This window comes from Streptomyces sp. NPDC104226 (assembly GCF_055584085.1).
Genome location: NZ_JBVJMS010000017.1, coordinates 1 through 55,855, shown reverse-complemented (window position 1 = coordinate 55,855; position 55,855 = coordinate 1). Strand labels below are relative to the sequence as shown.

Here is a 55,855-nt window from a genome sequence, read left to right as displayed (position 1 = left end):
GGTGGGCCAGGTGGCCGGCAGCTCCGCCGGGACGACGAGGCCGAGAAGCAGCGCGGTGGGCACCGCGCCCATGGCGGCGATGTCCGCGAGGTTCTGCGCGGCGGCCTTGCGGCCGACGTCGTAGGCGGTGGACCAGTCGCGCCGGAAGTGCCTGCCCTCCAGCAGGATGTCCGTGCTCGCCACGACCCGCCGGTCGGGGGCCGACACCACCGCGGCGTCGTCGCCCGGGCCGACCCGGACCGCCGGGGTGGTGGTGAGCCGTGAGGTGAGCTCCCGAATGAGCCCGAACTCCCCCAGCTCGCCCACAGTGCCCTTCATCGCTGTGCCCCTTCTTGCCCAGTCCGCTTGCGGTCGCGAGCCGTCACAGCTCTGGGTACCGTCAACAGATACGTCAACTTCTGCTCTCCGTACGCCCCGCTCAGCGTGGAGCCGGACCCGCGGGTCTCCCCGCGGCACTCGGCAACGCGGTACCGTGGCGTCCCTTCTTCCCCGGGCCCACCCGTCATCCCCGGGCCCACCCGAAGGGTAGGGGAAATGATCCTCGTGGCCGCCCTGGAGGTTCCGTGGTACAGGCGTACATCCTCATCCAGACCGAGGTGGGCAAGGCGTCGTTCGTCGCCGAGTCCATCGCGCAGATCGCGGGGGTGATCCAGGCCGAGGACGTGACGGGCCCGTACGACGTGATCGTGCGCGCCCAGGCCGACACCGTGGACGAGCTCGGCCGCATGGTCGTGGCCAAGGTCCAGCAGGTGGAGGGGATCACCCGCACCCTGACCTGCCCGGTCGTCCATCTGTAGCCCCCGTCTACTCTTGGCCGGTGATGTCACGACACCGCCGGCCCTTCTCTCTGCTCGCCGCACTGACCGCGCTGGCCGCCTCGGCGGCCCTCGTGGGCTGTTCCCCGGGTGATTCCGAGGCACGGGTGAATCCGCCGTCCGCTCCGCCCGCGGATGTCGCGGGTCTCTGTGCGGCGCTGCACAAAGAGCTCCCGGGAACGGTGGCCTCGCTGGCCCGGACCCCGGCGCTGCCGGAGTCGGACCTGACCGCCGCGTGGGGTGGCTCGGCGATCGTACTGCGGTGCGGTATCCCCAGGCCCGCCAAGATGCTGGACGAAAAGGCGGAGGGCGTCGACGTGAACGGTGTCGGCTGGCTCCTGGAAAAGCTGGGCGACGGCGGCTTCCGCTTCACCACCGGGAGTCGGCTGGCGTACACGGAGGTCCGGGTCGACAAGGAGCATGCCACGGATGCGGGGATGCTGGTGGGCCTGTCCGCCGCGATCGCCAAGACCGTTCCCGTGGGCGTCTCCTCGTACTGACCCCCGGACCGACCCTCCCGCCGGTCTCCCCGGGCCCGCTCGCGCGGAAGAGGACCGCCCGCCGCCCTCCTCGTGCGAGGGGCGGCGGGCGGTCCTCTTCCGTGCGGGACGGACCCGCTACGGGGTCAGCGCAGTCCGGTGGAGCGGCGCAGGGCGGCCTGGATCAGGCGGTCCACCAGCTCCACGTACTCGATGCCCGACTCCTGCCACATGCGCGGGTACATGGAGATCGGGGTGAAGCCCGGCATCGTGTTGATCTCGTTGATGACGAACTCGCCGTCCTCGGTGAGGAAGAAGTCGGCGCGCACCAGGCCCTCGCAGGACGCGGCGTCGAAGGCCTCGATCGCGAGCTTCTGCACCTCGGCGGTCTGCTCCGCGGTGAGCGGGGCGGGCACGAGTCCTGAGGCGGAGTCGATGTACTTGGCCTCGAAGTCGTAGAAGTCGTGGCTGGAGACCGGCGGGATCTCGGCGGGCACGCTCGCGCGCGGGCCGTCCTCGAACTCCAGGACGCCGACCTCGATCTCGCGGCCGCGCAGCAGCGCCTCCACGATGATCTTCGGGTCGTGGCGGCGGGCCTCGCGGATCGCGGCGTCCAGCCCGGCGGGGCCGTCGACCTTGGTGATGCCGATCGAGGACCCGGCGCGGGCGGGCTTGATGAACAGCGGCCAGCCGTGCTCCCCGGCGAAGTCCGCGATGCGCGCGAGGGCGCCCTCGCGGTCGTTCTCCCACTCGCGGGGGCGGATGGTCACATACGGGCCGACGGCCAGCCCGAAGGACGTGAAGACCCGCTTCATGTAGTCCTTGTCCTGGCCGACGGCCGAGGCGAGGACGCCCGAGCCGACGTACGGGATGCCGGAGAGCTCCAGGAGGCCCTGGAGGGTGCCGTCCTCGCCGTACGGTCCGTGCAGGACGGGGAAGACCACGTCGACCTCGCCCAGCGCCTTGGGGACGGCGCCCGGCTCGGTGTAGACGACCTCGCGGCTGGCCGGGTCGACGGAGAGCACGACGGCGCCGTCCTCGGATTCGGCGAGCTGCCCCACGTTGGGGAGCTCGCCGCCGGAGATGGCCATCCGGGCGGGCTCGTCGGCGGTCAGCGCCCACCGGCCGTCCGTGGTGATGCCGATGGGCAGCACCTCGTACTTGGAGCGGTCGATGGACCGCAGGACGGCGCCCGCGGTGACGACCGAGATGGCGTGTTCCGAGCTGCGGCCGCCGAACACGACGGCCACACGGGGCTTGCGGCCCTGCTGCTCAGGGGTCTGGGGGAGGTTCTCGCTGCTCATATCGCCACGAGGGTACCCGCTCAAGCGTCCGGAAAGCAGTCAGCGCCGTTCCGGTTTGGCGCTGCGTCCCATGAGTTCCTTGAGCGCGACCAGGGTGGGCTTGCCGTGGTGGACGATGTCGACGACCGTGTCGGTGATCGGCATGTCCACTCCGTGGCGGCGGGCCAGATCGGCCACGGACTGGCAGGACTTGACGCCTTCGGCGGTCTGCTTGGTGACCGCGATGGTCTCCTCCAGGGTCATCCCGCGGCCCAGGTTGGTGCCGAAGGTGTGGTTCCTGGAGAGCGGCGAGGAGCAGGTGGCGACGAGGTCGCCGAGGCCCGCGAGGCCGGAGAAGGTGAGCGGGTCGGCGCCCATCGCCAGGCCCAGGCGGGTGGCTTCGGCGAGGCCGCGGGTGATGAGCGAGCCCTTGGTGTTGTCTCCGAGGCCCATGCCGTCGGCGATGCCGACGGCGAGGCCGATGACGTTCTTGACGGCGCCGCCGAGCTCGCAGCCGATGACGTCGGTGCTCGTGTACGGGCGGAAGTACGGGGTGTGGCAGGCGGCCTGGAGGCGCTGGGCGGCGGCCTCGTCCACGCAGGCGACCACGGAGGCGGCGGGCTGGCGGGCCGCGATCTCGGCGGCCAGGTTGGGGCCGGTGACGATCGCGATGCGCTCGGCGGGGACCTTGGCCACCTCCTCGATGACCTCGCTCATCCGCTTGGCGGTGCCGAGTTCGACGCCCTTCATGAGGGAGACGAGCACGGTCTCGGGGGCCAGCAGCGGGGCCCAGGCGGCGAGGTTGCCGCGCAGGGTCTGCGAGGGGACGGCGAGGACCGTGAAGTCGGCGCCGGCCGCGGCCTCGGCCGGGTCGGTGGTGGCGCGGACGGTCGCGGGGAGTTCGACGTCGGGGAAGTAGTCCGGGTTGGTCCGGCCGCTGTTGATGGCGTCGACGAGCTCGCGCCGGCGGCCCCAGAGGACCACCTCGCAGCCCGCGTCGGCGAGGACCATGGCGAAGGCCGTGCCCCAGGAGCCGGTTCCGAATACGGCTGCCTTCACGGGACGTGTCACTTGTTGCCCTCCCCTGCGGCCTTGCGCCGCTGCTGTGCCCTGGCTTTGCGGTGGTCGTACGGCTGCGCGGGCGCGCTCTCGCCCCGCAGTTCCTCCAGCAGCCCGGTGATGGCCTTCATGATGACCTCGGTGACCTCCCTGAGCACGTCCGGGGTGGGCTCCCGGTCGTAGTAGGCGGAGAGGTCCACGGGCGGTCCGGCGAGGACCTGGAGGGTTTTGCGCGGGAACAGGTTGACCTTGTTCTCCTTGGCGTAGGGCGGCATCGCGAGATTCGCGCCCCACTGGGCCACCGGAATGACCGGAGCCCTGGTGATCAGCGCCACGCGGGCGGCCCCGGTCTTGCCGGCCATCGGCCACACGTCGGGGTCCCGGGTGAGGGTGCCTTCCGGGTAAAAGGCCACGCATTCGCCGCGCTCGATCGCGTCCACGGCGGCCCGGAATGCGTCCAGGGCGTTGGTGGACTCCCGGTAGACGGGGATCTGGCCGGAGCCGCGCAGGATGGCTCCGACAATCGGCACCTCGAAGAGGGCCGCCTTGCCGAGCAATCGGGGCACCCGGCCGGTGTTGTACTGGAAGTGCGCGTAGGACAGCGGGTCCAGATACGAGTTGTGATTGACGGCGGTGATAAATCCACCCTCGGCCGGAATGTGTTCCATTCCCCGCCAGTCCCGCTTGAAGAGCACGACCAGCGGCGGTTTCGCGATGGCCGCGGCAAGGCGGTACCAGAAGCCGATTCTGCGGCGGGACACTCGGACACCTTCCTCTAGGACCGGTCCGCGGCTTGGCCACCTCGGGGCCGGACAAGTGTGGCCCCGGGTCCGGTCTCTGTCGAGAACACCGTACGCCCCGGACACCCCGACCAGACCCCGGGTGGCCCGGCATGAGGTGACAATGGGGCTCCGCATGACCTGGTCATGACCCGTACATGGTCCGAGCGGCGCGCGAGCGTGCCGGAGGGAAGGGATCCGTCACGAACGCCGTGTGGAGTCTGGTCGTCCCGCTGAAGCCGCTCGCGGTGGCCAAGAGCCGCCTCGCGCCGGCCGTCGGAGCCTCCCGGCCGGGGCTGGCCCTGGCGTTCGCCCTGGACACCGTCGCAGGGGCGCTGGCCTGCACGGCGGTCGCGGATGTGGTGGTCGTCACGGACGATCCGGCGGCCGGTGCGGAACTGGCGCGGCTGGGGGCCCGGATCGTGCCGGACTCCCCGGCGGCCGGGCTCAACGCCGCTCTGGCCCACGGGGCGCGGGAGATACGGGCGGGCAGGCCCGGGGCGGCGGTGGCCGCGATGAACGCGGATCTGCCGGCGCTGCGGCCACCCGAATTGCAACGCGTGCTCGAAACCGCTTCGGCATTTCCCCGGGCATTTCTGGCGGATGCGGCGGGAATCGGGACGACCCTCCTTTCCGCTGCTCCGGACGTGGAATTGGCGCCCTCGTTCGGCGGTCCCTCACGGGCCCGGCATTCGGCCTCGGGCGCGGTGGAAATGGCCCTCGCCGGCGTCGAGAGCATCCGCCGGGACGTGGACACGGGGGCGGATCTGCGCAGGGTCCTGGCCCTTGGCGTGGGGCGCCATACGGCCCGATACAGTGCCCGTATGCAGGCGACCGCGTACACGTACGACACCCAGACCCGCAGCGGCAGCGTGCTGCTGGACGACGGCACCCCGGTGCCCTTCGAGGCCCCGGCGTTCGACGCGGGCGGCCTGCGGCTGCTGCGTCCCGGGCAGCGGGTCCGGATCGAGACGGACGGCGAGGGCACGGGCCTGCGGATCACCCTGGTCACGCTGCAGACCTTCTGACCCCGGACCCCCCGCCATCAGGGGGCTTCCACGCACCGCGGGCCGGTTTCCCCACCGTGGGGAAACCGGCCCGGCGTGTGTGACTCGTTGCCCTACTTGGTCTTGCGGGCGGTGGTCTTCTTCGCGGTGGCCTTGCGCGTCGCCGTCTTCTTGGCGGGCGCCTTCGTCGCCGCGGTGGCCTTCTTGGCAGCCGGGGCGGTCTTCTTCGCGGCGGCGGTGGTCTTCTTGGCCGCGGGGGCGGCCTTCTTGACCGTGGCCTTCTTCGCCGCGGGGGCGGCCTTCTTCGCCACGGCGGTCTTGGCGACCGTCTTCTTGGCGGTGGCGGTGACCTTCTTGGCCGTGGCCTTCTTCGCGACCGTGGTCTTGGCGGCGGCAGCGGCCTTCTTGGCGGGTGCGGCCTTCTTCGCGGCGGCCTTCTTGACCGTCGCGGAAGCGCCACCGGTGAGGCTGCCCTTGGGCGCCTTCTTCACCGACACCTCGCCGCCCTTGGGGAGCTTCTTCGTGCCGCTGACCAGGTCCTTGAAGCCCTGACCCGCACGGAAGCGGGGAACCGAGGTCTTCTTGACCCGGACGCGCTCACCCGTCTGGGGGTTACGGGCGTAGCGGGCCGGGCGGTCGACCTTCTCGAACGAGCCGAAGCCCGTGACCGAGACCCGGTCGCCCCCGACGGTCGCGCGGACGATGGCGTCCAGGACCGCGTCGACGGCGTCCGCGGCCTGCTGGCGGCCGCCCAGCTTGTCGGCAATCGCTTCTACGAGCTGCGCCTTGTTCAACGTCTTCCCCTTCGGAGACTTCGCCAGAACGAATGTGTTCAAGCTTATTTCGCACGTTAGGCGGATATATACCGCAAATCAAACACGAAACGGGCTTATCACCCTAGTGCCGCAACGTTGTAGGCCGTTACGGAGTTCCTTCGCATCAGTCGCCTTCAGGGAATCGACCCTCGTCGAGGTCCTTCATCAACCTGTCCAGGCGCACTGCCGCATCGGCGAGATCGTGCTTCGCCACGGCCGTGACGACCAACAGCTTCCGGGTCAGCGCCATCCTTACGCCCTCCGGGACTTGCAGTGTGCGCACCCTTGTGTGTGCTTCTTTCAATCGGTCGGCGACAAGTCCGTAGAGCTCAAGTTGACTGTCGCGTTCCATGCACAGATTGTGCCATCTGGGGCGAGTTGTCGCCTCACGGGGCCTCAACACACGACTGTGCCCCCTGCCGGACGGCAGGGGGCACAGTGTTGCCTATGTGATCACCCTAAGGCGAATAAGCGCTGCTCAGGCCGGAATCACGCCTGAATCGTGCGCGGCTTGAAGGCCGGTCGGGCGCTTTCGTACGTGGCGATGTCCGCTTCGTTCTGAAGGGTGAGGGAGATGTCGTCCAGCCCCTCCAGCAGGCGCCAGCGGGCGTTGTCGTCGAGTTCGAACTCCGCGACGACGCCTTCGGCTCGGACCTGGCGGTCGACCAGGTCGACCGTGATCTCGGCGGTGGGGTCGGCCTCGGTCAGCTTCCAGAGCTGCTCGACGGTCTCCTGCGGCAGGACCACGGTCAGCAGACCGTTCTTCAGCGAGTTGCCGCGGAAGATGTCGGCGAAGCGGGAGGAGATGACCGTCTTGAAGCCGAAGTTCTGCAGGGCCCAGACGGCGTGCTCGCGCGAGGAACCGGTACCGAAGTCGGGACCGGCGACCAGGACGGTCGCACCGGCGCGCTCGGGGCGGTTGGTGACGAACTCCGGGTCCTTGCGCCAGGCCTCGAAGAGCCCGTCCTCGAAACCGTCGCGCGTGATCTTCTTCAGCCAGTGGGCCGGGATGATCTGGTCGGTGTCGACGTTGCTGCGGCGCAGCGGGACGGCCCGGCCGGTGTGGGTGGTGAAGGCTTCCATGGTTCTCAGACTCCGGCGGTCGCGTTGGCGTCGGACAGGTCGGCGGGCGAGGCCAGGTGGCCCAGCACCGCGGTGGCGGCGGCCACCTGCGGGGAGACCAGGTGGGTGCGTCCGCCCTTGCCCTGCCGGCCCTCGAAGTTGCGGTTGGAGGTGGACGCGGAGCGCTCACCGGGCGCCAGTTGGTCGGGGTTCATGCCCAGGCACATCGAGCAGCCCGCGTGCCGCCATTCGGCGCCGGCCTCCTTGAAGACCTTGTCCAGGCCCTCCTCCACGGCCTGGAGCGCGACGCGCACCGAGCCGGGGACGACCAGCATCCGTACGCCTTCGGCGACTTTGCGGCCCTCGACGATCCCGGCGACGGCGCGCAGGTCCTCGATGCGGCCGTTGGTGCAGGAACCTACGAAGACGGTGTCGACCTTGATGTCGCGCAGCGGCTGTCCGGCGGTCAACCCCATGTACTCCAGGGCCTTTTCGGCGGCCAGGCGCTCCGAAGCGTCCTCGTACGAAGCCGGGTCGGGGACGTTCGCCGACAGGGGCGAGCCCTGGCCCGGGTTGGTGCCCCAGGTGACGAAGGGGGACAGCGCGGCGCCGTCGATGACGACCTCGGCGTCGAAGACCGCGTCGTCGTCGGTGCGCAGGGTCTTCCAGTACGCGACCGCCGCGTCCCAGTCCTCGCCCGCGGGGGCGTGGTCGCGGCCCTGGAGGTAGTCGAAGGTGGTCTGGTCGGGGGCGATCATGCCCGCGCGGGCGCCTGCCTCGATCGACATGTTGCAGATGGTCATGCGGGCTTCCATCGAGAGCTTCTCGACGGCCTCGCCGCGGTACTCCAGGATGTAGCCCTGGCCGCCGCCGGTGCCGATCTTGGCGATGATCGCCAGGATCAGGTCCTTGGCGGTGACGCCCTCGGCCAGCGCTCCGGTGACGGTGATCGCCATCGTCTTGGGGCGGGCCAGCGGCAGCGTCTGGGTCGCCAGCACGTGCTCGACCTGGCTGGTGCCGATGCCGAACGCCAGCGCGCCGAAGGCGCCGTGCGTGGAGGTGTGCGAGTCGCCGCAGACCACGGTGGTGCCCGGCTGGGTCAGACCCAGCTGCGGTCCCACCACGTGGACGACACCCTGCTCGACGTCGCCCAGCGAGTGCAGGCGCACGCCGAACTCGGCGCAGTTCGCCCGCAGCGTCTCCAGCTGGGCCCGGGAGACCGGGTCCGCGATCGGCTTGTCGATGTCGATCGTGGGGGTGTTGTGGTCCTCGGTCGCGATGGTGAGGTCCAGACGACGGACCTTGCGGCCGGCCTGGCGCAGACCCTCGAAGGCCTGCGGGCTGGTCACCTCGTGCAGCAGGTGGAGATCAATGAAGAGGAGATCGGGCTCGCCCTCCGCGCGCCGGACGACATGGTCGTCCCAGACCTTCTCCGCGAGTGTCCTACCCATCGCTTTCCCTCCGGCCGGCCGGTTGTGCCGGCGCTTCATAGAGATCTTGTGCGCCTGATCGCCCGTACCCCACGTCCCGGACGACGGCTCGGACCCAGTGGTTCGTGGACCCGCACATACAGACTCGCTGGTTCTTGGAAAAATTGAACTTGCGTTTCACAGTGTGAGACGCGAATATCGTTTCATGGACAACTCTAGCGGCGTCGGCGTTCTCGACAAGGCAGCTCTGGTATTGAGCGCACTGGAGTCCGGTCCGGCCACCCTCGCCGGGCTGGTCGCGGCGACAGGGCTCGCACGACCCACGGCACATCGCCTTGCCGTGGCACTGGAACACCACCGGATGGTGGCGAGGGACATGCAGGGACGGTTCATCCTCGGACCGCGGCTGGCGGAGCTCGCCGCCGCGGCCGGCGAGGACCGCCTGCTGGCCACGGCCGGACCGGTGCTCACCCACCTCCGGGACGTGACGGGCGAGAGCGCGCAGCTCTACCGGCGTCAGGGCGACATGCGCATCTGCGTGGCAGCCGCCGAGCGGCTGTCGGGCCTGCGGGACACCGTCCCGGTGGGCTCCACGCTCCCGATGAAGGCCGGCTCGGCCGCGCAGATCCTGATGGCCTGGGAGGAGCCCGAGCGGCTCCACCGCGGCCTGCAGGGCGCGCGCTTCACGGCGACGGCGCTGTCGGGCGTACGGCGTCGCGGCTGGGCGCAGTCGATCGGCGAGCGGGAGCCCGGCGTGGCCTCCGTCTCGGCGCCGGTGCGCGGCCCCTCGAACCGCGTGGTGGCCTCCGTATCGGTCTCCGGGCCGATCGAGCGCCTGACCCGCCACCCGGGGCGCATGCACGCCCAGGCCGTCATCGACGCGGCCGCCCGGCTGACCGAGGCCCTGCGCCGCTCCAGCTGATCCCCTTACCCCCGTCCCTCCGGGCCCGGAGGCGCGTGAGACGCCGCACACGTCCGCACACGCGCCACCGGGCCCGTTTTCATGCGTGCGCCCAGTCCAGTCCAGCCCGACCCGGGTCCGGCCCACCGGTCCGGAAACAGCGAAGAGGCCCTCCGCGATGAACGCGGAGGGCCTCTTCTGTGCGTACCCCCGACCGGATTCGAACCGGCGCTACCGCCTTGAGAGGGCGGCGTGCTAGGCCGCTACACAACGGGGGCTAGCTGTTACTGCGGTACTGCGCTGGGCTACCAGGACTCGAACCTAGAATAAGGGAACCAGAAACCCTCGTGTTGCCAATTACACTATAGCCCACAGGTCTAGACCAGCTAGACTGTGTACCCCCGACCGGATTCGAACCGGCGCTACCGCCTTGAGAGGGCGGCGTGCTAGGCCGCTACACAACGGGGGCCCTAGCGATCCTGCATCAAAACATCCGGGTGCGACCCTGGAGATCTCGCGGGAAGGATCTGTACCCCCGACCGGATTCGAACCGGCGCTACCGCCTTGAGAGGGCGGCGTGCTAGGCCGCTACACAACGGGGGCAAGCACTGCGTTACTTCTGCACTGCGCTGGGCTACCAGGACTCGAACCTAGAATAAGGGAACCAGAAACCCTCGTGTTGCCAATTACACTATAGCCCACCAAAACTCAAGACCCTGAGGGACTTTCGTTCGGTTAGCGCCTCCGGCCCGGCCTTTCGGCCCGCTCGGGCGGCGCAGAAAGAACATTACCGGATGCCTGACCGTGCTCCAAAACGGGTATCCCCGGCCAGCACCTGCGGGAGGCGGTCGAGTCCGGTGATCCGGTGCACGCCCTCCGGTCCGGGGCCGCGCGATCCGTCGCGGTCGAGCCACACGGCCGTCAGACCGGCGTCACGGGCGCCGCGCGCGTCGATCTCGGGCTGGTCCCCTACGTAGACCACCTCCCCCGGCTCCAGGCCCATCTCGGCGCACGCGGCGAGGAAGGCGCCGGCCTCGGGCTTGCTGATGCCCAGCTCGGCGGCGCACACCAGGACCTCGAAGCGGTCGCGCAGGCCGAGCCGGCGCAGCTTGGGGTCCTGGGCGGCGAAGGAGGAGTTGGAGAGCACCCCGTGCCGGTAGGTGCCCGCCAGGGCGTCCAGTACGGGCACCACGTCGGGGAACAGCACCCAGGCGGCGGTGTAGTGCTCGAAGTACCGCTCGAACCAGTCGTCCGCCCCCGCGTCGCTCAGCAGGGGCTCCCCGACGAACTCGCGCACCCGGTCGCGGCGCTGCCCGCGGAAGGTGCCCTCCCCGGCGGCGAAGCGCGCCCAGTGCCGGTCGGTGATCCGCCGCCACAGCGCGAGGGCCTCGAGCGGAGCGCCGTACCGCTCCGCGATCCCCTCGGCGACCAGATGGGCCGCGAGTCCGGCGGCGTCGGCCCCGGTGTAGTCGAACAGGGTGTCGTCGATGTCCCAGAGCACGGCACGAATCGGCATGCTGCCGACCCTACGCCGAGGCCCCGTCGCCCGTGGGCACGACGAGGAAGTCCGTGAGGAAGCAGGTCACCTCGCCGGCCGCGTCCCGGCCGACCCAGGTCGGGTACGCCCCGTCGCCCCAGCCCGAGGTGAAGGCGGCGAGCGTGTGTCCGTCGAGCCCCGTCGCGAAGAACACTTCGGGCCCGTCCCCCACGGTCTCCATCGCCGCCCAGACCGGTCCTTCCTCGTCCTCCGTGCCGGGGAAGGCCCCGTCGGCGGAGGCGTCGTAGAAGCAGCCGGTACCCGCGTCCACTCCGTAGCCGAAGAACTCGTCGTCCCCGAGCTCGGCGGTGTCCTGACCCTCCTGGAGCGCGAGCTCCCAGGTCACGGCTGGCGCGTCCCGGATCACGAGGCGTGCGGCGACGACCCGCGTGTGGGGGCGGGACGCCGCCGGCTCGCCGGGCCGGGCGAGCGTGGCCACGGCGGCCTCCACCCGGTAACGGCCCGGGGGCACCTACGTGGTGAAGGCACCGACGTCGCCCGAGCCCAGGTACACGAACGGGTCGCAGGCGACCACCCGGCCCGTGGGCAGCGACAGCTCGCCCACCTCGGCCAGGGAAAGGGTCCCGGTCTGCCCGCTCTCGAAGGAGAAGGTGTTGCCGGGCGTGAAGTGCCAGGCGTAGTCGGGCGCGGTCATCGGCATGGTGAGGGCCTTCCCCGGAGTTCGTGATCAACTCCTCGCACCCTAGCCGCGGGCACCGACAACGCCTCAGGGGCGGCAGCCGGGTCGGCTGCCGCCCCTGAGGGGGGTGCGGGTCAGGCGGTGAGCTTCGCCAGGGTCGCGTCGATGCGGGACAGGGAGCGGTCCTTGCCCAGGATTTCGAGGGACTCGAAGAGGGGGAGGCCGATCGTGCGTCCGGTGACGGCGACGCGGACCGGGGCCTGGGCCTTGCCGAGCTTGAGGCCGTGGGCCTCGCCTGCGGTGAGGACGGCCTGCTTGAGGGACTCCGGGTCCGACCAGTCGGCGGCGGCCAGGTTCTCGCGGGCCGTGGTGAGCAGGGCCGCGGGCTCGCCCTTCATCGCCTTGTCCCACGAGGCCTGGTCCTCGACCGGCTCCTTCAGGAACAGGAAGTCGACGTTGGCCGTGATGTCCGAGAGGACCGTGAGGCGGGTCTGGGCGTACGGCGCGATGCGCTCCCAGGCGGCGGTGTCGAAGTCCTCGGGCGCCCAGTTGGCGTGCGGGGCCTGGAGCCACGGGGCGCAGCGGTCCGCGAAGACCTTCGGGTCGAGCAGCCGGATGTGGTCTGCGTTGATCGACTCGGCCTTCTTGAGGTCGAAGCGCGCCGGGTTGGCGTTGACGTCCGGGATGTCGAACTTCTCCACCATCTCCTCGATCGAGAAGATGTCCTGGTCCTTGGAGAAGGACCAGCCGAGGAGCGAGAGGTAGTTCAGCAGGCCCTCGGGGAGGAAGCCGCGCTCGCGGTACAGGTTGAGCGAGGCCTCGGGGTCGCGCTTGGAGAGCTTCTTGTTGCCCTCGCCCATCACGTACGGCAGGTGGCCGAAGGCGGGGACCGCCTTGGCGATGCCGAGCTCGATCAGGGCCCCGTAGAGCGCGATCTGGCGCGGGGTGGAGGACAGCAGGTCCTCGCCGCGCAGGACGTGGGTGATCTCCATCAGCGCGTCGTCGACCGGGTTGACGAGCGTGTACAGCGGGGCGCCGTTGGCGCGGACGATGCCGAAGTCCGGCACGTTGTCCGGGGTGAAGGTCAGCTCGCCGCGGACCAGGTCCGTGAAGGTGATCGGCGCGTCGGGCATCCGGAAGCGGACGATCGAGGTGCGGCCCTCGGCCTCGTACGCGGCCTTCTGCTCGTCCGAGAGCTCGCGGCAGGTGCCGTCGTAGCCGGAGGGCTTGCCTGCGGCGCGGGCCGCGTCGCGGCGGGCGTCCAGCTCCTCGGTGGTGCAGTAGCAGTGGTAGGCGTAGCCGCCGTCCTGGAGCTTCTGCGCGACGTCCTTGTAGATGTCCATGCGCTCGGACTGGCGGTACGGGGCGTGCGGACCGCCGACCTCGGGACCCTCGTCCCAGGTGAAGCCGAGCCAGCGCAGCGAGTCGAGCAGCTGGCCGTAGGACTCCTCGGAGTCGCGGGCCGCGTCGGTGTCCTCGATGCGGAAGACGAACGTACCGCCGTGGTGGCGGGCGAACGCCCAGTTGAAGAGGGCCGTGCGGACCAGACCCACGTGGGGGTTGCCGGTCGGGGACGGACAGAAACGTACGCGGGGGGTCGCGTTAGCCACGCTTGATCACCTTGTTGGTGAGAGTGCCGATGCCTTCGATGGTGACGGCGACCTCGTCGCCGACGTTCAGGGGGCCGACTCCGGCCGGGGTCCCCGTGAGGATGACGTCGCCCGGGAGCAGCGTCATGGCCTCGGTGATGTGCACGATGAGGTCCTCGATGGAGCGGACCATCTCGCTGGTGCGGCCGAGCTGGCGCTGTTCGCCGTTGACGGTGCACTGGATGGTCAGGTCGCTCGGGTCCAGATCGGTCTCGATCCACGGGCCGAGGGGGCAGGAGCTGTCGAAGCCCTTGGCGCGGGCCCACTGCTTCTCGCGCTGCTGGACGTCGCGCGCGGTGACGTCGTTGGCGCAGGTGTAGCCGAGGATGACGTCCTTGACGCGCTCGCGCGGGACCTCGCGGCACATGCGGCCGATGACCACGGCGAGCTCCGCCTCGTGGTGGAGGTCCTGGGAGAAGGAGGGGTACGCGATCGGGTCGCCCGGGCCGACCACCGAGGTGGAGGGCTTGAAGAAGGTGATCGGCGCGTCCGGGACCTCATTGCCCAGCTCCGCCGCGTGCTCCGCGTAGTTGCGGCCGATGGCCACGACCTTGTTCGGGAGCACGGGCGGCAGCAGCCGGACCTTGTTCAGCGGGACCTTCGTGCCCGAGAGCTCGAAGTCCGCGAACGGGATGCCCTTGATGATGTCGAGGACGAGCTCACCTTCGGACGCGTCGGGGGCAGTGCTGCCCTCGACCGCGCCGAACGCGACATTGCCGTCGATGGAGAACCTGGCGATGCGCACGTGTTGCGTCTGCCCCTCTGTATTTCCGCTGGCTGGAGTCTGCGGACTCCAGGCTAACGCGGTGGGGGCCGACGGCTCGCGCGGCTTTCGCCGGACACTCCCGTTGCCGGGCCCCTCTTACTGGGCCGCGGCGACCGGCGCGTCCATGAGGACGGTGCGGCGCGGGTTCGCGGTCTGGCCCGGCAGGTCGACGGTGTGCTCCTGGACCGGCACGCCCTGCAGCTCCTCGGCGTCCTTGAGGTGCGCGAGGGTGGTGCGGCGCGGGTTGGCTATGTTGCGGAACATCATCGTCGTCTTCATCGGAGTGCGAAGCCCTCGGCTCACTAGGTCGGATGGGGGCGGCGGGTGCCGCGGGGATGCGTTCGGAGTGCCACTTGTCGCTCGCGGCAAGCCTGTAAAGCTCAAGGCTAAACATCTGAATCCCCCGCCGAACCGGGAAGTAATGGCCACGGCTATGTGAGTTTGCTCACCAGCGACCAGGCATTACCGGCATAACGGGCAGTCAATGACGGTCCACAAAGCGGACATTGCGCCACTGAATGCGTTATTCCGCTCCCGATCATCGCGACTGGGACAGCTTGCCAGACGCGGGGTTTGGACGGCGTAAGTCCGATTCCTCATGAATTGGCCCGCACGTCGGGTAGTGCCTGCGTCACCAGACGTGACCGACTGGCCGGGCGGGGACTCGCACCTTGTTGGAGATCCGCCTCTGTGCTGGAATTCGCGGGACCGCCGCGGGAATCAGCCGGCGCGCAGGTGGCGCGACACAGCGCCGAGCGCGGCGGCAACGGAGAGGGAGACGCGCCGGTCACCGACGACCACCATGGGGCGCATTGCCCCACGACTCGACACCGTCCCACCGGTCGCCCGGCGGGACGCCTGGTCCAGAGGTTGCGACGCTAGTGCAGGGACGATTCAAGAGGGATGACAAGGGGTCTCCCCAGGCCCGTCAGGGCCGTGGGGACGCCGCGCCGGAGCAGGACCCGCGCGGCGGGACCGACCGTGGCTCCTCGCCCCAGCACGCCCAGAACCGCGGGCCGGCTGTCGAGGGCGCAGGCCCCGACGGCTCCGCCGCGGTGAAGCCGAAGGGCCGCGCCAAGCCCAAGGCCGGCTCCAAGGCCGACCGGGCCGACAAGGGCGACAAGGCCTACGACGAGTCCGGCAGCCCCGACGTCGCGATACCCCAGACCCCCCGTGGGTCCGGTTCCCGTCTGGCCATGCAGAACTGGCGCATCAGCACGCGACTGGTGTCGCTGCTGACCCTGCCGGTCGTCGCCGCCACCACCCTCGGTGGCTTCCGCATCAACGACTCGCTCAACGACATCGCGCAGCTGGAGCACATGCAGCTGCTGACGACGATGACGCGTCAGGCCACCAACCTGGCCGCCATGCTCCAGGCCGAGCGCGACAACTCCGCCGGTCCGCTGTCCGTCGACAAGTCGGGCAAGCCCAGCACCCTGGTTCAGGGCGTCCGCGACTCGACCGACTCCGCCGTCCGCGCCTTCGCCGCCGCGACCGACAAGGTCGACGTCGCGGAGGGCGACGACGAGACGCTCCGGTCGATCCGCAACAACATCCTGCAGATCGCACACGGGCTCAACAACCTCGAAGAGATCCGCAAGAACGCGTACCAGAACGGCGCCCAGCAGACCGTCACCGAGTACAACGCGCTGGTCGTCTCGCTGCTCTCGCTCTCGCAGGACATGGCCCAGGCCACCTCGAACCCCGAGATGATCAAGCGCACCCGTGCGCTGGCCGCGTTCTCCTCCGCCAAGGAGTACGCCTCGATCCAGCGCGCGATCATCGCGGCCGCGCTCCCCGCGGACCCGGCGCTCGCCGGCAACCTCACCGAGAACGACCGCCTGTACGCCCGCTCCGCCCAGAGCAGCGAGGAGCAGGCGCGCAAGACCTTCGAGCTCGTCTACCAGGGCAAGCCCGAGGAGCTCCTCGCGGCGCTCGGCGACGGCAACCAGGAAATCGCCACGGCCGACCACTACGCCCGCCGCGTCCTGGGCAACAAGGACCAGTTCGCCAAGGAGAAGAACCGGTCCTGGATGGACTGGTACGACGCGGACGACACCAAGCTCCAGGCCATGAAGGTCATCGAGCTCACCCTGCTCGAGGACATGGAGCAGAAGGCCCGCGAGCTCAAGAACGAGTCGCAGCGCGACGCCCTCATCAACGGTGCGCTGATCCTCCTCGTCCTGGGTGTCTCCCTCGTCGGCGCCTTCGTCATGGCCCGCTCGATGATCCGCTCCCTGCGCCGCCTCCAGGACACCGCGACCCGCGTCGCCCAGGACCGGCTGCCCGAGCTCGTCAAGCAGCTGTCGGAGTCCGACCCGCAGGACGTGGACACGACGGTGGAGTCCGTCGGTCTGCACACCCGCGACGAGATCGGCCAGGTGGCCGCGGCCTTCGACGACGTGCACCGCGAGGCCGTCCGCCTCGCCGCCGAGCAGGCCCTCCTGCGAGGCAACGTCAACGCGATGTTCACCAACCTCTCGCGCCGTTCGCAGGGCCTCATCCAGCGTCAGCTCTCGCTCATCTCCGAGCTGGAGTCGCGCGAGGCCGACCCGGACCAGCTGTCCTCGCTCTTCAAGCTCGACCACCTCGCGACCCGCATGCGCCGTAACGGCGAAAACCTCCTCGTCCTCGCGGGCGAGGAGCCGGGCCGCCGGTGGACCCGTCCCGTCCCGCTCGTCGACGTGCTCCGCGCCGCCGCGTCCGAGGTGGAGCAGTACGAGCGCATCGAACTCTCGTCGGTGCCCGGCACCGACGTGGCCGGCCGCGTCGTCAACGACCTCGTGCACCTGCTCGCCGAGCTGCTGGAGAACGCCACCTCGTTCTCCTCCCCGCAGACCAAGGTCAAGGTCACCGGTCACGCGCTGCCCGACGGCCGCGTGCTCGTCGAGATCCACGACACCGGCATCGGCCTCTCCCCCGAGGACCTCGCCGCGATCAACGAGCGGCTCGCATCGCCGCCCACCGTGGACGTCTCCGTCTCCCGCCGCATGGGTCTGTTCGTGGTCGGCCGCCTGTCCCTGCGACACGGCATCCGCATCCAGCTCCGCCCCTCCGACTCGGGCGGTACGACGGCCCTCGTCATGCTCCCGGTGGACGTCGCCCAGGGCGGCAAGAAGCCGGGTCCGATGCCCGGCCAGGGCGGTCCGGGCGGCCAGGGTGCCCCCGGCGCCCCCGGTCAGGGCGGTCCCGGCGCGCAGGCGCAGGGCTCGATCCCCGCTCCCGGCGCGCGTCCCCCCGTGGGCGCCGCCCCGCAGCGCGGCCAGGTTTCCGCCGGCAACCAGCGCGCGGCCCTGCCGGGCCGCGACGGCGGCCCCGGCGGCCAGACGCAGAGCGCCTTCGGTTCCGGTGCTCCGCTGCCGGGCCGCGGCCCGGCAGCGGGTCCCGGCGGCCAGGGCGGCTTCGGCGGCCCGGGCGGCTTCGGTGGTCCGCAGGCCCGTCCGGTCGGCGCCCGCACCGCGTCCGGCCCCGGCGGCTTCCCGCAGGGCAACGGCTTCGAGCGCCCGCAGCAGCCCCAGCCGGCACAGCAGGCGCAGCAGGCGCAGCCCCAGCAGCCGGCCCCGCAGCAGCAGGGTCAGCCGCAGGCGGGCGGCCCGGCCGCGCGCGGCCCCCGGCCGCAGCTTCCGCCGCGCGGTGGCGCGCCCCGTCCGGAGCTCCCGGGCGCGGGCGGCGGACCCGCCGCGATACCCCAGACCACCACCTGGGGTGCGGACCAGCGCGGGCACGACGTACCCCGCGGCCACGACGAGCTGTCGGGCCCCGGTTCCACGTCCGAGTTCCCCCGTCCCGACTTCAACGCCCCGGCCCCGCAGGCCGGCGGCCGCGACAACGGCACCACGGGCCAGTTCGCCCGCCCCGAGTTCGGCGACCCGGCCTCCACCGGCCAGTTCGCCCGTCAGGACTTCGGCGACCCGGCCTCCACGGGGCAGTTCGCCCGCCAGGACTTCCAGGCCCAGCGGCCCGGCGGCCCCGGTGTCGGCGGCTACGTCCAGCCCGGCCAGGCCCCGCAGCCCCAGGCTCCGCAGCCCCAGGGCGGCTACGCCCCCGTACCGACTCCGCGCGTCGAGGCTCCGCGGCTGCCGCAGGCGCCCCGTCCGGAGGCGCTGCCCCCGGCCGGTCCGGGCACCGGCGAGGCCCGCAGCCCGATCTTCGACACGCTGGAGTCGAACTGGTTCCGCCAGGAGGGCGGCCAGCCGCCGGCGCAGGCTCCGGCAGTGCCCCAGCAGGCACAGCAGTCCGCCCCGGTGGCTCCGGCTCCGGTCGCCCCTCAGCGCCCGCAGCAGCACCAGCTGCCGCAGCGCGGCCAGGAGCAGGCTCCGGCCGAGTCGGCGCAGACGGCCACCGGCGCCGTGCCGACCGTGAGCTGGCGCTCCTCGCCGAACGACGAGCTGATGCGGCAGGCCGAGCGCGTGCGCCAGCCCGCCGCCGGCGGCATCACGACGTCGGGGCTGCCCCGCCGGGTCCCGCGGGCGAACCTCGTGGCCGGCACCGCGCAGCAGCAGGCCGAAGCACAGGCCGGCCCCCAGGTCTCGCGGTCCCCGGACGATGTCCGAGGCCGTCTCACCAACCTCCGACGCGGTATCCAGCAGGGTCGGCAGGCCGGCACAACCGGTCCCGCCACCGGCAGTTACCACATCGACCCCACTTACCAGCAGGAGCGATAGTTGAGTTCGATGAGCCAGGCGGCACAGAACCTGAACTGGTTGATCACCAACTTCGTGGACAACACCCCTGGGGTGTCCCACACCGTGGTGGTCTCCGCCGACGGCCTCCTTCTGGCGATGTCCGAAGGTTTCCCCCGCGACCGGGCCGACCAGCTCGCCGCGGTGGCCTCCGGGCTGACCTCCCTCACCGCGGGCGCGTCCCGCATCTTCGAGGGCGGCGCCGTCAACCAGACGGTGGTGGAGATGGACCGCGGATTCCTCTTCCTGATGTCCGTCTCCGACGGATCCTCGCTGGCCGTACTGGCGCACCCCGAGTGCGACATCGGCCTGGTGGGTTACGAGATGGCCCTCCTCGTGGACCGCGCCGGCAGCGTCCTCACCCCGGACCTGCGCGCGGAACTGCAGGGAAGCCTGCTCATCTGACTGCCGCTCTCCCGGCCGGACGGTACTGCCGGCCGGGGGACCGGGGCCACCGCCCCGGAGCCAAGTACCACCGCCAGGCCGTCATACCGTCCCCCCACCGGCCGCCCCGTCAGACGGCACGCTGACCATTGCTGTCCAGCCCGGAGGATCAATGACCCCGCCCCCCGCCTATTCCGATCAGTACGGAGACTCGTACTCGGAAGGCGACCAGCCGCTGGTGCGTCCGTACGCGATGACCGGCGGCCGGACCCGACCGCGCTACCAGCTCGCCATCGAGGCCCTGGTCAGCACCACGGCCGATCCGATGCACCTGTCCGGGCTGCTCCCGGAGCACCAGCGCATCTGCACCCTCTGCCGTGAGGTCAAGTCGGTCGCGGAGGTCTCCGCGCTGCTGAACATGCCGCTCGGCGTCGCACGAATCCTCGTCGCCGACCTGGCGGAGGCCGGCATGGTGGCCATCCACCAGCCGGGCAATGGAGAGGCCGGCGGAACGCCGGATGTAACGCTGCTCGAGAGGGTTCTCAGTGGACTTCGCAAGCTCTAACGGCGGAGCGGCTCCTCGCTCCACCACCTCCGCGAAGATCGTGGTGGCGGGTGGCTTCGGCGTGGGCAAGACCACGTTCGTGGGCGCCGTCTCCGAGATCAACCCGCTGCGCACCGAGGCCGTCATGACGAGCGCCTCCGCCGGCATCGACGACCTGACCCACACCGGGGACAAGACGACCACCACGGTCGCCATGGACTTCGGCCGCATCACCCTGGACCAGGACCTGATCCTGTACCTCTTCGGTACCCCCGGTCAGGACCGCTTCTGGTTCATGTGGGACGACCTCGTGCGCGGTGCGATCGGGGCGATCGTGCTGGTCGACACGCGTCGCCTGGCCGACTGCTTCCCGGCCGTGGACTACTTCGAGAACAGCGGTCTGCCGTTCGTCGTGGCCCTCAACGGCTTCGAGGGGCACCAGCCGTACACCCCGGAGGAAGTCCGCGAGGCCCTGCAGATCGGCCCCGACGCCCCCATCATCACCACCGATGCCCGCCACCGCGCGGACGCCAAGAGCGCGCTCATCACGCTCGTCGAGCACGCCCTGATGGCGCGGCTCAAGTAGCGGCTCACGCAGGGGCGCCGTGCAACGGGGGCTTCACCGGCTGGTTTTGGGGGGCGGGCTGTGTCATGCGACACGGCCCGCCCCCTTCGTTCATAACGTTTCGACAGAGAATTGCCGGTCGTCGGCGACGCGGTGCGTTCGCCCGGTGCCACTGCGCTCACAAGTGGCCCCGCTTTTGCCGCAGGACGCTCTTTATGTCCGATTTATGTGGGGCATAAGGCTCTAGGAATGGCCGATTTCAACTGTTTGGAACACGGCCGTTAACCGTGCTGGAATTCAACGAACTAGCTAGTAGCACCGCCGAGAGGTTGTTGGTCGAGTGAGGCGAAGCAACTCGAGCCCCGCGGATGAACCCGCGCGCGGCAACTTCACCCCGCCGCCGCGCGCGGCCACGTCTTCCCTTGACGTACCCGTGGAACCATCCGTGAGCGGTGGCAGCACCAGCAGGTTCTCGCCCCGCAACTGGCGCGTGCCGACCCGTCTGAACGCCATCCTGCTCGTCCCGGTCCTCGTCGGACTGGTGATGGGCGGCTTCCAGGTGAAGGGCTCCATCGACACCTGGAACGAGGCCAAGGACGCCGAGAAGACCGCCCGCATCGTCCAGGCCGCCGCCGAGTACGGCCAGGCGCTGCTGAACGAGCGCGACCTCACGGCCGATGCCCTGCTCCGGGGCCAGCGCGAGTCCGAGCCCGTCCTGAAGGCCTACTCCGCCACCGACGCCGCCAAGGCGAAGTTCACCGAGGTCGCGAAGGACCTGCCCGAGGGCCAGGGCCTGGAACGCCGCCTGGAGCTCTTCCGCCAGGAGGAGCCGAAGCTGGAGCAGGTCCGCAAGACGGCCTACCTGCCGCAGCTGGAGACGCCGAAGAAGGCCCTCCCCAAGGCACTGGGCCCGATCCCGACCGAAGAGGGGTACGTGCTGGTCCAGCACTACCTCATGCAGTTCTCCAACGAGCTGGGCCTCGGCACCGGCAACGTGACCTCGTACGGCCGCATGGTCTACGCGCTCGAACTGTCCAAGGCCGCGAACTCGCTGCAGCGCTCGGTGGGCACGCACCTGCTGGTCCGGCCGAGCACCAACGAGGACATCCGCAAGGCCCAGCTCGTCGCCTTCTCCTCGTACGCGTACCTCGAAGAGATCGCCATCGGCGAGTACGTCGCCGCCGGCACCGACGAGGACGTCGCCCGCCTGCGCGAGATCATGGGCAAGAAGTCCGAGGAGGGCGCCCAGAAGCTCGCCGCCGCCAAGCAGGCGGCCGAGCAGGCCGGCACCGTCTTCCACGCCCCGCCCGTGGTCAACGACTCCGCGCTCACCGGTATGACCGAGGCGATAGCCAGCGGCGAGAAGCCCGCCAAGCTCGCCGTGGACGGCACCACCCCGCAGGCCTGGCAGGCCGCGGCCACCGCCAAGTTCGACGGCTACGCCGAGCTCGAGAAGGAACTGCTCGACAAGGCCCTCAAGGACTCCGGCGCCGTCTCCGACGAGGCCCGCAACGACGCCATCCTGACCGGCGCCATCGTGGTCGTGGCCCTGCTCGCCGCCTTCATCCTGGCCGGCATGATGGCCCGCCAGATGGGCAAGTCGATGCGCCGTCTGCGCGGCGCCGCCTTCGACATCGCCGAGCAGCGCCTGCCGATGCTCGTCGACCAGCTCTCGCGCACCGACCCGGGCAAGGTCGACACCCGCGTGGTGCCGATCCCGATCGACTCCCAGGACGAGATCGGCGAGGTCGCCCGCGCCTTCGACCAGGTCCACCGCGAGGCCGTCCGGCTCGCCGCCGAGCAGGCCCTCCTCCGGGGCAACGTCAACGCGATCTTCACGAACCTCTCCATGCGCAACCAGTCGCTGATCGAGGGCCAGCTGACCCTGATCACCGAGCTGGAGAACAACGAGGCGGACCCGGACCAGCTGGAGAACCTCTTCCGCCTGGACCACCTGGCCACCCGCATGCGCCGCAACGGCGAGAACCTCCTCATCCTCGCCGGCGAGGAGCCGGGCCGCCGCTGGGACCAGCCGGTCCCCCTCGTCGACGTCCTGCGCGCCGCCTCCTCCGAGGTGGAGCAGTACGAGCGCGTCGAGCTGTCGGGCGTCTCCGAGGCCGAGATCCACGGCCAGGCCGTGACCGACCTCGTGCACCTGCTGGCCGAGCTGCTGGAGAACGCCACCACCTTCTCCTCCCCCCAGACCAAGGTCCGGGTCAACGCGACGCGTCTGCCCGACGGCCGCGTGATGGTCGAGATCCACGACAAGGGAATCGGCCTGACCGCCGAGGACTTCGCGGACATCAACCACAAGCTGGCCAACCCGCCGACCGTGGACGCCGCGATCTCGCAGCGCATGGGTCTGTTCGTGGTCGGCCGGCTGGCCGACCGGCACGGCATCCGCGTCCAGCTGCGCCCCTCGGGCGAGGCGGCCGGCACCACCTCGCTGGTCATGCTCCCCGACGCCATCACCCACGGTGGCGGTGGCGAAGAGGTCCCCGCGGACGACTTCACGGTCTCCCAGATGATCCCGCGCCAGCACGCCCAGCAGCCTGCCGCGCTGCGCACGGCCGCCGAGCTCGGCTTCGACGACTCCCGCTACGAGGTCCACCGGGCCGACCAGCCGGGCTTCGACCAGCCCGCCGAGCCCGCCGCCGACCCGGTCGGCCGGTCCCTGGGCCGTGAGGAGCGCCGGGCCGCGCTGGAGGCCCAGGTCGGCTACCCGCAGGTGCAGGCGCAGTACGACGAGCCTGCGGCGGAGTATCCGGAACCGCAGCCGGAGCACGCGTACCAGCCGTACCAGGGCTACGAGCAGCAGCCCGCGCAGGGCTACGACGCCGGTTACGACTCCGCTCAGGCCGGGCAGGGATACGACGCGTACACCCAGCAGGATTACTCCTATCCGGAACCCGAGTACACGGATCAGCGACAGGAAGTCCCGGCCTACGACGGCGGGTACGATTCCCGTTCCACAGCTGCGGAGTGGCCCCAGCAGAACACCTACTCGGGCTCCTACCAGCAGGATTACGGGACCGAATCGGAATCACCGGCCGCTCCCGAACCGGCCCCGGAGCGCGTAGGCTTCGACCGTCCGGGCGCCACTGCGGACACCGGCCACCAGGTGACCGGGGCGGGTCTGCCGCGACGCGGCAGCCAGCCGCAGCAGCGGCCGGGTCAGCAGGAAACGGAGTCCTCCGGATCCCTCTTCGAGCAGCGGCCGCAGCGTCAGCAGCAGCCCGCGGCACCGGAGAAGGCCACCGGGGAATCGGACGGCTCTGCCGACTGGCGCTCGAACAACGACGAGCGCTGGCAGCAGGCCGCCAAGCTCCGCGAGCCGAAGGCCGGCGGGGTCACCCCCTCCGGTCTCCCCCGGCGGGTGCCCAAGGCCAACCTGGTCGAGGGTGCTGCGGAGACGACGCCGCAGGGAGGCCCCGAGGTCTCCCGGGCCCCGGAGGACATCCGTGGCAGGTTGAGCAACCTGCGACGCGGTGTCCAGCAGGGCCGCAACGCGGGATCCGAGCAGTCAAGTAACAGCTATGACCAGGAGCGTTAGTGTGAGCGCGATGAGCCAGGCGGCGCAGAACCTGAACTGGTTGATCACCAACTTCGTGGACAACACCCCAGGGGTGTCCCACACGGTTGTGGTCTCCGCCGACGGCCTCCTTCTGGCCATGTCCGAGGGCTTTCCCCGCGACCGGGCCGACCAGCTCGCCGCGGTGGCCTCCGGGCTGACCTCCCTCACCGCGGGCGCGTCCCGCATCTTCGAGGGCGGCGCCGTCAACCAGACGGTGGTGGAGATGGACCGCGGATTCCTCTTCCTGATGTCCGTCTCCGACGGATCCTCGCTCGCGGTGCTCGCGCACCCCGAGTGCGACATCGGCCTCGTGGGGTACGAGATGGCCCTCCTCGTGGACCGCGCCGGCAGCGTCCTCACCCCGGACCTGCGCGCGGAACTGCAGGGCGGACTTCTCAACTAGCAGACAGGCAGTGCGTTTCGCGTCACTGCACCATAGGGTGCGGTGGCGCGGTTCCACAGGGAGTACTGCGTACTTGGAGTCGGAGGAGGAGACGTGACAACACCCGGAGGACATCCCTATGGCGGCGCGCAGCAGCCGCAGGGTGGGCACGACCAGAACCGCTTCAACTTCCCTTCCGCTCCCAGCAACCGGCCCGCGCCGGAGCACGACCCCGCCTCCGGGCAGCCGTACCAGCGGCAGCCCTACCAGCAGCCGTACAGCCGGCCGCAGCAGCCCGGGCAGTCCTTCCGGCCCCCGCAGCAGCCTCCGCGCGGCGGGCGCCCGCAGGCTCCGCAGGCGCACAACCCGCTGGTGCGTCCGTACGCGATGACCGGCGGCCGGACCCGGCCGCGCTACCAGCTCGCCATCGAGGCCCTGGTCAGCACCACGGCCGATCCCGCGCGTCTGCAAGGGCAGTTGCCCGAGCACCAGCGCATCTGCCTCCTGTGCCAGGAGATCAAATCCGTCGCGGAGATCTCGGCACTTCTCTCCATTCCTCTTGGCGTGGCCCGGATCCTCGTCGCCGACCTGGCGGAGGCGGGCCTCGTAGCCATCCACCAGCCCGGCGGCGACGAGTCCGCCGGCGGCCAGCCAGATGTGACACTGCTCGAAAGGGTGCTCAGTGGACTTCGCAAGCTCTAACGGCGGAGCGGCTCCTCGCTCCACCACCTCCGCGAAGATCGTGGTGGCGGGTGGCTTCGGCGTGGGCAAGACCACGTTCGTGGGCGCCGTCTCCGAGATCAACCCCCTGCGCACCGAGGCCGTCATGACGAGCGCCTCCGCCGGCATCGACGACCTGACCCACACCGGGGACAAGACGACCACCACGGTCGCCATGGACTTCGGCCGCATCACCCTGGACCAGGACCTGATCCTGTACCTCTTCGGTACCCCCGGTCAGGACCGCTTCTGGTTCATGTGGGACGACCTCGTACGCGGCGCCATCGGCGCCGTCGTGCTGGTCGACACCCGCCGTCTGGCCGACTGCTTCCCCGCCGTCGACTACTTCGAGAACAGCGGTCTGCCGTTCGTCATCGCCCTCAACGGCTTCGACGGGCACCAGCCGTACACCCCGGAGGAAGTCCGCGAGGCCCTGCAGATCGGCCCCGACGCCCCCATCATCACCACCGACGCCCGCCACCGCGCGGACGCCAAGAGCGCGCTCATCACGCTCGTCGAGCACGCCCTCATGGCCCGCCTGCGCTAGCCGTCCGGTCGTACGCGAAAGCCCCCCGCGCTCCGAGGAGTGCGGGGGGCTTTTCACGTGGTGCGCGCGGGGCTCGGCGTACTAGCCCTGCCAGCTGCGCGGGCCGCGGAAGCCGGGGGTGCGCTCCAGGCGGCGCCAGCCGGCCTGGGAGCCGATGGTGGAGGCCGGGGTCTCCTCGGGGGTGGCGGCGGCGCGGGCGAGCAGGATCGCGGTGATCGCGGCCAGCTCCTCGGGCTCGGCGTTGCCCTTCTCGACCTTCAGCAGGGTTCCGGTTGCGTTGCTCATCGGTGGCGGTTCTCCTTCGTCTACTGGGGCGGGTTGCCGTGCTTGCGCGACGGCAGGTCCGCGTGCTTGTTGCGGAGCATCGCGAGGGCGGCGACGAGGACTTCGCGGGTTTCCGCGGGGTCGATCACGTCGTCCACGAGGCCTCGCTCGGCCGCGTAGTAAGGGTGCATCAGCTCGGCCTTGTACTCCTTGACCATGCGCGCACGCATTGCCTCGGGGTCTTCGGCGTCCGCGATCTGCTTGCGGAAGATGACGTTGGCGGCGCCCTCGGCGCCCATCACGGCGATCTCGTTGGTCGGCCAGGCGTAGGTGAGGTCGGCGCCGATGGACTGGGAGTCCATGACGATGTACGCACCGCCGTAGGCCTTGCGCAGGATCAGCGAGATCCGCGGCACGGTCGCGTTGCAGTACGCGTACAGCAGCTTCGCGCCGTGGCGGATGATGCCGCCGTGCTCCTGGTCGACGCCCGGCAGGAAGCCGGGGACGTCCAGGAGGGTGATGATCGGGATGTTGAAGGCGTCGCAGAGCTGGACGAACCGCGCCGCCTTCTCGGAGGCGTGGATGTCCAGGACACCGGCGAGGTGGCCGGGCTGGTTGGCGACGATGCCGACGACCTGGCCGTCCATCCGCGCCAGGGCGCAGATGATGTTGCGGGCCCAGCGCTCGTGGATCTCCAGGACGTCGCCCTCGTCGACGAGCTCCTCGATGACCTTGAGCATGTCGTACGGGCGGTTGCCGTCGGCGGGCACGAGGTCCAGCAGGACGTCGGACCGGCGGTCGGCCGGGTCGCTGGTCTCGTGGACCGGGGGGTTCTCGCGGTTGTTGGAGGGCAGCATCGTGATGAGGTAGCGGACCTCGGAGATGCAGGTCTCCTCGTCGTCGTACGCGAAGTGCGCCACGCCCGAGGTCTCGGCGTGCACGTCCGCGCCGCCGAGGCCGTTCTGGGTGATCTCCTCGCCGGTCACCGCGCGGACCACGTCCGGGCCGGTGATGAACATCTGCGAGGTCTCCCGGACCATGAACACGAAGTCCGTCAGGGCCGGGGAGTAGGCCGCGCCGCCGGCGCAGGGGCCGAGCATCACCGAGATCTGCGGGATGACGCCCGAGGCCTTGGTGTTGCGCTGGAAGATGCCGCCGTATCCGGCGAGGGCGGAGACGCCCTCCTGGATGCGGGCGCCGGCGCCGTCGTTGAGGGAGACCAGGGGGGCACCGGCCGCGATGGCCATGTCCATGATCTTGTGGATCTTCGTGGCGTGGGCCTCGCCCAGGGCGCCGCCGAAGATGCGGAAGTCGTGTGCGTAGACGAAGACCGTGCGGCCCTCGACCGTGCCCCAGCCGGTGATGACACCGTCGGTGTAGGGCTTCTTGGCCTCCAGGCCGAACCCCGTCGCGCGGTGGCGACGCAGCTGCTCGACCTCCTTGAAGGAACCCTCGTCGAGCAGCAACGCGATCCGCTCACGGGCGGTGAGCTTGCCCTTGGCATGCTGCGCTTCGGTCGCCCGGTCGCTCGGACCGCGCCGCGCCTGCTCGCGCAGGTCGTGCAGCTCGGCCACGCGCCCGCGGGCGTCCGTCGGCTCGCTCGGAATCTGGTCCACAACGGTCATGTAATGACCTTACGAAGCCGGACCGGAAAAACCCTCCGTCGAATCCACACAGTGTCGGGTGTCTTCCGCTGTCCGGGCCGGACAGAACCGTCGAGGGAGCAGCCCGTCCCACCAGGCAGGACGTTGGTCCTTTGTGGGGACCGCACAAAACATCCGGCCAAGTGGACGACAAGGTGCCGCCAAGGAGGCATCAAGACATCCAAGCCACGCACAAGAACCCGAGAGGTTGAAATTTGAACGGAATGGGTCTAGCGTCGTTGTTGTTGAAAGTTCAACGAGCGCCGCACCGAGCGGCACCCCCACTCAGGAGGATCAGCCATGGGTCTCTTCACCCGCCGCGCCCAGGACACCACCGCCGCCGTCGCCACCCTCGACGTGGACCCGGCCCTCGCCGCGCTCACCGGCGACTACGTCATCGACGCCTCCCACAGCAGCATCGGCTTCACCGTCCGCCACGCCATGGTCACCAACGTGCGCGGCACCTTCGCCGACCACGAGGGCTCCCTGCACCTGGACGGCACCGACCCGTCCCGCTCCACCGCCTCCATCGACGTGAAGATCGCCTCCGTCGACACCGGCATCGCCGACCGGGACGGACACCTGCGCTCCGGGGACTTCTTCGACGCCGAGACCTTCCCGCTGATGACCTTCCGCTCCACCGAGGCGCAGCAGCTCGGCGGCGACAAGTACCGCATCACCGGCGAGCTGACCATCAAGGACGTCACGCGCCCGCTCTCCATCGACCTGGAGTTCGGCGGCTCGGCCACCGACGTCTACGGCAACGAGCGCGTCGGGTTCGAGGGCTCGGCCGAGATCCTGCGCTCCGACTGGGGCCTGACCTGGAACGCGGCGCTGGAGACCGGCGGCGTGATGGTCAGCGACAAGGTGAAGCTGACCTTCGACATCTCGGCGATCAAGCAGGCCTGAGCCCGGCCCGGTTCCACCCCGCGGGGACGGGGGCGGCTAGAAGTCGCCCCCGCCGAACCCGCCGCCGTCGAAGCCGCCTCCGCCGCCGAAGTCCCCGCCGCCGAAGCCCCCGCCGCCGAAGTCGGACGGGTTGAAGTCGGCCCCGGAGACGTCGCCGCCGTCGAAGCCCCCGCCCCCTCCGTCGAATCCGTTGCCGCCGCCGAAGTCGGAGGCGTAGGCCGGACTGGACATCATCGAACCGAGCATCGTGCCCATGAGCAGGCCGGGCAGGATGCCGCCGCCGAAGTAGCCGCCGGCCCAGGGACCGTACGCCGGGCCGGCGTCGTAGTAGGGGCGCCGACCGTGCTCGGTGTCGACGGTGCGGACCGCCGGGTCCTGGCCGTCGCGCAGCCGTACGGCGTCCGCCGCACAGACCGGGACCGTACGGGCGGCCCCGCCCGCCGGGGCCCACGTGGCGTCCTCGGTGCTCGGCCCGTGGCGCGGGTCGAAGAAACAGGGTGCCCGGCGCTCGGGCAGCGGCCGGCCCTGCCGGCGCGCGTCGAGGCGGGCCAGCGCGTACCGGCCGTCTTCGAGAGCCTGCGTGACCCCCTTGACCTCCTCCGGGTGCTGCACGGAGGCCATGATCTGCTTGGCCTTCTCGTACGAGTCGAGGCCCTGCTCGTAGTCCGCGCGCATGGCGTCGTCGGCGCCGGGCTCACCGGGGTGGAAGTCGAGGCGCTCCAGCTCCTCGCCGAAGGCCGTGATGTCCTCGTCGACGACCACGCTCAGCCGGGCGATGGACTCGCGGCGAAGCTCTTCCTTCTTCTTGCGATTGCGCTTGACCAGCGCGTACGCCCCGCCACCGCCGACGGCTGCCACCACGCCGAGTCCGATCAGGGCGCCCACGGGCGCTCCGCCGTCGGAACCCGCGGCGGTGCCCCAGGAGGCCGGCGCCTTGCCCTTGGCCTGGGCGAGGGCCTGGTCCACGAAGGTGTTGAGCTCGGTGTTCGCGTCCGTCGGGCCGCCCGCCTTGACGGCGTCGACCAGGTTGCGGACCGCGTTGTTCGGCATCACGGCCCTGTCGGCGCCGGCGTTGAAGCCGTCCCCGAGCCGGATGGCGTACAGGCCGGTGATGCCGGTCTCGGTCCGGACCGTCTTCAGCACGCTGGCCGCGGGGAACTCGGCGGTGGCCGGCAGTACGGCCACGAACACCGGCTTCCCGGCGTCCTTGATCTTCTTCGCCAGCGCGTCGGCCTGCGCGGGCGACAGCTGGGCCTCGGCGCGGGGATCCACGTAGACCGGGCCCTTCTTGAGGGCCTCCGCCACGGCGGTGGTCCCGTCGGCGGCCGACGCCCCCGGGGCGACCAGCAGCGCGGTCGCGGACAGCGCCAGCAGCAGAGCGGCCAGCAGCGATCCCATACGTACGGATATAAGCCTGGTCCTCATAGTCACGACGCTACCGGAATGGGGGTAATCCTGTGTGAGCAGGACATAAGGGCCGTCGACTCCTGCCGTTCACCCGTCCGCCCTACACTCCCGGCCGGGGGTGGGGCCGATGCGGCGCGGACCGCTGGTGGGACTCGTACTACTGGGTGGCGCACTGCTGACGGGATGCATCTCGACCCCGCCCAGCTACGACCTGGTCGGGGTGTACGAGGACGACTCGGGCCGGCTCATGGTCGAAGCGGGGCGCTGCAGCAACAAGGGCAAGGTCTCTGCCGTCAGGCTGTGGGCCCACCGACCGGGTGAGTCCGGCTCGCTCTGGCCCACCGGTCACCCCGTGGAAGACAAGAGCCCGGGCCCGTTCCCCCTCTTTCCCCCGCCCGGGACCATGGACGAGGAGGGGGAGAAGGAGGTGCCCCAGTCGCTGGACCCGGCAGCCGACTACACCATCTTCTACACGGTGGTCGTGGAGGCCGCGGACGTCTACTTCTCCTCCAACGACTTCTCGCTCGGGGACATCGAGTCCCTGGAGCCGGGCCAGGTCTGGGCCAACGGCCGGGCCATGAGCCGCGATCGCTTCCGCAGGTACGTGCGCGACGTCTGCTGAGGCGGGAGCGATCGCGGCGCCGGTCCTACTCCGCCGGCTCCACGCCCGCGTGCAGGAGGCCGTAGGTGAAGGCGTCCTCCAGGGCCTGCCAGGAGGCGGCGATGACGTTCGGGGCGACGCCGACCGTGTTCCACTCGCGGGTGCCGTCCGTCGTGGTGACCAGGACCCGGGTCGTGGAGGACGTGCCGTGCGCACCCTCCAGGATGCGGACCTTGTAGTCGATCAGCTCGAACTTCGCCAGCTGGGGGTAGAAGCGCTCCAGGGCGACCCGCAGCGCGCGGTCCAGGGCGTTGACCGGGCCGTTGCCCTCCGCCGTCGCGACGATCCGCTCGCCCTTGGCCCACAGCTTCACCGTAGCCTCGTTGGCGTGCGTACCGTCGGGGCGGTCCTCGACGATGGCCCGCCAGGACTCGATGCGGAAGTACTTGCGCGCCCGGCCCTCCGCCTCGGCGCGCAGCAGCAGCTCGAAGGAGGCGTCGGCGGCCTCGTACGTGTAGCCCTGGAGCTCCCGCTCCTTGACCCGCTCCACCACCCGGGAGACGAGCGCGCGGTCCCCGCCGAGGTCGACGCCGAGCTCCTTGCCCTTGAGCTCGATGGAGGCCCGGCCGGCCATGTCGGAGACGAGCATCCGCATGGTGTTGCCGACCCGTGCGGGGTCGATGTGCTGGTACAGGTCCGGGTCGACCTTGATGGCCGAGGCGTGCAGGCCCGCCTTGTGCGCGAAGGCGGAGACGCCGACGTAGGGCTGGTGCGTGGAGGGGGTGAGGTTGACGACCTCGGCGATGGCGTGCGAGATCCGGGTCATCTCGGCCAGCGCGCCCGCGGGCAGGACCGTACGGCCGTACTTGATCTCCAGCGCGGCGACGACCGGGAAGAGGTTGGCGTTGCCGACCCGCTCGCCGTAGCCGTTCGCGGTGCACTGCACGTGGGTGGCGCCGGCGTCCACGGCGGCCAGCGTGTTGGCGACGGCGCAGCCGGTGTCGTCCTGGGCGTGGATGCCCAGGCGGGCGCCGGTGTCGGCGATCACGGTCGCGACGGTCGCGGCGATCTGCGCGGGCAGCATGCCGCCGTTGGTGTCGCAGAGGATCACCACGTCGGCGCCGGCCTCGTGGGCGGCGCGTACGACGGACTTCGCGTACTCGGCGTTGGCCCGGTAGCCGTCGAAGAAGTGCTCGCAGTCGACGAAGACCCGGCGGCCCTCGGAGACCAGGTGGGCGACGGTGTCGCGGACCATCTCCAGGTTCTCTTCGAGGGTGGTGCGCAGGGCGAGCTCGACGTGCCGGTCGTGGGACTTGGCGACCAGGGTGATCACCGGGGCGCCGGACTCCAGCAGGGCGCGGACCTGCGGGTCGGTGGCGGCCGACCCGCCTGCCCGGCGGGTCGCGCCGAAGGCGACGAGCTGGGCGTGCTTGAAGTCGATCTCGGCGCGGGCGCGGGCGAAGAACTCCGTGTCGCGCGGGTTGGCGCCGGGCCAGCCGCCCTCGATGAACCCCACCCCGAAGTCGTCCAGGTGCCGGGCGATCGTCAGCTTGTCCGCGACCGTGAGGTTGATGCCCTCGCGCTGGGCGCCGTCGCGCAGGGTCGTGTCGAAGACGTGGAAGCCGTCGTCGGGACCGCCGGGGCCCGAGGCCGGCGCGGTCGGCTCGCTCGCCTCTGTCGTCGTCATGCTGATCTGACTCCTGTCGGATGGGTGGTTCCGGATGCAAGCCCTCGGGCAGGCCGAACGCCACTGCCCCCATCATCGCGCGCTGCCCGATTCCGGCGTGTTGGGGCCGGAAAACGAAAAAACCTCTCGCGGGTGCGAGAGGTCTGCGCGCGGGTCTGGGGCACGGTGGCCGCCTCCGCGAAGTTCTTCCGCGGCTCAGCGGCCACTGGGGACCGGCGCGCTGCTGTCCATAATCATGAGCTGAGCAGGCACGTCGGCAGTCTGCCATACCGCATGCCGCGGATGGACGGGGATCTCAGCATGCGGGCACATCCGTCCGAGTGCCGGAGTCCGGGGCCGGGCGACCGGATCAGGCCGCCGGGGTCAGGGCCTCGCCGAGGAACTCGGCGACGTGGTCGAGGATGTCGCCCCGCCCTATCCCGGGCAGGCCGACGGCGACCTGGATGCTGAACCCGTCGAGCAGGGCCCGCAGCCGGGCCGCGAAGCGGTCCGGGTCGACCGGGCGGAACTCCCCGCGCGAGATGCCCTCGGCGAGCAGGGCCACCAGGTCCCGGTGCCAGGCGCCCTCGATGGCCCCCTGGCGGTCCCGCTCCCCCGGTCCCGCGTTCTGCGAGCGGTTCCAGACCTCCAGCCACAGCGTCCAGTGCGGATCCCGGGCGCCCTCGGGCACGTACAGGTCCACGTACGCCTGCAGGCGCTCGCGCGCCGGGCCGCGGCGGGAGAGCAGGGCGCGGCGGCGGGTGCCGAGCGCCGCCTCGCTCCACTCCAGGGTCTGCAGCAGGAGCTCGTCCTTGGTGCGGAAGTAGTAGAGGAGGTGGCCGCTGCTCATGCCGACCTGGCGGCCCAGGCCGGCCATGGTCAGACCGTCCAGGCCGCGTTCGGCGATGGTGGCCATGGCGGCGACCAGTACGTCCTCGCGCGGCGGCGCGTTCTTGCGCGCGGCACGTACCTCACCCGCCACCATGGCCCACTCCTCGTCCCGGCCGCCCTCTCGGGGTCAGACCTTCGGCTGCTGCTGGGTGATGCAGTGGATACCGCCACCCCCGGCGAAAATCGTACGTGCGTCGACGAGCGTCACGGTCCGCTCGGGGAAGAGACCCCGGAAGATCTCCGCCGCCTCCTCGTCGCGCGGGTCGTCGAAGGCGCACAGGACCACGCCGCCGTTGCACAGGTAGTGGTTGATGTAGGAGTAGTCGACCCATTCCCCGTCCTCTTCCAGCACGGTCGGCGCGGGGATCTCCACGACCTCCAGCTGCCGTCCCTGCGCGTCGGTGGCCGCGCGCAGGATCGCGGCGATGGTCTTGCCGCGCTCGTGGTCCGGGTGGGCCGGGTCGGGCTGGCTGTGGACCATGACCACGCCGGGGCGGGCGAAGGCGGCGACGATGTCCACGTGGCCCTGGGTGCCGTAGGTGCCGTAGTCGCCGGCCAGGCCGTACGGGAGCCAGATCGCCTTGGTGGTGCCGAGGTGGGCGTGGATCTCGGCCTCGACCTGCTCGCGGGTCCAGTCGGGGTTGCGGCCCTTGCCGAGCTGCACGGTGTCGGTGAGGAGCACCGTGCCCTCGCCGTCCACGTGGATGGCGCCGCCCTCGTTGACCAGCGCGGTGCTGTAGGTACGGGTCCCGACGAGGCCGGAGATCTCCCGGGCGATCTTCGAGTCGTGGTCCCAGCGGGCCCAGTCCTGGGCACCCCAGCCGTTGAAGGTCCAGTCGACGGCGGCCAGCTCGCCGGCGTCGTTGGTGACGAAGGTCGGGCCGATGTCGCGCATCCAGGCGTCGTCGAGCTCGCGCTCGACCAGCTCGACGTCGTCGCCGACGATCGCGCGGGCGCTCTCGGCGTCCCCCGGCGAGACCACCAGGGTCACCGGCTCGTACGAGCGCACCGCGCGGGCGACGGCGCCCCAGGCCTCGCGGGCCTCGGCGAGCTCCTGCTCGTTGGTGAAGGTGGGGTTGGGGCTGGGCCAGGCCATCCAGGTGCGCTCGTGGGGCGTCCACTCGGCGGGCATCCGGAATCCGGCGTTCACGGGGGTGGTGTCGGTCATGGCAGGAAGGTCCTTAGGGGCTGTGCTGGCTTACAGGAAGTACAGGCGGTTGAGGGAGACCGATGCGGCGGCTTCGGAGCGCAGCGGTTCTCCGTCGAGGGAGACGAGTCCGCTGCGCGCGTCCACATCGACCGCGCCCACCCGGGAGTTGAGGAGCAGGTCCCGCGGGCCGATGCCGCGGGTGCCGCGGACGGCGACCCGGCGTCTGCGGGTCGGCATCGCGTCGCTGCCGAGGGCTGCCGCGGCGGCCGAGACGAAGGCGACGGAGAGATCGGCGGCCGTGGCCCCGTACGAGCCGAACTGCGGTCCGAGGACCAGTGGTTCGCAGGTGTCGGTGGCGGCGTTGGGGTCACCGGTGACCCCGTAGGCCGGGAAGCCGGACTTGAGGACCAGCTGGGGCTTGGCGCCGAAGAACGGGGGGCGCCACAGCACGATGTCGGCGAGCTTGCCGACCTCGATGGAGCCGATCTCGTGGGCCAGGCCGTGGGCGACGGCCGGGTTGATGGTCAGCTTGGCGATGTAGCGCAGGACGCGGGCGTTGTCGTCGTCCTCGCCGTCGCCGTCGAGGGGGCCGAGCTCGCCCTTCATCTTGGCGGCCATGGTGAAGGTGCGGCGGATGGTCTCGCCGGCGCGGCCCATGCCCTGGGCGTCGGAGGAGGTGATGCCGATCGCGCCCAGGTCGTGCAGGACGTCCTCGGCCCCCATCGTGCCCGCGCGGATCCGGTCGCGGGCCATGGCGGCGTCGCCGGGGAGGTCCGGCTTGAGGTCGTGGACGGAGACGATCATGCCGTAGTGCTCGGCGACCGCGTCCCGGCCGAAGGGCAGGGTCGGGTTGGTGGAGGAGCCGATGACGTTCGGGACGCCCGCCATCTTCAGGACGTTGGGGACGTGGCCGCCGCCGCATCCCTCGATGTGGAAGGCGTGGATGGTCCGGCCGTCCAGGACGCGCAGGGTGTCCTCGACGGACAGGCACTCGTTGAGGCCGTCGCTGTGCAGGGCGACCTGGACGTCGTACTCCTCTGCCACGCGCAGGGCGGTGTCCAGGGCGCGGGTGTGCGCGCCCATGTCCTCGTGGACCTTGAAGCCGGAGGCTCCGCCCTCGGCGAGGGCCTCGGTCAGCGGGGCCGGGTCCGAGGAGGAGCCGCGGGCCAGGAAGCCGATGTTGACGGGCCAGGCGTCGAAGGCGTTGAAGGCGTGCTTCAGCGCCCACGGGGAGTTGACGCCGACGCCCCAGACCGGGCCGAACTCCTGGCCGATGACCGTGGTGACGCCCGCGGCGAGCGAGGCCTCCATGATGCGCGGGGAGAGCAGGTGCACGTGGGTGTCGACGGCGCCGGCGGTGGCGATCATGCCCTCGCCGGAGACGATGCTGGTCCCCGTGCCGACGACCACGTCCACCCCGTCGAGGGTGTCGGGGTTGCCGGCCCGGCCGATCGCGTGGATGCGGCCCTCGCGGATGCCGATGGAGACCTTGCGGATGCCGAGGACGGCGTCGATGACCAGCACGTTGCTGATCACCACGTCGCAGGTGTCGCGTACGGCGGCGGCCTTCAGGTGCAGCCCGTCGCGGGCCGTCTTGCCGAAACCGGCCAGGAACTCGTCCCCGGGCTTCTGGGAGTCGGACTCCACCCGGACGGTCAGGCCGGAGTCGCCGAGCCGGACCCGGTCGCCGGCGCGGGGGCCGAAGACGGAGGCGTACTCGTGCGGGTCGATGTGCCGGCTGCCGGGGGCGCAGTGCGCGCTGTGGTCCGTGTGGGGTGTCTGCCGGCTCATGCCGTCGTCCCTTCCGGGCGCTCGCCCGCGTCGGGAGCGGCGGCCGCGTCGGGGGCGGCGCCCGCGCCGAGGTAGCCGCAGGCCGCGGCGCGGGTCAGCGCCAGCTCCCTGGCTCCGGGAGCGTCCAGCGGGCCGTCCACCAGTCCGGCGAAGCCGACGGCGATGCGTGCGCCGCCGATCGGGACCAGGGCGACCTCGGCCTCGCCGCCGGGGTCGAAGCGGACCGAGGAGCCCGCGGGCACGCACAGGCGCATGCCGTACGCCGCCGCGCGGTCGAAGTCGAGGCGCGGGTTGGCCTCGAAGAAGTGGAAGTGGGAGGTGACGCTCACCGGCACCGGGGCGGTGTTGCGCACGCGCAGGTGGACCGCGGGCTCCGGCTGGGGGGCTCCGGGGCCGGGTACGACCGCGCCCGGGGCGTTCTCGCCCAAGCCGACGGCGCCGCGGATCGGGGACGAGACCACCGCGAGGCGGGATCCGTCGTCGAAGACGGCCTCCACGTGCACCTCGGTGACCACGTCGCTGACGCCGGGCAGGACGTCGTCCGGGCCCAGCACGGAGCGGGCCTCCTCGATGGCCTCCGCCAGCCGCTTGCCGTCGCGCGCGGCCTCGCAGACCGTGTCCGCGACGAGCGCGGTGGCCTCCGGGACGTTGAGCTTCAGGCCGCGGGCCCGTCGGGCCCTGGCCAGTTCCGCTGCACCGCGGAGCAGCAGCCGGTCGCGCTCCGTAGGGGTCAGCCGCACGCCGATCCACCACCCTTCGAGTCGATGGGTTAGAGCATCACTCTAACTCTTCATTTCCTTGCAATGAAGCATTGACCTGGGACCAGGCCTTGGGTCACATTGAGTGTCGCTCAAACAGTCATGCACGGCCTTGCCACCCCCCGCCCTGCCAAGGGAGTCCCCCACATGCCCATCGAACAGCGCGGAGTCGACACCATCCCGGAGGAGGAAAGGACGAGCGGTCCCCGCGACCTGATCTCGATCCTCCTCGGCTCCAATCTCTGCCTCGGTGTGATCGTCTTCGGCTGGCTGCCCCCGTCCTTCGGGCTGGGCCTGTGGCCGTCGGTCACCGCCATCGTGACCGGCACGCTCGTCGGCATCGCCTTCACCGCGCCGCTGGCGCTCGTATCCCTGCGCACGGGCACCAACCTCTCCACCTCCAGCGGCGCCCAGTTCGGCGTCCGCGGCCGGCTCGTCGGTTCCGTGGTCGGCCTGCTGCTCTCCCTCGGCTACACCGCGCTGACCCTGTGGATAGGCGGCGACGTGATGGTCGGCGCCCTGTCCCGGCTGACCGGGCTGCCGAACACCGGCGCCTCCCGGGCCGCGATGTACGGGGTGCTCGCCGCGTGCACCGTCGTCGGAGCCGTCTTCGGCTACCGGCTGCTGCTGCGCATGAGCAAGGTGCTCTCCATCGGCATGGTGGTGCTGCTGGCCGTCGGCGTGTTCGCCTACGCCCCCGACTTCACCGCCGCCGCCCCGCCGGACACCGCGTACCTGCTCGGCTCCTTCTGGCCGACCTGGCTGCTCGCCGCCGTCGCCGCCGGGCTCAGCGGGCCCGTCGCCTTCATCACCCTGCTCGGCGACTACACCCGCTACATCTCCCCGCGCCGGCACAGCCCCCGCAAGGTGCTCCGGTCCACCGGGCTCGGTCTGCTCGTCGGGCTGCTGATCCCGCAGCTCTTCGGCACCTACACCGCGCTCGCCGCCCGGGCCGGCGCCGAGTACGCCGGTCCGCTGGTCGACGCCGCGCCGTTCTGGTACCTGGTTCCGCTGCTGGTCGCCGCGGCCGCCGGCTCGGTGGGCAACGCCGGGCTGATGCTCTACTCCATGGGCCTCGACCTGGACGCCATCGTCCCCAAGGCCACCCGCACCACGTCCACCGTGATCGCCGCGGCCGTGGCCACCGCGTTCGTGTTCGTCGGCTCCTTCGAGTGGGACGTACAGGCCGCGATGACCTCGTTCGTGCTGGTGCTGACCGCGATCGGAACCCCGTGGGCCGTGATCACCCTCATCGGGTACGTCCGCTGCCGCGGCCGCTACGACGCCGACGCCCTGCAGGTGTTCAACCGCCGCTCCAGGGGCGGGGTCTACTGGTTCCGCGGCGGCTGGAACATCCCGGCCACCCTCTCCTGGGCCGTCGGCGCGGGCGTCGGACTGCTCGCCGTGACCACCCCGTTCTACGAGGGTCCGCTGCTGGCCCTGACCGGCGGAGTGGACTGCTCCTTCGTCCTCTCCGGCCTGACCGGCGGCCTGGTCTACACGGCCCTGACCGCCCGCACCGCCCAGGCGCCGGTCGAGCAGGCCGCCGAGGAGCCGGTGGCCGCCTGAGCCGCCCGTACTCCGGTCCGGATGCGCCGGTCAACCATCCGACCTGCGGCGGCGTCTATCCGTACAGCGGCGGCCGAACAGGAAAGGGCCGCCGGCAACGGCACGGGGAGGCGTCGTGGAAGAACTCGCATACGTGGCGGGAAAGATCGCCAAGGGAGTCGCGGGCCTGGCCTACGCCTTCGGTGACGCCCTGGTGGGCCTCGGCCCGGACGGGACGAACCAGGAGCGCGACAAGAAGCGCGAGGACGAGACGAAGCGCGAGGGCGAGGACGAGGTCGAGGGCGGGGCGGACGGGAAGCGCTGACCACGCCCCGCCCGTCCGCTCCCCTCACACACCGAAGGCCCCCCGCATCGCGCGGGGGGCCTTCGGGCCGTTCGGGACGGGGGGACTAGCCGAGCGGGTGCATCCAGCCGTGGTTGTCCGCGGCCTGGCCGGTCTGGAGGTCCAGGAGGGCCTTGCGGAGCCGCATGGTGACCTCGCCGGGCTCGCCGGTGCCCTGGGTCCAGTTCGCGCGCTCCGACTTGACGGAGCCGACCGGGGTGATCACGGCGGCGGTACCGCAGGCGAAGACCTCGGTCAGGGTGCCGTTCGCGTTGTCGCGCTCCCAGTCCTCGGTGGTGAGGCGGCCCTCCTCGGCGGTGTAGCCGAGGTCGCGGGCGATGGTGAGGAGGGAGTCGCGGGTGATGCCGGGGAGGAGCGAGCCGGTGAGCTCGGGGGTGACGATGCGGTCGCCGTACACGAAGTACAGGTTCATCCCGCCCATCTCCTCGATCCAGCGGTGCTCGACGGCGTCGAGCCAGACCACCTGGTCGCAGCCGTGCTCGGCGGCCTGGGCCTGCGCGACGAGCGAGGCGGCGTAGTTGCCGCCGGTCTTCGCGGCGCCGGTGCCGCCCTTGGCGGCGCGCACGTACTCCTCGGAGAGCCAGACGGAGACGGGCTTGACGCCACCGGGGAAGTAGGCGCCCGCCGGGGAGGCGATCACGATGAAGAGGAACTCGTTGGCCGGGCGGACGCCGAGGCCGACCTCGGAGGCGAACATGAAGGGGCGCAGGTAGAGCGAGGCCTCGCCGGAGTCCGGCACCCAGGCACGGTCCTGCTTGATCAGCGCGTCGCAGGCCTCGATGAACAGCTCGGTCGGCAGCTCCGGCATGGCCATGCGGCGGGCGGAGGCCTGGAAGCGCTCGGCGTTGGCCAGCGGACGGAAGGTGGCGACGGTGCCGTCGGGCTGCTTGTAGGCCTTGAGCCCCTCGAAGATCGTCTGCGCGTAGTGCAGGGTCATGTTCGCCGGGTCCATCGACAGCGGGGCGTACGGGACCAGCTCGGCGTCGTGCCAGCCGCGACCCTCGGTCCACTTGATCGTCACCATGTGATCGGTGAAGTGGCGGCCGAAGCCGGGGCTCGCCAGGATCGCCTCGCGCTCCGCGGCGGACAGGGGGGTCGAGGAGGGCTTCAGCTCGATCGTGGGCGTCGTCGTCATGAGTGCTTGTCCTTCACCGGTTGTGTATGGCGGACCGCGCTCACGGCGTACTAGGACGTCCGAGCTTCCCCGTAGTCCGCGGCCTCGCGTTCGATTATCGCGCGGGAGGAGGCTTCGGTGAAACGGGGTGATTGCGGCCCAGGAGAGATGGTGGCACCCGGGGCCGCACAGGAAAAGCCGCCGGGTGCGGTGGTCGCGTCCCGGCGGCTTCCTGGAGGTGGGGCTACCGGGTCAGCCGGCTACTCGCGCGGCGAGGGCGTCGCCGATGGCTTCGGTGGAGCGGAAGGTGCCGTCGCGCTCGGCCAGGTCGGCGGAGACCGCGTCCTCGATGCGGACGGCCTGGTCCTCGTAGCCGAGGTGGCGCAGCAGGAGGGCGACCGAGAGGATCGTCGCGGTCGGGTCGGCCTTGCCGGTGCCGGCGATGTCCGGGGCCGAGCCGTGGACGGGCTCGAACATGGACGGGAAGGCGCCGGTCGGGTTGATGTTGCCCGAGGCGGCCAGGCCGATTCCGCCGGTCACGGCGGCGGCGAGGTCGGTGAGGATGTCACCGAAGAGGTTGTCCGTGACGATGACGTCGAAGCGCTCGGGCTGGGTGACGAAGAAGATCGTCGCGGCGTCGACGTGCAGGTAGTCGGTGGTGACCTCGGGGTACTCCTGGCCGACCTTGTCGAAGATGTTCTTCCACATGTGGCCGGCGTAGACGAGGACGTTGTTCTTGTGGACCAGCGTCAGCTTCTTGCGCGGGCGGCCGTTGGCCCGCTCGTACGCGTCACGGACCACGCGCTCGACACCGTAGGCGGTGTTGATGCTGACCTCGGTGGCCACCTCGGCCGGGGTTCCGGTGCGCAGGCTGCCGCCGTTGCCGGTGTACGGGCCTTCGGTGCCCTCGCGGACCACGACGAAGTCGATCTCCGGACGGCCGGCGAGCGGGGTGGCCGTGTTGGGGAAGAGCTTCGACGGGCGCAGGTTGATGAAGTGGTCGAAGGCGAAGCGGAGCTTCAGCAGCAGACCGCGCTCCAGGACGCCCGACGGGACCGAGGGGTCGCCGATGGCGCCCAGCAGGATCGCGTCGTGGTGCTTGAGGGCTTCGAGCTCCGCGTCCGGGAGGGTTTCACCGGTGCGGTGCCAGCGCTGGGCGCCGAGGTCGTATTCCTTGGTCTCCAGCTTCACATCCTGGGGCAGGACCGCGGTAAGGACCTTGAGGCCCTGAGCCACGACTTCCTGGCCGATGCCATCACCGGGGATCACTGCGAGATTGATGCTGGTCGACATGGTGGAACCGTACTCCTTGTCCCATCCCTCAGACATATTGCGTCCACCATGTGGACGCAATATGTCTCGGGCCGGGGAATGCCCAACGGCAGGTCAGTGGCCGGTCAGCGGCCGGTCAGTGGCCGGTCGAGCCGCCGTTGTCGCGGCGGTCCAGCGCGCGCTGGAGGGCGGCGGCGGCGTTCTTGCGGTCCGCATCGGCGGAAGCGGAGCGGCGGACGCGGCGGGCGGTGGTGGAGGGGGTGTGCGTCATGGTGATCGACTCCTTGAGATCACGGCGCGGCGGGGCCGCGGATGAGGGGTTCCTTCAAGGCGCCGGAAGAGGCGGGGAGCGGTGCGCGGCAGGGGTTGCCTGCCATGGGGCGCGCGCTCTCGACCGCCATTCGCCGGATCGGCGAGACGTTCGGCTTCTACAACGTAGGCCAGCTCCCGCTGTATGTCTCCGCAATTACTCGGACTTCCTACTATCTGAGACGCCGAACCACCCGGAGGCCCCTCTCCGGAGCTCCGATTTCAGCCGCTCACAGCACGAAGTTCCCTGATCAGAGCCCGTACGGTGAGGGTCGCGGCAGATTCCGGTGTCGTGACGTATCCCACGCGCCTCACCGGCCCCTCCGGCCCCAGACCGGTGACGTCCACGGCTCCGGTCGCCTCCCGGAGGGACAGCTCTGGCATGATCGCCATGCCGAGCCCCCGCCCGACCATGGTCAGCACCATCGCGTCGTCCTCCGCCTTGACCGTCGCCCGCGGGATCCAGTCCTGCGCCAGCCACCAGGCGCGGGTGTGGGAGCCGCAGTTCTCGTCCCAGTCCATCAGCGGCAGCGCCTTCGGGTCGGGGTGCCCGGCCGGGTGCACCAGGGCGTACGCCTCCTCCACGAGCACCCCGCTCAGCAGACCGGGCGGCAGTCCCTGCGCCGCGCCCAGGGTCGCGATGCCGAGGTCCGCGCGGCCCGCGGCCACCTCCCCGGCCGCTCCGGCGCCGAGCTCGCGCACCACCCGGACCTCGGGGCGGATGCCGGGGTGGCGGGCGGTGAGCCGCTCCAGGGCCGGGGGCAGCAGGTGCAGGGCCGCGCTGCGGAAGGCGGCGATCCGCAGCACACCGGCCGGCTCCGCCGGACCGGCGGAGCCGCCCGCGCCGCGCACCTCCGCGCCCATGACCTCGTAGAGCCGCAGGATCCGGCGGGCGTGCCCGACGGCGCGCTCCCCCGCCGGGGTGGGCGAGGCACCGGTGCGGCCGCGCGCGAAGAGCACCGCGCCGAGCTTGGCCTCGCTGCCGCGCACCGAGTGGGAGACGGCCGACTGGGTGAGGCCGAGCGAGGCGGCGGCAGCGGAGAACCCGCCGTGCTCGGCGACGGCCACCAGCACGCGCAGTTCCTGCGGAAGGAGCTCGGCCACCTGGCCTCACCTCGTTCTATGAGCGTCGTTCATGGATGTGCGGCTTCCATGAACCGAACCCTCTGCCCGGCCCGGCGATTCCCTCCTAGCGTCGGCGCCATGACCACGAACACCGCATACGCCGTCCACCAGATCGCCCGCCCGGCCGGCTTCCCCGCCGCCTCCGACTTCGCCCGCGTCCGGACCCCCGTCCCCGAGCCGCGGCCCGGCACCGCCCTGGTGCAGAACCTGCTGCTCTCGGTGGATCCGTACCACCGCGGACTGATGGACGGCGGCGAGGGCGGCTTCGAGCTCGGCACCCCGCTGGAGGGCCGCTCGGTGGGCCGGGTCGTCGCCTCCCGCGACCCTGGCCTCGCGGAGGGCGACCTGGTCTTCCACCGCGAGGGCTGGCGCACCCACGCCCTCGTCACCCTGGGCACGGGCGGCACCCGCATCCTGCGCGGCCACGAGGGCGTCCCGCTGGAGGCGTACCTCTCCCTCCTCGGCGGCACCGGCCTGACCGCGTACGCCGCCCTGACCCGCACCGCGGGCCTGCGCGCGGGCGAGGACCTCTTCGTGTCGGCCGCGGCGGGCGGAGTCGGGACGGCCACCGGCCGCATCGCCCGGCTGCTCGGCGCCCGCCGGATCATCGGCAGCGCCGGTTCGGCGGCGAAGGTCCGCCACCTCACCGGGGCCCTCGGCTTCGACGCGGCCTTCGACTACCACGACGGGCCGGTCGGCGAGCAGCTCGCACGGGCCGCGGCCGCGACGGGGGCGGACGGCATCGACGTCTACGTGGACAACGTCGGCGGGGACCACCTGGAGGGGGCGATCGACGTGCTGCGCGAGTACGGCCGGATCGCCTGGGTCGGCGGGATCTCGATGTACAACGGCGACCGCTCCCCCGCGGCGCCCCGCAACCTCTTCGAGGTCGTACACAAGTCGCTTCGCCTGGAAGGGGTATTGGTTCGCAATCACACCAATCTGCAGGAAGAGTTGGAGGACTTCCTCGTCCCCCACCTGCGCAGTGGCCGGATCGGAACCGACACCACCGTTGTACAGGGGTTTGATCACACGGTGGACGCCTTCCTGGGCATGCTCCGAGGGGACAACCTGGGCAAGATGCTCGTACGGGTCGACGACTGAATCAGGCCACCCGGATGTTCACCGACTTCTTACCGCACGGATGTAGACCTTTGGCGCGGCTGCCGCCACTCTTGCCGTCAATGTGCCAGCGGGGCACTTGAGTTGGAGGCGAGCAGCCAGTGACACCTATCAGCCGCAGAGGATTCGTGGGAATCGGCGCCGGGCTGATGGCAGGGGCGGCCCTGCCCGCGATCGCACCGACCTCGGCGGCCGCGGCCGCCGCGTCCGGCACGATCACCGACGTGAAGCACGTGGTGATCCTGATGCAGGAGAACCGCAGCTTCGACCACTACTTCGGCAAGCTGAAGGGTGTCCGCGGTTTCGGCGACCGCGCCGCCGGAAACATCCCGGGCGGCTGGGGCATGTTCAACCAGCCCAACTGGGGCGGCCGCCAGTACCCGTGGAAGCTCAGCTCCACCCCGCCGGCGGGCGGCGTCGACGGCGAGACCCTCGCCCAGTGCAACGGCGACCTCCCGCACAGCTGGACCTCGCAGCACGCGGCCTGGAACAAGGGCCGCATGGACAACTTCGTCACCGGCGTCGGCAACACCCGCACCCTCGGGTACCTCGACCGCGGCGACATCCCGTTCCACTACGGCCTCGCCGACAACTACACGATCTGCGACGCCTACTTCTGCTCCACCCTGAGCGCGACGGGCCCCAACCGCACCTTCCTGTGGAGCGGCAAGGTCGACGCCTCCAGCAAGGACGGCGGCGACGAGTCCGGGCTGACCTGGGAGACGTACGCGGAGGCCCTCCAGCGCGCCGGGATGAGCTGGAAGGTCTACCAGAACGCCCAGGACAACTACGGGGACAACGGGCTGGCCTACTTCAAGAAGTTCACCGACGCCGCCCCCGGCAACCCGCTGTGGGACCGCGGCATGGGCTCCGTCCCCAAGGTCACCGGCTCCACCCCCGACGACATCGCCGCCGCCATCCGCGCGGACGTGGTCGCCGGCACCCTCCCGCAGGTCTCCTGGGTCGTGGCGAACGAGGCCTTCTCCGAGCACCCGTACGCCCCGCCCGGTGACGGCGCGCACTTCGTGGACCTGGTCTACCGCGCGCTCTCGGCGAACCCGGAGGTCTTCGACTCCACCGTCCTCTTCCTCAACTACGACGAGAACGACGGCTTCTTCGACCACGTCCCGCCGCCGGTCGCCCCGCCCGGCACCGCGGGCGAGTACATCGACGGCGTGCCGATCGGGCTCGGCTTCCGCGTCCCGATGATCGTGATGTCCCCGTGGACCCGCGGCGGCTGGGTGAGCTCCGAGGTCTTCGACCACACCTCCGTGCTCCGCTTCATGGAGAAGTGGACGGCGGCCCTCGGCACCCCGGCCACCTGTCCGAACATCAGCGCCTGGCGCCGCAAGGTCACCGGCGACCTGACGGGCGTCTTCGACTTCGCGCACCCGGTCTACGGGGTTCCCGCGGGCCTGCCCTCCACGGCCAAGGTCATCGGCCAGGCGACCTGCGGCCCGCTCCCCAACCCGGTGCCGCAGGACAACGCGCAGCCGGCCCAGGAGGCGGGGACACGGCCCGCGCGCGCCCTTCCGTACCAGGTCAACGGGAACCTGGACCGCTTCGAGTTCGGGTCGGGCGGCAAGATCCTGGCCTGGTTCTCGATGACGAACGCGGGCGCCGAGGCGAAGCAGGCGGCGCACTTCTCGATCCACCCGCACCAGTACCGGGACACGGCCGCCTGGCAGTACACGGTGGACGCCGGCGCCACGTCGACGGACTACTTCAACATCGGCACGGGCAGCGGCTCCGGCAAGTACGACATCTCGATGTACGGGCCGAACCGCTTCCTGCGGCGGTTCATCGGCGACGCGTCGAAGGCGGGGAAGTCGATCGAGGTCGCGACCCGCTTCGCGATCGAGCCGGGGACGGGCAAGACGGCCGTCTACTACAAGCTGACCAACTCCTCGTCCTCCCCGGTCACCTTCACGGTCCGCCCGAACGCCTACCGCACGGACGGACCGTGGACCTACACCGTCCCGGCGAACTCCTCCCGGGAGGACTTCCTCAACGCCGTCGCCTACAGCAACGGCTGGTACGACTTCACGGTCCTCGCCGACTCCGACGGCACCTGGTCGCGCCGCTACACGGGCCACATCGAGACGGGCGCGCCGAGCATCAGCGGCAGCTAGTGGCGTGACCGTGACCGGCTAGAGGACGTCGCCGTCCCGCCAGTCGAAGTCGAGCCGCCCGGCGGGGTCCAGCCGGACCCCGCCGGGCGGCTCCCACACGTACGTCGAACCCTCCTCCTCGGGCAGCCGCACCGGCCCGTCCGGCGAGAGCGCCCCGACCGCGCCGGGCCACACGGACCAGCCGCGGGCCCGGTAGAGCCCGGCCCCCGCCTCCGAGGCCGACAGCGCGCCCAGCACGCAGGCCCGCGCGACGACCTCCTCCAGCCGGGCCATGACCAGCCCGCCGAGCCCGCACCGGCGCCGGTCGGCCCGCACGGCCACGGCCTCGACGTACCCGGTGCGCAGCGCCCGCCCCCCGTGCACCACCCGCCGCTGCACGACGCTCCCGTGCGCGACGAGCTCGCCGCCCTCGTGCACGAGCGCGTGCATCCCGCCCAGCGCGTGCTCGAAGTCCTCTTCCCCGAACTCCCCCTCGAAGGCGGCGTCGAGCAGCTCCCGCACCTGACGCAGCTCCCCGGCGGCCAGCTGCGAGGTGTGCCGCAGCGAGACCGCGCGCCCGGCGCCCTTGTCCAGATCACCCATCCGGGGACCGTACCAAGCTGGCTCCCCCACCACCCGTATCCGCTATGCGGACATGAAATATCGCCCACCGGCCAGATTGGGCCGCCCTGACTCTGGCGGTCTGGACCATTGCCTCGGCAGACTCGCCCCATGTCTCCCGATACAGAAGCGTGGACCCCGATCCACGGCCGGCCGTACCGTCCCGCCCCCTACCGCCCCGAGCGGATGCCGAGCCGGGAATCCCTGGCGCGGGCCGCCGAGTTGCGGACGCGGATGGACGAGCGCAGGACCGTACGCCACTTCTCCCCCGACCCGGTGCCCGAGCAGGTGGTCCGGGACGCCATCGCGTGCGCCGCGACCGCACCCTCCGGGGCGCACCAGCAGCCGTGGACCTTCGTCCTGGTCAAGAACCCCGCCGTACGGGAGCAGATCCGCGCGGCCGCCGAGCAGGAGGAACAGCTCTCCTACGACGGCCGGCTCGGCGACGAGTGGCTCGCGGCCCTGCGCCCCATCGGCACGGACGCCGTGAAGACCCACCTCACCGACGCCCCGGCCCTGATCGTGGTCTTCCAGCAGCGCTACTGGCTCGGCGAGGACGGCACGAAGCACAAGCACTACTACGTGGACGAGTCGGTCGGCATCGCGGTCGGCATGCTCCTGTCGGCCCTCCACCTCTCCGGCCTGGCCGCCCTGATCCACACCCCGAGCCCGATGCGCTTCCTCGCCCACGTCCTGAACCGCCCCGAGAACGAGAAGGCCTTCGCCGTCATCCCGGTCGGCTACCCGTCGGACGACTGCGAGGTCCCGGACCTGGTCCGCAAGTCCCTGGACCAGGTCATCGTCGAGGTCTAGGCGGCTCGCCGGACATGAAACCGCCCCCGCTCCGGACTTGGGGGTACCGGAACGGGGGCGGGGTTCGGTGGGACCGGGACGGTCAGCCCATGTGGGGGTAGCCGTACTCGGTCGGGGCGACCAGGGTCTCCTTGATGGAGCGGGTCGAGGTCCAGCGCGTCAGGTTCGAGGCCGCGCCGGCCTTGTCGTTGGTGCCGGACGCGCGGCCGCCGCCGAAGGGCTGCTGGCCGACGACGGCGCCGGTCGACTTGTCGTTGATGTAGAAGTTGCCCGCCGCGAAGCGGAGCTTCTCCATCGCGTCGGCGGCCGCGTAGCGGTCGGCGGCGATGATCGAGCCGGTCAGGGCGTACGCCGAGACGGACTCCATCTGGGCCAGCATGGCGTCGAAGTCGGCGTCCTCGTAGACGTGGATCGCCAGGATCGGGCCGAAGTACTCGGTCGTGAAGACCTCGTTCTCCGGGTCCGTGCACGCGATGACCGTCGGGCGGACGAAGTAGCCCTCCGAGTCGTCGTACGTGCCGCCGGCGACGATCTCGCAGGTCGGGTCGGCGATGGCGCGGTCGATCGCGGCCTTGTTCTTCGCGAAGGAGCGCTCGTCGATGACGGCGCCGATGAAGTTGGTCAGGTCGCGGACGTCACCCATGGCGATGCCGTCGACCTCGGCCGCGAAGGCCTCCTTGAAGCCGTCGTTCCAGATCGAGGCCGGGACGTAGGCGCGCGAGGACGCCGAGCACTTCTGGCCCTGGTACTCGAAGGAGCCGCGGGTCAGGGCGGTCTTCAAGATCGCGCGGTCCGCGGACGGGTGCGCGACGACGAAGTCCTTGCCGCCGGTCTCGCCGACCAGGCGCGGGTAGGACTTGTACGTCTCGATGTTGGTGCCGACCGTCTTCCACAGGTACTGGAAGGTCTTGGTGGAACCGGTGAAGTGGATGCCGGCCAGCTCGGGGTGGGTCAGCGCCACGTCGGAGACGGCGATGCCGTCGCCCGTCACCAGGTTGATGACGCCCTTCGGCAGGCCGGCCTCCTCCAGCAGCTCCATGAGGAGGACCGCGGAGTGGGTCTGCGTCGGGGACGGCTTCCACACGACCACGTTGCCCATCAGGGCCGGGGCGGTCGGCAGGTTGCCCGCGATGGCCGTGAAGTTGAACGGGGTGATCGCGTAGACGAAGCCCTCGAGCGGGCGGTGGTCGCTGCGGTTCCACACGCCGGCGGAGTTCGCGACCGGCTGCTCGGCCAGGATCTGGCGGGCGAAGTAGACGTTGAAGCGCCAGAAGTCGACGAGCTCGCACGGGGTGTCGATCTCGGCCTGCTGCGCGGTCTTCGACTGGCCCAGCATGGTGGACGCGGCCAGCTTCTCGCGCCACGGGCCGGACAGCAGCTCGGCGGCGCGCAGGATGATCGCGGCGCGGTCGTCGAAGGACATCGCGCGCCAGGCCGGGGCGGCGGCCAGGGCGGCGTCGACGGCCTCCTGGGCGTCGGCCTGCGTGGCGTTCGCGTAGGTGCCGATGACCGACTTGTGGTCGTGCGGCTGCACGACGTCGAAGCGCTCGCCGCCGCCCATCCGCTTGACGCCGTTGATCGTCATCGGGAGGTCGATCGGGTTCTCGGACAGCTGCTTCAGCTGCGTTTCGAGGCGCGCACGCTCCGGGGTGCCGGGGGCGTACGAGTGGACCGGCTCGTTGACCGGCACGGGGACCCGGGTTACAGCGTCCATGATGCGGGGTGCTCCTTGAGCTAGTGGGAGGGCCTAGTTCTTGGTGATCATCGAGCGGAGGAAGAAGAGCAGGTTGGCCGGCTTCTCCGCGAGGCGCCGCATGAAGTAGCCGTACCAGTCGGTCCCGTACGCCGTGTAGACGCGCATGCGGTGGCCCTCGGCGGCGAGGCGCAGGTGCTCCTCGCTGCGGATGCCGTACAGCATCTGGAACTCGTACTCGTCCAGCTTGCGGCCCGCCTTGCGGGCGAGCTCCTGGCCGATGGCGATCAGGCGCGGGTCGTGGGACCCGATCATCGGGTAGCCCTCGCCGTCCATCAGGATCTTCAGGATGCGCACGTACGCCTTGTCGATCTCGGCCTTGTCCAGGTACGCGACCTCGGCGGGCTCCTTGTAGGCGCCCTTCACGATGCGCACGCGGCTGCCGGCCGCGGCCAGGCGGCGGGCGTCGGCCTCGGTGCGGAACAGGTACGCCTGGATCACGCAGCCGGTCTGCGGGAAGTCCCGGCGCAGCTCCTCGTGGATGGCGAACATCGAGTCGAGGGTGGTGTGGTCCTCGGCGTCCAGGGTCACGGTGGTGCCGATGGCGGCGGCGGCCTCGACGACCGGGCGGACGTTGGCGAGGGCCAGCTCGTGGCCGCCCTCCAGTGCCTGGCCGAACATGGACAGCTTCACGGACATCTCGACGGTCTCGCCGAGGCCCAGGTGGGCGAGCTGCTCGACGAGCTCCAGGTACGCGTCGCGCGCGGCGTGGGACTGCTCCACGGTGGTGATGTCCTCGCCGACGACGTCGAGGGTCACCTCCAGGCCCTTGCTCGTGAGGTCCTCGACGATCGGGATGACCTGGTCGACCGTCTCACCGGGGATGAACCGGTTCACCACGGGCTTGGTCACCGGGGCGGCAGAGACGATTCGGCGCATCTTGTCGCTGCGCGAGGCGGCGAGGATCGCGGGACCCAGCACGGGGTACCTCCAACGGGGGCGGGCAGAAGCAGACATTCAGCCCGCGCCGGGACGACGGAGGCCATAAGGAAAACGCAAGTAAAACCACCGTGAAACCTAGGGATCTCCCTGATCCTCTGCCATCGACAGCTGTCACGCATCCGTGGCCCGGATCTCATACATCTGTCTGAAGCGCCGGTCCGGGGGTGGGAGAATGTGCGGGTGAAGGGCGATTACCAGGACCTGGTGGACGAGATTTCGGCGCTGCTCGGCGCTCCGGCGACGCTGGAGAACCGGGACTTCCGCCTCATCGCCTTCGGCGCGCACGACAGCGACGACGATCTGGCCATGGACCCCGTGCGGACCCGCTCGATCCTGACCCGCCAGTCGACGGCGGCCGTCCGGGCCTGGTTCGAGGGCTTCGGCATCGCCCGCGCCACCGGACCGGTCAGGATCCCGGCCGCCCCCGACGCCGGTGTCTTCCGGGGCCGGATCTGCCTGCCGGTGCGCTACCGCGGGATCGTCCAGGGGTACGTGTGGCTCCTCGACCAGGAGCCCGGCCCCGACGCGGAGGCGCTGGACGCCGCCATGGAGGTGGCCCAGCGGATCGGGCTGCTGCTCGCGGAGGAGGCCCGGGCGGGGGCCGACCTGTCCCGGGAGTTCCTCGCGGTGCTCACCGCCGGGCGCGGCTGGCAGCAGGACATGGCGGTGGCCGCGCTACGGGTGGCACTCGGTCCGAGCGGCGAGGGACCGCACGCCGCGGTCTGCGTGAGCCCGTGGTCCGGCGAGGCCCCGGCTTCGGTCCCGGGAGCGGCGGCCGTGTGCGTGGTCCCCTCGCGCGGGGCCGGCGAGGAGGAACCCCGCACCGGTGGCGGCCGCCCGGCGGGGCAGTCCCTGGCGGTCCTGGTCCGGCTGCGCGGTGCGGACCCGCTGGCCCCGGCCCTGACGGCGCTCGCCCGCCTGATGCCCGGCGCCGCCGCCGGCCCGGGCGGGGCGGGCGGCGCCGGCAGTCCGGGCGCGGCCGGCGGTGCGGGCGGGACCGGGGCCGGTGCCGGGGTCACCCCCGGCACCGGTGTCAGGGTCGGTCCCGGCGCCGGCCCCGGCGGGAAGGCCGTCGCCGGCGGATCGGCCGCCGGAGTGACCGCCCGGGGGGCCGCCGGGGTGACCGCCGGGGTGTCCGACCCCGTGCGGGCGCTCACCGGACTGCCCGCCGCCTGGCAGCAGGCCACCGCCGCCGCCCGGGCCGCGGCCGCCGGGCCGCGGCTCGGCCCGGTCGCGCAGTGGTCGGCGATCGGGCCCTACCGGATGCTGGCCTCCGTAGCCGGGGAGGCCCTCGACGACCCGGTGACCCGCACCCTGCGCGGCCCGGCCAACCCCGAACTGGCCCGGACCGCCGAGGTGTTCCTCGACTGCGCGGGCCAGGCGGGCCGCGCGGCGGCGGCTCTCGGGATCCACCGCCAGACCCTGTACTACCGCCTGTCCAGGGTGGAGCAGCTGACCGGCCTCGACCTGGACGAGGGCGAGGACCGCCTCCTCCTGCACATGGCCCTCAAGGCGGCCCGGCTGCACGGCTGATCCGCCGAAACGCCGACCCGCCGCCGGGGCCGGGGCCAGGGGCCGGGGCCTCAGCCGCCCCCCGGCACCGCCAGCCGCAGCAGGCCCTCCGCGCCCTCGGCGAGCAGCGCCGCGGCCCGCTCCTCCCCCGCCAGGTGGTGCAGCAGCTGCTGCTGGAAGAGGCCGTCCAGCATGGCGTACGCCACGGGCGCCGAGGGGACGGCGTCCGAGCCGGACAGCTCCGCGTACCGGGTGACGACCCGCCAGATCATGTCCTGGAGCATCCCGTCGATCTCCAGGACGTCCGCGCGGAACGACTCCTCGAAGAGCGCCTGCGCGCGCAGGTCGTACCAGAGCCGGTGCATGGCGGTGTCCTGCGCCAGCGTCTCGGCGAGCAGCGCCGCGAACCCCGTGCGCAGCTCCCCGGCCGTGCCGCTGTCGGCGACGATCCGGTCGTAGCGGCCCACGCAGTCGGCCTTGTACTGCCGTACGCAGTAGGTGATCAGGTCGATCTTGTCGCGGAAGTAGTAGTGCAGCACGCCGTGCGAGAACGGCGAGTTCTGGGCGATCTCGCGCAGGCTGGTGCGCGCGTACCCCAGTTCGGAGAGCGTCTGCAGCGCGGCGGCCGCGAGTTCGCGGCGGCGCTCCTCGAACTTGTCGACCTGACGCCGCGCGATGCGCTCGCCCTGCCGCTCGGCCATGGCCATCGGCTGCCTCCCCCTGCGGAACCCGAGCACTCTGCGGTCGCAGCGTAGCCGACCCCCTGTTTCCTTGACGACCGTCCAAGAAAATCTTGACGACTGCCCAAGAATATCTTGACGACCGTCCAAGGCCGGTCCTACGTTGTGCCGCGCATCACTTCCGACGTGAAGGGACCGGCACCATGGGGCAGTTGGATCTGACGGGCAAGCGAGTGCTCGTCACCGGAGGAGCACGAGGACTGGGCGCCGGCATGGCGCGGACCATGGCGGAGGCGGGGGCGTCCGTGATGCTCGGCGACGTGCTCAAGGACGCCGCCGAGCAGACCGCCGCGGACATCGCCGCGGCCACCGGGGCGCGGGTGACCTCGACCGCGATGGACGTCACCAGCGACGACGACTGGGCGACGGCCGTCGCACACACCGTCTCCGAGTTCGGCGGCCTCGACGTGCTCGTCAACAACGCCGGCATCGAGGTGACCCAACTCCTCGTCGACACCGAGCCGGACGAGATCCGCCGGATGCTCGACGTGAACGTCCTCGGCACGATGCTCGGCGTCAAGCACGGCCTGCGCGCCATGCGCCGCGGCGGTCCGGCCGGCGGCGACGGCGGAGCGATCGTCAACGTGTCCTCCGTCGCCGCGACCATCGCCTTCCCCGGCATCGCCGGGTACTCCGCCACCAAGTCCGCCGTGGACCGGCTCACCCGCGTCGCGGCCGCCGAGTCCGGCCGCCTCGGCTGCGGCGTGCGCGTCAACTGCGTGTACCCGGGCCTGGTCGCCACCGAGATGGGCACCAAGCTCGCCGTCGAGACCTCCGGACTCGGCCTCTTCGACGGCCCCGGCGCCGCCGTCGAGGCCGTCGTGGCCCTCACCCCCTCGGGTCGCCTCGGGGAGGTGGCGGACATGGCCGACGCCGTGCTCTTCCTGGCCTCGGACGCCTCCCGGTTCGTGAACGGCGCCGGCCTGTCGGTCGACGGCGGCATGGGCATGTGACGGACGACGACCCGAACCCCCCTTCCGACCGGAGCACCCGCATGACCGTGAACACCGAAGTGGAGAAGAGCACCGACGTGACCGAGAACCAGCAGACCGCCCGCAAGAGGCCCGTCGTCGTCTATGGCGCCTCCGGCTACACCGGCCGCCTGATCTGCGAGTACCTGCGCGAGTACCGCGTCCCCTTCATAGCCGCCGGCCGCGACGCCAAGAAGGTCCAGGCCGTCGTCGACAGGATCCCCGGCATCGAGACGGCCGACTACGAGGTCGTCGAGGTCTCCCACGACGTCGACGCGCTCACCGAGCTGTTCAGCGGAGCGAAGGTCGTGTGCTCCACCGTCGGCCCGTTCATCAAGTACGGCCCCGACACCGCCCTGGCAGCGCTGCGCGCCGGCTGCCACTTCCTGGACACCACCGGCGAGCAGGACTGGACCCTGCTGGCGCAGCAGGAGTACGGCCGGCGCTTCGCCGAGGCCGGACTGCTGCTCTCGCCGGGCATCGCGCAGATGTACACCACCGGCGAGATCGCCGCGAACGTCGCCCTGGAGGCCGGCCCCGGCCTGGACACCCTGGACATGCTGGCGCTGTGGAAGGGCTTCCCGACCTACGCCTCCACGCAGACCATCTTCACGATCCTCAAGGCCGACTGGTACCACCTCGTCGACAACGAGTACGTCGCCTGGGACCACCAGGCGACCCGCGAGTGCGTGGTCCCCGGCCAGCACGGCACCGCCCTGACCGTGCCCTGGGGCGGCACCCTGCACCCCGTCTGGTTCAAGGACGACCCGCGCGTGGCGACCTGCACCGTCACCGGCGGGGTCCTGGACCGTGCGGTGATGGACGGAGTGGTCGCCACCACCGCGATGTTCGAGGAGCAGATCCGCCCCCTGGAACCGGCGGCCCAGGAGGCGGCCCTCTCCGAGATCGCGGCCGGGCTCCAGGCCGACATGCCGCCCCGCGAGAACCCCCGTACCAACACGTCCATCGACTCGGTGTACGCCTCCGGCCCGCTCGGCCGCGTCCACGTGGCGCTGCACGGCAACTCCAACTACAAGCAGACCGGCCTGCTCCAGGCGTACGCCGCGTACTCGCTGCTCCAGCAGCCGCCGCGGCGCGCCGGCTTCGCCTCGGCCTGCCAGGCCTTCGGACACCGCGAACTGCTCGGCGTACTGAAGAACTTCGGCCTGGTGATGGACCCGATCGTCACGGCGCACACGTGATGTCGCCCGCGGACCACCTCGACAAGGGCGCCTCCCTGGGCCCCGACGAGGTGTGTCTGAGCGGACCGGGCCGGACCATGACCTACGCCGAGGTCCAGGCCCACGCGCTCGCCGTCGCCGCGGCGCTGGCCCGCTCCGGCATCGAGCCCGGAGAATCGGTGGCGATCCTCTCCCACAACGACGTCACCGCCTTCGCGACGATGTTCGGCATCGCCCGGCGCGGCGCCGTCTGGTGTCCGGTGAACCCCCGCAACACGGCCGCCGAGACGCGGCAGTTGCTCGACCTCTTCGACTGCCGCTGCCTGGTCTTCCATCCCGCGTACGCCGCGCAGGTCGCCGAGATGGCTCCGCACCTGCCGGAGGTGACCACCTACGTGTGCCTGGACGACAGCGTCGAGGGGTACGTGTCGCTGGAGCGGTGGACGGCGGACGGGGCGGCGGGCGGGCCGGCGGCGGACGTCGTCCAGCCCCTCCCCGACGGCCTGGCCATGCTCGTCGGGACGGGCGGTACGACCGGAGTGCCCAAGGGGGTGATGCTCACCTCCGGGAACCTGGAGGCCATGACGGCGCTCACCCTGATGGGCTACCCCTTCGAGGGCCGCCCGACCTACCTCGCCCTCACGCCCCTCACCCACGCCGCCGGGGTGCTGTGCTTCCCGGTCCTCGCCCTCGGCGGGCGGATCGTGGTCATGGAAGCCCCCGACGTCGGGGAGTTCCTGCGGCTGATCGGGAGCGAGCGGGTCACGCACACCTTCCTGCCGCCCACCGTCATCTACGGACTGCTGGACCACGAGCGGGCCGCCACCACGGACTACTCCTCGCTCCAGTGCTTCTGGTACGGCGCGGCGCCCATGTCCCCGGCCCGGCTGAAGGAGGCCATCGAGCTGATGGGCCCCGTCATGGGGCAGCTCTTCGGGCAGACGGAGGCCCCGATGATGGTCGCCACGATGCACCCGCGCGACCACGTGGACACGGACGGCAAGGTCCTGACCCGCAGGCTCTCCGCGGCGGGCCGCCCCGGCCCGCTGGTCACCGTGGCCGTCATGGACGAGGAGGGCCGTACGGTGCCCGCCGGCGAGCGCGGCGAGATCGTGGTGCGCGGCTCGCTGGTGATGGCCGGGTACTACAAGGACCCGCGGGCCACCGCCGAGGCCTCCCGCTTCGGCTGGCACCACACCGGTGACATCGGCTTCCTGGACGAGGAAGGGTTCCTGCACGTCGTCGACCGCGCCAAGGACATGATCATCACCGGCGGGTTCAACGTGTACTCGGCCGAGGTGGAGCAGGCCCTGATGGAGCATCCCGCCGTCGCCGACTGCGCGGTGGTGGGGCTGCCCGACCCCAAGTGGGGCGAGCGGGTGACCGCGGTCCTCCAACTGCGCCCGGGCGCCCGCCTCGAAGCGGCCGAGGCGATCGGCTTCGCCAAGGAGCGCATCGGCTCGGTGAAGGCGCCCAAGCGGGTGGAGATCTGGCCGGACCTGCCGCGCTCGAAGGTCGGCAAGGTGCTCCGGAGCGAGGTCAGGCAGCGCCTCGCGTGAACGGCCGCGGTGGGGGGGGGGGGGGGAGGGGGCCCCCCCCCCCCGGTTCGCTCCCAGGACCAGAACAGCTTTCCGGGGTCTCGCCTCGTCACCTGCTC

At 71.1% G+C, this 55,855-nt stretch carries 50 protein-coding genes, 5 tRNA genes and 2 pseudogenes (1 of these 57 cut by a window edge); 23 read left to right on the top strand and 34 right to left on the bottom strand.

The window, feature by feature from the left end:
• Positions 1-318: the start of a thiamine-phosphate kinase gene (locus ACZ60J_RS37660; RefSeq protein ID WP_469688681.1), read on the bottom strand. The gene continues 666 nt to the left of window position 1, outside the view; 318 of the gene's 984 nt are visible here — the first part of the coding sequence; its start codon is at positions 316-318; the stop codon falls past the left edge of the window.
• A 245-nt stretch (positions 319-563) separates the two neighbouring features.
• On the opposite strand from ACZ60J_RS37660, the gene ACZ60J_RS37655 reads away from it, so the two are divergent.
• Entirely contained in the window at positions 564-797 is a 234-nt protein-coding gene (locus tag ACZ60J_RS37655) for an Lrp/AsnC ligand binding domain-containing protein (RefSeq protein WP_214947835.1), read from the top strand.
• A gap of 23 nt (positions 798-820) precedes the next feature.
• A complete protein-coding gene (locus ACZ60J_RS37650) occupies positions 821-1,315 on the top strand; it encodes a DUF3515 domain-containing protein (protein ID WP_469688752.1) in 495 nt (164 codons plus the stop codon).
• 125 nt (positions 1,316-1,440) lie between these two features.
• Here the strand turns inward: ACZ60J_RS37650 and ACZ60J_RS37645 are convergent, their stop codons facing one another.
• Genes ACZ60J_RS37645 through ACZ60J_RS37635 form a run of 3 tightly spaced genes read right to left on the bottom strand, consistent with a single transcriptional unit; the run spans position 1,441 to position 4,397 of the window.
• The gene (locus tag ACZ60J_RS37645) at positions 1,441-2,598 is read right to left on the bottom strand and encodes a D-alanine--D-alanine ligase family protein (protein WP_469688680.1); all 1,158 of its coding nucleotides are present in this window, start codon (positions 2,596-2,598) and stop codon (positions 1,441-1,443) included.
• Positions 2,599-2,637: 39 nt separating this feature from the next.
• The gene (locus tag ACZ60J_RS37640) at positions 2,638-3,648 is read right to left on the bottom strand and encodes an NAD(P)H-dependent glycerol-3-phosphate dehydrogenase (protein ID WP_469688679.1); all 1,011 of its coding nucleotides are present in this window, start codon (positions 3,646-3,648) and stop codon (positions 2,638-2,640) included.
• Positions 3,645-4,397, bottom strand: a complete 753-nt coding sequence (locus ACZ60J_RS37635) for a lysophospholipid acyltransferase family protein (RefSeq protein WP_469688678.1) — start codon at positions 4,395-4,397, stop codon at positions 3,645-3,647. The genes ACZ60J_RS37640 and ACZ60J_RS37635 overlap by 4 nt, the downstream gene beginning before the upstream one ends.
• A gap of 176 nt (positions 4,398-4,573) precedes the next feature.
• Between ACZ60J_RS37635 and cofC the strand changes: the two are divergent.
• Positions 4,574-5,236: pseudogene (cofC, locus tag ACZ60J_RS37630) on the top strand (2-phospho-L-lactate guanylyltransferase); the annotation flags it as partial.
• Positions 5,237-5,535: 299 nt separating this feature from the next.
• Here cofC and ACZ60J_RS37625 read toward each other — a convergent pair.
• The 4 genes from ACZ60J_RS37625 to leuC all read right to left on the bottom strand — a co-directional run bounded on the left by ACZ60J_RS37625 (position 5,536) and on the right by leuC (position 8,750).
• Positions 5,536-6,216 (bottom strand): HU family DNA-binding protein, encoded by a 681-nt coding sequence (locus tag ACZ60J_RS37625; protein WP_469688677.1) that lies wholly within the window; start codon positions 6,214-6,216, stop codon positions 5,536-5,538.
• 145 nt (positions 6,217-6,361) lie between these two features.
• The gene (locus ACZ60J_RS37620) at positions 6,362-6,589 is read right to left on the bottom strand and encodes an SCO5555 family protein (RefSeq protein WP_469688676.1); all 228 of its coding nucleotides are present in this window, start codon (positions 6,587-6,589) and stop codon (positions 6,362-6,364) included.
• Positions 6,590-6,726: 137 nt separating this feature from the next.
• Positions 6,727-7,320 carry a 3-isopropylmalate dehydratase small subunit gene (gene leuD / locus ACZ60J_RS37615; protein ID WP_469688675.1) on the bottom strand — a complete coding sequence of 198 codons (594 nt, stop codon included), beginning with the start codon at positions 7,318-7,320 and terminating at the stop codon, positions 6,727-6,729.
• 5 nt (positions 7,321-7,325) lie between these two features.
• Positions 7,326-8,750, bottom strand: a complete 1,425-nt coding sequence (leuC, locus tag ACZ60J_RS37610) for a 3-isopropylmalate dehydratase large subunit (protein ID WP_469688674.1) — start codon at positions 8,748-8,750, stop codon at positions 7,326-7,328.
• 184 nt (positions 8,751-8,934) lie between these two features.
• Here leuC and ndgR point away from each other — a divergent pair, with 184 nt between their 5' ends.
• Positions 8,935-9,651: an IclR family transcriptional regulator NdgR gene (gene ndgR / locus ACZ60J_RS37605; RefSeq protein WP_112450208.1), complete on the top strand. Its 717-nt coding sequence runs from the start codon at positions 8,935-8,937 to the stop codon at positions 9,649-9,651.
• A gap of 184 nt (positions 9,652-9,835) precedes the next feature.
• On the opposite strand, the gene ACZ60J_RS37600 is transcribed toward ndgR, so the two are convergent.
• From ACZ60J_RS37600 to ACZ60J_RS37555, 10 genes and pseudogenes are all read right to left on the bottom strand, one after another.
• A tRNA-Glu gene (locus tag ACZ60J_RS37600) sits at positions 9,836-9,908 on the bottom strand.
• A gap of 22 nt (positions 9,909-9,930) precedes the next feature.
• Positions 9,931-10,002 (bottom strand) — tRNA-Gln (locus ACZ60J_RS37595).
• A gap of 24 nt (positions 10,003-10,026) precedes the next feature.
• Positions 10,027-10,099, bottom strand: a tRNA-Glu gene (locus ACZ60J_RS37590).
• 61 nt (positions 10,100-10,160) lie between these two features.
• Positions 10,161-10,233 (bottom strand) — tRNA-Glu (locus ACZ60J_RS37585).
• 26 nt (positions 10,234-10,259) lie between these two features.
• A tRNA-Gln gene (locus ACZ60J_RS37580) sits at positions 10,260-10,331 on the bottom strand.
• 86 nt (positions 10,332-10,417) lie between these two features.
• Positions 10,418-11,146, bottom strand: coding sequence for an HAD family hydrolase (locus ACZ60J_RS37575; protein WP_469688673.1), 729 nt, complete (start codon positions 11,144-11,146; stop codon positions 10,418-10,420).
• A 10-nt stretch (positions 11,147-11,156) separates the two neighbouring features.
• Positions 11,157-11,828 (bottom strand): annotated as a pseudogene (locus ACZ60J_RS37570) (DUF4241 domain-containing protein).
• Positions 11,829-11,941: 113 nt separating this feature from the next.
• Positions 11,942-13,417: a glutamate--tRNA ligase gene (gltX, locus tag ACZ60J_RS37565; RefSeq protein ID WP_469688672.1), complete on the bottom strand. Its 1,476-nt coding sequence runs from the start codon at positions 13,415-13,417 to the stop codon at positions 11,942-11,944.
• Positions 13,410-14,201: a fumarylacetoacetate hydrolase family protein gene (locus tag ACZ60J_RS37560; protein WP_469688671.1), complete on the bottom strand. Its 792-nt coding sequence runs from the start codon at positions 14,199-14,201 to the stop codon at positions 13,410-13,412. Before ACZ60J_RS37560 ends, gltX begins: the two co-directional genes overlap by 8 nt.
• Positions 14,202-14,318: 117 nt before the next feature.
• A complete protein-coding gene (locus ACZ60J_RS37555; protein ID WP_375946765.1) occupies positions 14,319-14,501 on the bottom strand; it encodes a hypothetical protein in 183 nt (60 codons plus the stop codon).
• A 602-nt stretch (positions 14,502-15,103) separates the two neighbouring features.
• On the opposite strand from ACZ60J_RS37555, the gene ACZ60J_RS37550 reads away from it, so the two are divergent.
• The 8 genes from ACZ60J_RS37550 (at position 15,104) to ACZ60J_RS37515 (ending at position 25,620) form a co-directional block, all read left to right on the top strand.
• The gene (locus tag ACZ60J_RS37550; RefSeq protein WP_469688670.1) at positions 15,104-18,886 is read left to right on the top strand and encodes a nitrate- and nitrite sensing domain-containing protein; all 3,783 of its coding nucleotides are present in this window, start codon (positions 15,104-15,106) and stop codon (positions 18,884-18,886) included.
• Between the two features lie 9 nt (positions 18,887-18,895).
• A complete protein-coding gene (locus ACZ60J_RS37545; RefSeq protein WP_008739864.1) occupies positions 18,896-19,309 on the top strand; it encodes a roadblock/LC7 domain-containing protein in 414 nt (137 codons plus the stop codon).
• Between the two features lie 151 nt (positions 19,310-19,460).
• Entirely contained in the window at positions 19,461-19,853 is a 393-nt protein-coding gene (locus tag ACZ60J_RS37540) for a DUF742 domain-containing protein (RefSeq protein ID WP_243337752.1), read from the top strand.
• Positions 19,834-20,418 (top strand): GTP-binding protein, encoded by a 585-nt coding sequence (locus ACZ60J_RS37535; protein ID WP_243337754.1) that lies wholly within the window; start codon positions 19,834-19,836, stop codon positions 20,416-20,418. The genes ACZ60J_RS37540 and ACZ60J_RS37535 overlap by 20 nt, the downstream gene beginning before the upstream one ends.
• A 319-nt stretch (positions 20,419-20,737) precedes the next feature.
• Complete coding sequence (locus tag ACZ60J_RS37530; RefSeq protein ID WP_469688669.1) at positions 20,738-23,950, top strand: sensor histidine kinase; 3,213 nt, start codon at positions 20,738-20,740, stop codon at positions 23,948-23,950.
• Between the two features lie 10 nt (positions 23,951-23,960).
• Entirely contained in the window at positions 23,961-24,374 is a 414-nt protein-coding gene (locus ACZ60J_RS37525) for a roadblock/LC7 domain-containing protein (protein ID WP_243337850.1), read from the top strand.
• 93 nt (positions 24,375-24,467) lie between these two features.
• On the top strand, positions 24,468-25,055 hold the full coding sequence (locus ACZ60J_RS37520; RefSeq protein ID WP_469688668.1) for a DUF742 domain-containing protein: 588 nt from the start codon (positions 24,468-24,470) through the stop codon (positions 25,053-25,055).
• Complete coding sequence (locus tag ACZ60J_RS37515) at positions 25,036-25,620, top strand: GTP-binding protein (protein ID WP_007266770.1); 585 nt, start codon at positions 25,036-25,038, stop codon at positions 25,618-25,620. Before ACZ60J_RS37520 ends, ACZ60J_RS37515 begins: the two co-directional genes overlap by 20 nt.
• Positions 25,621-25,701: 81 nt before the next feature.
• Here the strand turns inward: ACZ60J_RS37515 and ACZ60J_RS37510 are convergent, their stop codons facing one another.
• Positions 25,702-25,905, bottom strand: a complete 204-nt coding sequence (locus tag ACZ60J_RS37510; RefSeq protein ID WP_469688667.1) for an acyl-CoA carboxylase subunit epsilon — start codon at positions 25,903-25,905, stop codon at positions 25,702-25,704.
• 20 nt (positions 25,906-25,925) lie between these two features.
• Positions 25,926-27,509 (bottom strand): acyl-CoA carboxylase subunit beta, encoded by a 1,584-nt coding sequence (locus tag ACZ60J_RS37505; protein ID WP_243337765.1) that lies wholly within the window; start codon positions 27,507-27,509, stop codon positions 25,926-25,928.
• A gap of 318 nt (positions 27,510-27,827) precedes the next feature.
• Between ACZ60J_RS37505 and ACZ60J_RS37500 the strand changes: the two genes are divergently transcribed.
• A complete protein-coding gene (locus tag ACZ60J_RS37500) occupies positions 27,828-28,436 on the top strand; it encodes a YceI family protein (RefSeq protein ID WP_469688666.1) in 609 nt (202 codons plus the stop codon).
• Between the two features lie 36 nt (positions 28,437-28,472).
• Here ACZ60J_RS37500 and ACZ60J_RS37495 read toward each other — a convergent pair whose 3' ends face one another.
• A complete protein-coding gene (locus tag ACZ60J_RS37495; RefSeq protein ID WP_469688665.1) occupies positions 28,473-29,861 on the bottom strand; it encodes a hypothetical protein in 1,389 nt (462 codons plus the stop codon).
• 109 nt (positions 29,862-29,970) lie between these two features.
• Between ACZ60J_RS37495 and ACZ60J_RS37490 the strand changes: the two genes are divergently transcribed.
• Positions 29,971-30,465 carry a hypothetical protein gene (locus tag ACZ60J_RS37490; RefSeq protein WP_469688664.1) on the top strand — a complete coding sequence of 165 codons (495 nt, stop codon included), beginning with the start codon at positions 29,971-29,973 and terminating at the stop codon, positions 30,463-30,465.
• Positions 30,466-30,490: 25 nt separating this feature from the next.
• Here ACZ60J_RS37490 and cimA read toward each other — a convergent pair whose 3' ends face one another.
• The 5 genes from cimA to ureA form a co-directional block, all read right to left on the bottom strand.
• Positions 30,491-32,131 carry a citramalate synthase gene (gene cimA, locus ACZ60J_RS37485; protein WP_469688663.1) on the bottom strand — a complete coding sequence of 547 codons (1,641 nt, stop codon included), beginning with the start codon at positions 32,129-32,131 and terminating at the stop codon, positions 30,491-30,493.
• Positions 32,132-32,480: 349 nt separating this feature from the next.
• A complete protein-coding gene (locus ACZ60J_RS37480) occupies positions 32,481-33,095 on the bottom strand; it encodes a TetR/AcrR family transcriptional regulator (RefSeq protein WP_469688662.1) in 615 nt (204 codons plus the stop codon).
• A 33-nt stretch (positions 33,096-33,128) separates the two neighbouring features.
• Positions 33,129-34,169, bottom strand: a complete 1,041-nt coding sequence (locus tag ACZ60J_RS37475; RefSeq protein ID WP_469688661.1) for an agmatine deiminase family protein — start codon at positions 34,167-34,169, stop codon at positions 33,129-33,131.
• A 30-nt stretch (positions 34,170-34,199) separates the two neighbouring features.
• On the bottom strand, positions 34,200-35,942 hold the full coding sequence (locus tag ACZ60J_RS37470; protein WP_469688660.1) for an urease subunit alpha: 1,743 nt from the start codon (positions 35,940-35,942) through the stop codon (positions 34,200-34,202).
• Positions 35,939-36,682, bottom strand: coding sequence for an urease subunit gamma (ureA, locus tag ACZ60J_RS37465; protein ID WP_469688659.1), 744 nt, complete (start codon positions 36,680-36,682; stop codon positions 35,939-35,941). The genes ACZ60J_RS37470 and ureA overlap by 4 nt, the downstream gene beginning before the upstream one ends.
• A gap of 165 nt (positions 36,683-36,847) precedes the next feature.
• Between ureA and ACZ60J_RS37460 the strand changes: the two genes are divergently transcribed.
• Positions 36,848-38,269, top strand: a complete 1,422-nt coding sequence (locus ACZ60J_RS37460; protein ID WP_469688658.1) for a cytosine permease — start codon at positions 36,848-36,850, stop codon at positions 38,267-38,269.
• Positions 38,270-38,384: 115 nt separating this feature from the next.
• On the top strand, positions 38,385-38,573 hold the full coding sequence (locus ACZ60J_RS37455) for a hypothetical protein (protein ID WP_469688657.1): 189 nt from the start codon (positions 38,385-38,387) through the stop codon (positions 38,571-38,573).
• 85 nt (positions 38,574-38,658) lie between these two features.
• Here the strand turns inward: ACZ60J_RS37455 and ACZ60J_RS37450 are convergent, their stop codons facing one another.
• From ACZ60J_RS37450 to ACZ60J_RS37435, 4 genes are all read right to left on the bottom strand, one after another.
• Positions 38,659-39,747: a branched-chain amino acid aminotransferase gene (locus ACZ60J_RS37450; RefSeq protein ID WP_469688656.1), complete on the bottom strand. Its 1,089-nt coding sequence runs from the start codon at positions 39,745-39,747 to the stop codon at positions 38,659-38,661.
• Between the two features lie 231 nt (positions 39,748-39,978).
• Complete coding sequence (locus ACZ60J_RS37445) at positions 39,979-41,019, bottom strand: 3-isopropylmalate dehydrogenase (protein ID WP_469688655.1); 1,041 nt, start codon at positions 41,017-41,019, stop codon at positions 39,979-39,981.
• 115 nt (positions 41,020-41,134) lie between these two features.
• Positions 41,135-41,269: a hypothetical protein gene (locus ACZ60J_RS37440; protein WP_266881296.1), complete on the bottom strand. Its 135-nt coding sequence runs from the start codon at positions 41,267-41,269 to the stop codon at positions 41,135-41,137.
• Positions 41,270-41,529: 260 nt separating this feature from the next.
• Positions 41,530-42,411 carry a LysR family transcriptional regulator gene (locus tag ACZ60J_RS37435; protein WP_469688654.1) on the bottom strand — a complete coding sequence of 294 codons (882 nt, stop codon included), beginning with the start codon at positions 42,409-42,411 and terminating at the stop codon, positions 41,530-41,532.
• 99 nt (positions 42,412-42,510) lie between these two features.
• Here ACZ60J_RS37435 and ACZ60J_RS37430 point away from each other — a divergent pair, with 99 nt between their 5' ends.
• Positions 42,511-43,536, top strand: coding sequence for an NADP-dependent oxidoreductase (locus ACZ60J_RS37430; protein ID WP_469688653.1), 1,026 nt, complete (start codon positions 42,511-42,513; stop codon positions 43,534-43,536).
• Positions 43,537-43,655: 119 nt separating this feature from the next.
• Positions 43,656-45,686 carry a phosphocholine-specific phospholipase C gene (locus ACZ60J_RS37425; protein WP_469688652.1) on the top strand — a complete coding sequence of 677 codons (2,031 nt, stop codon included), beginning with the start codon at positions 43,656-43,658 and terminating at the stop codon, positions 45,684-45,686.
• Positions 45,687-45,704: 18 nt separating this feature from the next.
• On the opposite strand, the gene ACZ60J_RS37420 is transcribed toward ACZ60J_RS37425, so the two are convergent.
• Positions 45,705-46,268, bottom strand: coding sequence for a GNAT family N-acetyltransferase (locus tag ACZ60J_RS37420; RefSeq protein ID WP_469688651.1), 564 nt, complete (start codon positions 46,266-46,268; stop codon positions 45,705-45,707).
• Between the two features lie 129 nt (positions 46,269-46,397).
• Between ACZ60J_RS37420 and ACZ60J_RS37415 the strand changes: the two genes are divergently transcribed.
• A complete protein-coding gene (locus ACZ60J_RS37415) occupies positions 46,398-47,099 on the top strand; it encodes a nitroreductase family protein (protein WP_469688650.1) in 702 nt (233 codons plus the stop codon).
• A gap of 82 nt (positions 47,100-47,181) precedes the next feature.
• Here ACZ60J_RS37415 and pruA read toward each other — a convergent pair whose 3' ends face one another.
• Both pruA and ACZ60J_RS37405 read right to left on the bottom strand, forming a co-directional pair.
• On the bottom strand, positions 47,182-48,813 hold the full coding sequence (gene pruA / locus ACZ60J_RS37410; protein ID WP_469688649.1) for an L-glutamate gamma-semialdehyde dehydrogenase: 1,632 nt from the start codon (positions 48,811-48,813) through the stop codon (positions 47,182-47,184).
• A gap of 33 nt (positions 48,814-48,846) precedes the next feature.
• Positions 48,847-49,773 (bottom strand): proline dehydrogenase family protein, encoded by a 927-nt coding sequence (locus tag ACZ60J_RS37405; RefSeq protein ID WP_469688648.1) that lies wholly within the window; start codon positions 49,771-49,773, stop codon positions 48,847-48,849.
• 201 nt (positions 49,774-49,974) lie between these two features.
• Between ACZ60J_RS37405 and ACZ60J_RS37400 the strand changes: the two genes are divergently transcribed.
• Positions 49,975-51,327 (top strand): PucR family transcriptional regulator, encoded by a 1,353-nt coding sequence (locus tag ACZ60J_RS37400; RefSeq protein WP_469688647.1) that lies wholly within the window; start codon positions 49,975-49,977, stop codon positions 51,325-51,327.
• A gap of 50 nt (positions 51,328-51,377) precedes the next feature.
• Here ACZ60J_RS37400 and ACZ60J_RS37395 read toward each other — a convergent pair whose 3' ends face one another.
• A complete protein-coding gene (locus ACZ60J_RS37395; RefSeq protein WP_469688646.1) occupies positions 51,378-52,013 on the bottom strand; it encodes a TetR/AcrR family transcriptional regulator in 636 nt (211 codons plus the stop codon).
• Between the two features lie 176 nt (positions 52,014-52,189).
• Here ACZ60J_RS37395 and ACZ60J_RS37390 point away from each other — a divergent pair, with 176 nt between their 5' ends.
• The 3 genes from ACZ60J_RS37390 to ACZ60J_RS37380 are packed head-to-tail and all read left to right on the top strand — an operon-like array spanning position 52,190 to position 55,757.
• On the top strand, positions 52,190-52,999 hold the full coding sequence (locus tag ACZ60J_RS37390) for an SDR family NAD(P)-dependent oxidoreductase (protein WP_469688645.1): 810 nt from the start codon (positions 52,190-52,192) through the stop codon (positions 52,997-52,999).
• 41 nt (positions 53,000-53,040) lie between these two features.
• Positions 53,041-54,219, top strand: coding sequence for a DUF5938 domain-containing protein (locus ACZ60J_RS37385; RefSeq protein WP_469688644.1), 1,179 nt, complete (start codon positions 53,041-53,043; stop codon positions 54,217-54,219).
• Complete coding sequence (locus tag ACZ60J_RS37380) at positions 54,219-55,757, top strand: AMP-binding protein (protein ID WP_469688751.1); 1,539 nt, start codon at positions 54,219-54,221, stop codon at positions 55,755-55,757. Before ACZ60J_RS37385 ends, ACZ60J_RS37380 begins: the two co-directional genes overlap by 1 nt.
• The last annotated feature ends 98 nt before the right edge of the window (positions 55,758-55,855 follow it).

Excerpts from the sequence above, each read along its gene's own strand:
- ACZ60J_RS37650 (WP_469688752.1), top strand. The coding sequence starts at position 821 with ATGTCACGACACCGCCGGCCCTTCTCTCTGCTCGCCGCACTGACCGCG.
- ACZ60J_RS37645 (WP_469688680.1), bottom strand. The coding sequence starts at position 2,598 with ATGAGCAGCGAGAACCTCCCCCAGACCCCTGAGCAGCAGGGCCGCAAG.
- ACZ60J_RS37620 (WP_469688676.1), bottom strand. The coding sequence starts at position 6,589 with ATGGAACGCGACAGTCAACTTGAGCTCTACGGACTTGTCGCCGACCGA.
- leuD (WP_469688675.1), bottom strand. The coding sequence starts at position 7,320 with ATGGAAGCCTTCACCACCCACACCGGCCGGGCCGTCCCGCTGCGCCGC.
- leuC (WP_469688674.1), bottom strand. The coding sequence starts at position 8,750 with ATGGGTAGGACACTCGCGGAGAAGGTCTGGGACGACCATGTCGTCCGG.
- ndgR (WP_112450208.1), top strand. The coding sequence starts at position 8,935 with ATGGACAACTCTAGCGGCGTCGGCGTTCTCGACAAGGCAGCTCTGGTA.
- ACZ60J_RS37575 (WP_469688673.1), bottom strand. The coding sequence starts at position 11,146 with ATGCCGATTCGTGCCGTGCTCTGGGACATCGACGACACCCTGTTCGAC.
- ACZ60J_RS37555 (WP_375946765.1), bottom strand. The coding sequence starts at position 14,501 with ATGAAGACGACGATGATGTTCCGCAACATAGCCAACCCGCGCCGCACC.
- ACZ60J_RS37545 (WP_008739864.1), top strand. The coding sequence starts at position 18,896 with ATGAGCCAGGCGGCACAGAACCTGAACTGGTTGATCACCAACTTCGTG.
- ACZ60J_RS37540 (WP_243337752.1), top strand. The coding sequence starts at position 19,461 with ATGACCCCGCCCCCCGCCTATTCCGATCAGTACGGAGACTCGTACTCG.
- ACZ60J_RS37525 (WP_243337850.1), top strand. The coding sequence starts at position 23,961 with ATGAGCCAGGCGGCGCAGAACCTGAACTGGTTGATCACCAACTTCGTG.
- ACZ60J_RS37510 (WP_469688667.1), bottom strand. The coding sequence starts at position 25,905 with ATGAGCAACGCAACCGGAACCCTGCTGAAGGTCGAGAAGGGCAACGCC.
- ACZ60J_RS37505 (WP_243337765.1), bottom strand. The coding sequence starts at position 27,509 with ATGACCGTTGTGGACCAGATTCCGAGCGAGCCGACGGACGCCCGCGGG.
- ACZ60J_RS37500 (WP_469688666.1), top strand. The coding sequence starts at position 27,828 with ATGGGTCTCTTCACCCGCCGCGCCCAGGACACCACCGCCGCCGTCGCC.
- ACZ60J_RS37495 (WP_469688665.1), bottom strand. The coding sequence starts at position 29,861 with ATGAGGACCAGGCTTATATCCGTACGTATGGGATCGCTGCTGGCCGCT.
- ACZ60J_RS37490 (WP_469688664.1), top strand. The coding sequence starts at position 29,971 with ATGCGGCGCGGACCGCTGGTGGGACTCGTACTACTGGGTGGCGCACTG.
- cimA (WP_469688663.1), bottom strand. The coding sequence starts at position 32,131 with ATGACGACGACAGAGGCGAGCGAGCCGACCGCGCCGGCCTCGGGCCCC.
- ACZ60J_RS37480 (WP_469688662.1), bottom strand. The coding sequence starts at position 33,095 with ATGGTGGCGGGTGAGGTACGTGCCGCGCGCAAGAACGCGCCGCCGCGC.
- ACZ60J_RS37475 (WP_469688661.1), bottom strand. The coding sequence starts at position 34,169 with ATGACCGACACCACCCCCGTGAACGCCGGATTCCGGATGCCCGCCGAG.
- ACZ60J_RS37470 (WP_469688660.1), bottom strand. The coding sequence starts at position 35,942 with ATGAGCCGGCAGACACCCCACACGGACCACAGCGCGCACTGCGCCCCC.
- ACZ60J_RS37460 (WP_469688658.1), top strand. The coding sequence starts at position 36,848 with ATGCCCATCGAACAGCGCGGAGTCGACACCATCCCGGAGGAGGAAAGG.
- ACZ60J_RS37450 (WP_469688656.1), bottom strand. The coding sequence starts at position 39,747 with ATGACGACGACGCCCACGATCGAGCTGAAGCCCTCCTCGACCCCCCTG.
- ACZ60J_RS37445 (WP_469688655.1), bottom strand. The coding sequence starts at position 41,019 with ATGTCGACCAGCATCAATCTCGCAGTGATCCCCGGTGATGGCATCGGC.
- ACZ60J_RS37440 (WP_266881296.1), bottom strand. The coding sequence starts at position 41,269 with ATGACGCACACCCCCTCCACCACCGCCCGCCGCGTCCGCCGCTCCGCT.
- ACZ60J_RS37430 (WP_469688653.1), top strand. The coding sequence starts at position 42,511 with ATGACCACGAACACCGCATACGCCGTCCACCAGATCGCCCGCCCGGCC.
- ACZ60J_RS37420 (WP_469688651.1), bottom strand. The coding sequence starts at position 46,268 with ATGGGTGATCTGGACAAGGGCGCCGGGCGCGCGGTCTCGCTGCGGCAC.
- ACZ60J_RS37415 (WP_469688650.1), top strand. The coding sequence starts at position 46,398 with ATGTCTCCCGATACAGAAGCGTGGACCCCGATCCACGGCCGGCCGTAC.
- pruA (WP_469688649.1), bottom strand. The coding sequence starts at position 48,813 with ATGGACGCTGTAACCCGGGTCCCCGTGCCGGTCAACGAGCCGGTCCAC.
- ACZ60J_RS37395 (WP_469688646.1), bottom strand. The coding sequence starts at position 52,013 with ATGGCCATGGCCGAGCGGCAGGGCGAGCGCATCGCGCGGCGTCAGGTC.
- ACZ60J_RS37390 (WP_469688645.1), top strand. The coding sequence starts at position 52,190 with ATGGGGCAGTTGGATCTGACGGGCAAGCGAGTGCTCGTCACCGGAGGA.
- ACZ60J_RS37385 (WP_469688644.1), top strand. The coding sequence starts at position 53,041 with ATGACCGTGAACACCGAAGTGGAGAAGAGCACCGACGTGACCGAGAAC.
- ACZ60J_RS37380 (WP_469688751.1), top strand. The coding sequence starts at position 54,219 with ATGTCGCCCGCGGACCACCTCGACAAGGGCGCCTCCCTGGGCCCCGAC.